We start from the raw sequence: 57,671 nt of genomic DNA, 5'->3' as shown, positions 1-57,671 counted from the left end.
GCTGCGGACCGGCTCGGGTCCGACGTGGTGCTCGGCAAGATGGTCGGGGTCAACGGGCGGGACGTGCCGGGCGCCGTCTTCGAGCGGGACAGCGACGACGTCACCTTTCTCAACTCCGCGCTGGCATGGTCGATTTCGAACACCAAGCTGTTCCGGCGCGGCCACATCGAGGAGCTCGGACTGCGGTTCGACGAGGACCTGCCGGTGCTCAGCGACGAACCGTTCACGATGGAGGCCTGCTTCCGGGCCCGCCGGGTGTCCGTACGCGCCGACTACGACTACTACTTCGCGGTCCGGCGGGACGACGAGAGCAATGTGACCCTGTCCTTCCGCCGCGAGGACTGGCTCCGCGCCACCGCCCGCGCCATGGCCGTCACCGCCCGCCACACCGAACCCGGCGCGAGCCGCGACTGGATCCACCGGCGCCACTGCACCTCGGAGATGGCCCGGATCCTCGCGCCGGGCCTCCTCGACCTGCCGCTCGACACGCAGCGACGGCTCTGCGACGGACTCGGTGAACTGGTCCGCGAGCACTGCAACGAGTCCGTGATGGCCAGGCTGTCGCGCGTCGACCGGCTGTGCATGCGGCTCGCCGGGCGCGGTCACACCGACGCCGTGCTCGACGTGCTGCGGGCCGGCGCCGAGCCGCCCCTGCGCCTGGACCGCAAGCGCGCCTACGCGGCGTACCCCTCCTTCCGCGACCCCGAACTCGCCGTCCCCGACGCCTGGTTCGACGTCACGAAGGAGGTGGCGGAGCCCTGGGCCGAGCAGACCTTCGGCCCGGCGCAGGCGTGCTGGTCCGACGACGGGGAGCAGTTGGTCATCCGGGTGCGCGGGTCGCTGCCCGAGCTCGCCAGGGCCGGGGCCGAGACCGTCCGGGTGCGGGCCGAGTCGCGCAGGGGCGGGGAGCGGCAGCCGCGTACGTGCCACGTGTCGCTCACCGCGGTGGAGGACGGGACGGACCTGCAACTCACCTTCAAGGTCGGTGAGTTGTTCCCGGCGAAGGCGCCCTCCTGGGGCTCGTGCACGTTCGGCCTGAAGGTCACCGGGCTCGGCGTCACCCACGAGGTCCCGCTGACCGCCGAACTGCCCGCGCTGCGCCGCTGGCACCGGCTGCGCCCCCACCGCGTCACCGTGGCGGCCCCGGCCGCGGAGGGCAAGTACGCAGGGATGTTGACGCTTCGCGTGACGCGCGTCCCCGTACGGCAGTTGGTGAGGCGCTGCCTCGGCCCGCTGCGCCGTCGCACCTGAGTCGAGCCGCACCCGAGTCGAGAGGATCCCCCACTCCATGCATCCCTCCGCCTACGCCCACATGAAGCTCTGCGTCGAGCAGTACCTGCCCGCCGACGGCCGGCACCGCCTCGTCGACCTGGGTTCCCGCATCTCCGACAAGCAGACCAGGACCCACCGTTCGCTGCTGACCGGGCGCGACCTCGACTACATCGGCGTCGACGTGCTCGACGGGCGCAACGTCGACCGCGTGATGAAGAAGCCCTACCGGATCCCGGTCAGGTCCAAGAGCGCCGACTTCGTCATCTCAGGGCAGGCCTTCGAGCACATCCCGTTCTTCTGGGCGACGATGCTGGACATCGCGCGCGTGCTCAAGCCCGGCGGGACCGCGATCGTCACCGCGCCCTCGCGCGGGCACGTCCACGACGCGCAGGACTGCTGGCGCTACTACCCGGACGGGATGCGGGCCCTCGCCGCCTACACCGGGCTCGAACTGGTGGAGGTGCACACGGACTTCCCGCCGGTCAAGGGGATCCGGCACGACTACCCGGCCATCGACGCCAAGAACTCCTACTGGGGTGACACCGTCGGCGTCTTCCGGCGCCCGAAGAAGTACCCGGCGCTGCGGATGCGGCTCGTGCGCGGCGTGACCCGGTCGTGGGCGAACAAGGTCGGCGGTGTCGACGGCATCCCGATCCCGGCGCCGCTCGACGGGCGGGAGCTGTGCGCCCGGCCGCAGGGGGTGCCCGCGCAGGTGGGCTGAGACGGCCCCGGCCCGTCACCCGGGTGGGCCAGTACAGGTGACCGAGCGGGGGCGCGGGGGTTGGGCCCTCGATGAAGATCTTGAAACGCCCTCCCCTCGCCCCGTCCCCTCCCCTCGCCCCGTCCCCGCCGGCCGGCCCGTCCCCGTCTTCCGGCCCGGCCGTTCCCGGCGCGCGCCGGTCCGGCGCACCACCGCGCACCGGCCTCCGGCCCTGGGCCGTGCCCGCCGCGGTCGCCGCGGGCACCGCACTCGTCGGATGGCGGGCCGCCTCGCTCGGGCAGTGGCTCGTCGACGACGCCGCCGTCACCTTCGCGTACGTACGCAGCATCGGCGAGGGCCTCGGCCCCGTGCAGCAGGCCGGGGCCGGGCCCGTCGAGGGGTACTCGAACCCGGCGTGGCTCCTCCTGCTGCTCGTCGGACGGGTCCTCGGGCTCTTCGACCGGGGCGCCTGGTTCGGGGTGAGCGACCTCGTCCTGTTCCCGAAGGGGCTCGCCCTCGGCTGTGTCGCCGGGACGCTGGCCTGCGTCGCGGGCATCGCCAGGGCCGTCGTGCCCGCGCGCGCCTGGGCCGTCGCGCTCCTCACGGGCGCGCTCCTCGCCGCCTGCCGGTCCTACGTCGTGTGGAGCTTCTCGGGGCTCGAGAACGCGCTGTACGGGCTCCTCGCCGCCGCCCTCTGCCTCGTCCTCGTGCGGGGCGGCAGCGCCTGGGCGGCAGGGCTGCTCGCCGTGGCCGCCGCGCTCACCCGGCCGGACGGCGTGGTCCTCGCCGCCGCGTATCCGCTCACCGTGCTGATGCTGCGGGGACGTGGACGCGGGCGTCGTCGCCTTCGCCGGGACCTGATCGTCAACTGTGCGGTCTTCGCGGGCTGTTACGGCACCTTCCTGCTGCTGCGGCGTGCCGAGTTCGGCCTCTGGGTGCCCAACACCGCCGTCGCCAAGGCCCAAGAAGCCCCCGATCTCGCCGAGTTGAGCAAGGTCGGGGATCTGCTCGGGTACGCCGGGTGGGCCCTCGTCCTCGTCTGCGCCGCGTGCGCGGGGGTCGTCGCGGCCCGGCCGGGTCCGGGCCGCCGGGTACTCGGCGTGCTGTGCGTGCCGCTCGCGCTGACCCTGCTCGCCTATGGGGCGCTGGCGCCGGACTGGATGCCGCTCTACCGGTTCGCCACCCCGGTGTGGGTGCTCGGGTCCACCGTCGCCGCGCTCGCCGTCGTCCAGCTGTGGCGCGGGGCGCGGGCCCGGCTGTGGCTGACCGGGGCGCTGGCCTGCGCGCTCGCCCTCTCGCTCGCCGGGCAGGAGGTGCGCGGCGCCGGGTTCCGCCGCGAGCCGACCCTCTCCATGTGCTGGGTCGCCGACCGCTACGGCCGCACCTTCAACGCGTACGCCGACCGGCTCGCCCTGCGCCCCGGCGCCACCGCCGCGCTGTCCGACCTCGGCGGGACGCTGCTCACCTCGCGGCTGCGGATCGTCGACCTCGCGGGTCTGACCGACCGGCGGATCGCCGCCGCGTACGCCGCCGCCGACAAGGCCGCCGTACGCCGCTACGTGCTGACCCGGGTCCGCCCCGAACTGCTGCACGTCCATGCGGCCTGGGTCGGGCGCACGGGTCTCACCCGGGACCGGGTCACCGCCGCCGGGTACGTCCCGCTGTACCGCGAGGAGAACGGCGGCGACTACGTCCTCGCCTCCGCCGTCCCCGGCGGCCCGCGCCGGATCGCCGAGGTCCGTGCCTGGGCCGGGCCCCGGGTCGACGCGATGCGGCACGAGAAGCACGCGCTGGGCGGGCGGCTGGGGGACTGCGGGGCCAGGTTGTCGCCCGGGGAACGAGCATCCGCCGTAGCTCCGACGCGTCATGTGTCGGCTGCCAGCCCCCACGCAGCCGCACTCGGCGACGCACCCCCACCCGGCACACGCAGAGCCGAACCCATCCCCCTGGCCCCCCTGCAGGGCGCCGCCCCGGTGACGCTCGCCGGAGGTGCGACCCGATGACCACCGCCCTCGTCCCGCGGCAACACCCGCCCCGGCAGCGGCCCGCCGCGTCCCGCAACGACCGCCTCGACTCCCTCACCGGCCTGCGCTTCCTCGCCGCGTTCGCCGTGTTCACGCACCACTTCACCGGCGCGAGCCCGGCCGGTGGCGTCGCCCACGCACCCGCCCTCTTCCCCTACTCGACGATGGGCGTGAACGGCGTCGGGTTCTTCTTCGTCCTGTCCGGGTTCCTGCTGGCCTGGGGGCATCGCGCCGGAACCCCGGCCAGGGCCTTCTACTGGCGCCGGGCCGGCCGCATCCTGCCGCTGCACCTGGCCGCGACGGTGCCCTGCATCTGGGTGTTCCACGTGTGGGGCGGCGTCGCATGGGACCTGCCCAGCTTCCTGGCGTCGCTGGTGCTGATCCAGACGTGGTTCCCGGGCGTCGTCCCGATGTTCCCGGGCAACGGGGTGGCATGGACCCTCAGCGTCGAGGCCTTCTTCTACCTCCTCTTCCCGCTCGTCATCCGCGGCGCCTACCGACTCCGCACCCGCACCCTCCTCGCGCTCGCCGCCACCGGTCTCGTCGCCATGGCGGGCGTCAACTGGTGGGCGGCCACGCACCTTTCGCCGTTCCACGCCGAGTGGCTGATGCGGCATCCGCTGGCCCGGCTGCCCGAGTTCGCCCTCGGGCTCGCCCTCGCCCTCGCGGTGGGCCGCGGGCTGCGGATCCCGGTGCGGCCGGGCCCGCTCGCCGCCGTGTTCGCCGCGTACACCGTCGTGTACGTGCACCGGGACGCCTGGTTCGATCCCGCCACCGTGACCCAACTCGAAAGCTCGGTGCGGCCGTTGGTCGCCCTGTTCTCCGTCCTCGTGATCGTCGCGTACGTGCAGCGCGAGCGCGACGGGCGGCGCGGCTGGCTCTGCGCACCGGTCATGGTGCGGCTCGGCGCCTGGTCGTACGCCTTCTACCTGCTGCACCAGACCGTCAACCGGCTGATCCTCGACCACTGGGGCAGGGCCGAGCCGACGAACCTCTCCGTGTTCACGCTGCTCGGCGTCGCGAGCGTCGTCGTCGCCCTGTCCTGGGCCGCGTACACCTGTGTCGAAGAGCCCGCCCGGCGATGGTGGACGCGCCACCAACCTACGTAACGTAACAGCCAATTGACGGAGTGTGACAGGAAGGGTGAATTGCGCGTAGTGTCCCGCCCCATGGCATGGAAGAACGCCGTCAACGGCGCACTCCGGACGCTCACCGGATACCAGCTGACCCGCCCGCAGGTGCCCGCTCCGCGCGCCGCGGCACCCAAGCCCGCGGCCCCGAAGCCCGCGCCCAAGGCGAAGCCCAAGGGGCTCAATCTGCCGGTCGACTACGACGACGAGGCCAAGGAGACGATCCGCGCGGTCAAGCCGTGGACCATGACGTCCCCGGAGCGGCTCAACGCGTTCATCCTCGCCACCCGGCACGTCGTCAAGCACGGCATCCCCGGCGACATCGTCGAGTGCGGCGTGTGGCGCGGCGGTTCGATGCAGGCCTGCGCCAAGACGCTGCTGAGCTGCGGGGTCGCCGACCGCGACCTGTACCTGTTCGACACGTACGACGGGATGACGGAGCCCACCGAGGAGGACCTGCGGCGCGACGGCATGCCCGCCGCCGACATCCTCGCCCGCAACACCAAGGACAAGGCGATCTGGGCGTACGCGACCCTCGACGACGTCAAGTCCGGTTTCCAGCAGGTGCCTTACCCGGCCGAGCGGATCCACTACGTGCAGGGCAAGGTCGAGGAGACCGTGCCCGCCGAGGCCCCCGACAAGATCGCGATCCTGCGGCTCGACACCGACTGGTACGCCTCCACCAAGCACGAACTCGACCACCTCTACGACCGGTTGGTCCCCGGCGGCGTCCTCCTCATCGACGACTACGGCTACTGGCAGGGCTCGCGCCAGGCCGTCGACGAGTTCCTCGAGCAGACCGGCGAGCGGCTGCTCCTGCTCCGCATGGACGAGGGGCGCATCGCGGTCAAGCCGTGAACTGCCCGCCACCTGCGCTTACTTGATCATCGGCCCCCGCGTCGCACGACGCGGGGGCCGATCCGTGATCACCCGTATGGACCAGGCGGGGTGACCGTGACCGGCGGCACCGGTTGTTAACGAGTAGGTCCCTCAGAGGTCCGTCGAAGGTCCATCGCCGGTTCATCTCCGTTCGCCGGAAGGAATGTGCGCAGCGCATGACACCCCGCCTCACCGTCGTCGTCCCCATCTACAACGTCGAGGAGTATCTCGGCGCCTGCCTGGAGTCGCTGTCGGCGCAGACCATGCCGGACCTCGAGGTCGTGCTGGTCGACGACGGCTCGACCGACGGCAGCGGCGGAATCGCGCGCGCACACGCCGCCCGGGACTCCCGGTTCCGGCTCGTCGAGCAGTCCAACGCCGGGCTCGGCGCCGCCCGCAACACCGGCGTCCGGCACGCGAGCGGCACTCATCTCGCCTTCGTGGACAGCGACGACGTGATCCCCGACGGCGCGTACGAGCTGATGCTGAACGCCCTCGACGCGTCCGGCTCCGACTTCGTCACCGGCAACGTCTTCCGGCTGCGCGCCGACGGCTCCACCGAACAGTCGCCCATGTTCCGCAAGGCGATGGCCACCGACCGCACCGCCAGCCACGTCACCCGCGACTGGGACCTGCTCGCCGACCGCATCGCCTGCAACAAGGTGTTCCGGCGCGCCTTCTGGGACGAGCACTCCTTCGCGTTCCCCGAGGGCGTGCTGTTCGAGGACATCCCCGTCGTACTGCCCGCCCACTTCAAGGCGCGCTCCGTCGACGTCCTGTCCGAGACGGTCTACCTGTGGCGCGACCGCGACGGCTCCATCTCCAACAAGCGGGCCGTCCCGCGCGCCATCCACGACCGCACCGCCTCCTGCACGTTCGTCAGCCGTCTGCTGGGCGAGCGCGACGAGTGGAGCGAGGGCAAGCGGCGCTACGACTCCACCGTCCTCGCCGGGGACCTGTGGATGTTCATGCAGGCCCTGCCCGACGGGGACTCCGCCTACCACGAGGCGTTCCTCGACCACGCCAACGCCTTCGCGGACAGCGTCGATCCGGCCGTCCTCGACGAACTGCCGCTCGGCCTGCGCGTGCGCTGGCACCTCGTCCGCGAGCGCCGCATGACCGACCTGCTGGCCTTCATGGCGTACGAGCAGGCGAACCCGGGGACCTTCAAGGCGCGGCGCGGACTGCGCGGCCGCAAGGCCGACTTCCCCGTCCTCGCCGGGCGCCTGCCCCGCAAGGTCGCCGGCCTGGACAAGGCGGACCTGCCGCTCGACGCCCGCGTCACGCACGCCGCCTGGGAGGACGACGGGAAGCTCCGGCTCAAGGGCTACGCGTATGTCCGCAACATGCCCGCCGGCCGCATCGGCGCCCGAGCCCGCATCGCCTGGCTGCGGGCCGGCAAGCGCCGGGCGGTCCCGCTGCGGCTGCGCACCGTGCGCTCGCGCGAGGCGACGCTCTCCTCCAGGCAGGGCCTGCACAGCTACGACCGGGCCGGGTTCGAGACGGTCGTCGACCCGGCGAAGCTCGTCACCGGGCGGGCCAGCACCACCTGGAACCTGGAGCTCGGCGCGTACGCGGGCAGCCCGCTGCCGCGCACCGGGCCCGTACGGATGAGCGGCCCGTGCCCGCTACCCGTACGCCACCTCGACGACTTCCTGCGGATCGCGCCGACCCTGCAGGGCGGCCGCCTCCGGCTGCGCACCGAACGCCTTCAGGCGCGGCTCGTCGAGCACTCCGGCGACGGCGAACGGGTGCGCATCGTCGGCGAGTTGGCCGCCGGGGCGCCGGGCGGGCTCGTCGCCGTACGCGTCGAGAACTGGCGCACCAAGGAGTCCCACGACCTGCCGGTCGCCGTCGAGGGGCGGGCGTTCAGCGCCCAGGTGCCGCTCGCGCTGTTCGGCGGCGCCGAGGGGGCCGCCGAACCCTGGGGCGTCGGCCTCGTCCGCGAGGGCGGCACCTGGTCCTCGCTCGCGGTGCGCCCCGACATCGCCCCCGGCCGCTACGGCCTCGGCGGCGGCCGCGAGCTGATGATTCTCGCCAACCCGTCCGGCAACGCGGAGCTCCGCGACCAGACCGTGCGGCCCGTCGTCGACACCGTCCAGTGGGTCGCCGACAAGGGGGGCGGCCGGCTGCTGCTCGCGGGCAGCTACCCGGGCGCCGGGCGGCGCGAGCTGGTCCTCGTGCACAGCGGCCACGACGAGGAGACCGCTGTCCCCGTCACCCTCGCCGACGGCCGCTTCGAGGCCGCGCTGCAGCCGCACGCGCTGCCAGGACCGGCCGGCACGCTGCCGCTCGCCGAGGGCCACTGGTACCTGTACCTGCGCGAGCGCGGCGACAGCGACCCCGACCGCCGCGTGCCCGTCCTCGTCGCACCCGCCCGGCACGCCGAACTGCCGCTCACCCGGACCCTGGACGGCCGCGAGTTCATCGTGCAGCGCCGCCACCACGACCAGCTGCTGCTCACCTCCGGCTCGTCGCTGCCCGAGTCCGACCGCGGGCGCGGCGCCCAGCAGGCACTGCGCACCGCCTACGCGGCCCAGCGCACCCTGCCCCGCCGCGACGCCGTCCTCTACGTCAGCTTCGACGGCCGCCAGCACTCCGACTCGCCCCGCGCCGTCTTCGACGAACTCCTCGCCCGCGGCACCGAGTTGGAGCACCTGTGGGTAGTGCGCGACCAGCAGGTCGAGCTGCCGCCCGGCGCCACGCCCGTCGCCCTGTGGAGCGCTGCCTGGCACGAGGCGCTGGCCCGCTGCCGGTACATCGTCACCAACACGCACCTGCCCGAGTGGTTCGAGCGCGCCGAGGGCCAGTACGTCGTCCAGACCTGGCACGGCACCCCGCTCAAGCGGATCGGCCGCGACCTCATGGGCAGCGCCTCCGCCGACACCAAGTACATCGCCTCGCTGCCCGCCCGCGCCGACCAGTGGTCGCTGCTCGTCTCGCCCAACAGCTTCTCGACCCCCATCCTGCGCAGCGCCTTCGGCTACACCGGCGACGTCCTCGCCTCCGGCTACCCGCGCAACGACGTGCTGCACGCTCCCGACCGCGACAAGCTCGCCGCGTCCGTCCGCGAGACCCTCGGCATCCCCGACGGCAAACGCGTCATCCTCTACGCCCCCACCTGGCGCGAGAACCAGCCCCGCAGGTCGGGCCGCTACGGACTCGACCTGCAGCTCGACCTCGCCGCGGCGGAGGCCGCCCTCGGCGACGACCACGTCCTCCTCGTCCGCCGCCACTACCTGGTCGGCGGCGCGGTCCCCGTCTCCGACTTCGTACGGGACGTCTCCCGCCACCCGGACGCGGCCGAACTCCTGCTGATCGCAGATGTGTTGGTCACCGACTACTCCTCGATGATGTTCGACTTCGCGCAGACCGGCCGCCCGATGCTCTTCCACACGTACGACCTCGACCACTACCGGGACACCCTGCGCGGCTTCTACTTCGACTTCGCCGCCAAGGCCCCTGGCCCGCTCCTGCGCACCAGCGACGAGGTGATCGCCGCGCTGCTGGACCCGGACGCGGCGGTCGCCGGGCACCGGGAGGCGTACGCGCGCTTCCGGGAGGCGTTCTGCGACCTCGACGACGGCACCGCCGCGGCCCGGACCGCCGACGCGATGCTCAGCCACGGAACGGAGGGCTGCCGCCGATGAGCGCCCCTACTGACCCCGCAGCCCCCGCCGCCCCCGTCTCCTCCGCCGCCGAGCTCTTCGACGTCAGCGTCGTCGTCGACTGTCCCGAGGGCACCGACCGTGCCGCCCTGCGCGCCACCGTGCGCTCCGTCCTCGACCAGACCCTGGCCGGTACCGAGGCCGTACTGGTCGGGCCCGGCGCGGACGGTGCCCTGGCCGCCGAGCACCCCCACCGCATCCGCGTCGGCGCCCCCCGCGGCACCTACGTCCTGCCCCTCGCGCCCGGCGAACTCCTCGAGCGCAACGCCTGCCGCAACCTGTACGCCGCCGCACGCCGCACCGACGCCGACCTCGTCGCGGGCCGCTGGACCCGGCTGACCGGCAACGGCACCAAGGAGCGCGGGCCCGCGTGGCAGAGCGGCCTGTACGCGCGGTCGCGGGTGGTCGACGACGCGGCCGCCGCGCCGGAACTGCTGACGCGGGACGCGCTGGACGCCGGGTACTGCGTGCGCCGCGCCCTGCACGGAGAAGGGGCCGCGCAGGGGATCGAACTCGCCCTCGCGGCCCGCCGCATCGCCCTCGTCCCGAACCTGATCACCTCCCGCCGCGCGGCCCCCGCCCCGCTGCGCGACCTGCCCGCCGCGGCCGACGCGCAGCGCCGCGCCCTCGCCGCGATCGCCGACCCCGCGCTGCGCGCCGAGCGGGCCCGCGCCTTCCTCACCGACCACGTCGTGCCCTGCGCCCGCGCCTACCTCGGCCTCGACCGCGCGGCCCGGGCGCAACACGCTGCCGCACACGCCCAGTTGATCGAGGACCTCGTCGACGAGCGGGCCCTCGCCGGCCTGGAACCCCTCGAACGCGTCGCCGTGCGCCTCCTCGCCGACGGTGACGCGGACGGCGTGCTCCGCGCCGCCTACGCCCTGGACCGCCCCGCCACCGTCGTCGCCCCCCTCGTCCGCGACGGCGCCCGCGTCCACTGGAGCGCCGGGCACACCGAGGACGCGTACGACGTCACCGAACTCGGGCACCAGCACCGGCAGTTCAGCACCCTCAGGTTCCTCAACCGGGTCACCCGCTGCACCCGCGAGAAGGGGCGCCTCGTCGTCGAGGGCGAAGTCGTCGCGCCGCCCGCCCTGTTCGACGCGGGGCAGACGCTCACCGCCCTGCTCGACTTCAAGGTGCGCGACGCGGGCGAGAAGACCGTGACCGTGCCCGTCGACTCCGTGGCGCTCACCGGCGACGTCATCGCCTGGCGCGCCACCGTCCCGCTCACCAAGGTGCTGCGCCCGCGCGGCATCGGCGACCGCGTCTGGGACCCGCGCCTGCGGCTCGCCGTCGACGGTCAACTCCTGCCCCCGCTCGACCTGTTCGCCGAGAAGGACACCGTGCAGGCCAAGGGCACCGCCCTCCCGGCCCGCCCCCGCCTGACCCGGCTCACCGCCGACACCTGGCAGCCGTACGTCACCGCGAAGCACCACCTCGCCGTGTGCCTGCTGCCGCGCCGCCGCCCCGCCCGCAAGGCCAACGCCCTCGCCCGCTACGCCACCACCTTCCGCCCCGCGCGCAGGATCAAGCAGCTGTGGAAGAAGGTCCGCAAGACGCACGACGCACTGCACTCGCAGCGCTTCAAGACGCGGGTCTACCGGCGCCTGCTGTGCCGCCTCCCGGTCAGCCGCGGCACCGTCGTCTTCGAGAGCCACATGGGCAAGTGCTACGGCGACAGCCCCCGCGCGATCCACGAGGAACTCATCGCCCGGCGCCGCGGCGCACGCGTCGTGTGGTCGTACGCGAAGGACCCGGCCGGCTTCCCGAAGGACGCCACCCTCGTACGACGCTGGTCGTGGCGCTACCTGTGGGCCCTGGCCCGCGCCGAATGGTGGGTCGACAACCAGGGCTTCCCGCACGCCCTCGACAAGCCGAAGCACACCACGTACCTGCAGACCTGGCACGGCTCCGCGTACAAGCGCATGGGCTTCGACGAGATCCGGCACAAGACGCAGAACGCCCCGCAGCGCGAGCAACTCGCGCGCGCCGTCGGCCGGTTCGACCACTTCCTCGTCCGCTCCGAGCAGGACGTCGCCACGCTCGCCGCCGCCTACCGGATCGGCGAGGACCGCCTGATGCGCGTCGGCTACCCCCGTAACGACCGGCTCGTCGCGGCCCGCAAGCGCGACGAGAGCGAGGGCCGCTTCCCCCGCCCGGCGCTCGCCGCCGAGCTCGGCATCCCCGACCACAAGACGGTCGTCCTGTACGCGCCCACGTTCCGCGGCACGCCGAAGAACAAGAAGGTCCGACTTCCGCTGGACATCCGGGAGTTCGCCGAGCGCTTCGGTGACACGCACACCCTCCTCGTGCGCGCCCACTACATGGAGGCCGCGACCCTCCCGGTCACCCCGCCCGGCACCGTCGTCGACGTCAGTGCCCACCACGACGTCAGTGAACTCCTCTGCCTCGCCGACGTGTTGATCACCGACTATTCGTCGATCATGTTCGACTACGCCCTCCTCGACCGCCCGCTCGTGCACTTCGCGCCCGACCTCGACGCGTACGCCGCCGACCGCGGCAGCTACTTCGACCTGCGCGCCCGCGCCGGCGGGCCCGTCGTCGAGACGCAGGAGGAGCTGCACCGGGTGCTCGCCGGGATCAAGGAGGCCGACGAGGACTGGCAGGAGGCGCGGCGGGCGTTCGCCGCCGAGTTCGGGGCCTACGACGACGGGGGCGCCGCCCGTGCCGTCGTCGACGCCCTCTTCACGCGAAAGGCAGGCAAGTGACCGCCACCCTCACGACGCGGACCCGGGACCTCTTCCTCGTCGCCAACACCACCGACGAGCTCGGCGGCGTCACCGCCTGGACCCACCAGATGGCCCGCCTGTTCACGAGCGCCGGGCACCGCGTGCACGTCATCGGCGTCCACGAGTCCGACCTGAAGATGGCGGTGCCCGAGGCCCCGGACTACCCGGTGACCAGCCTCTACAAGCAGCATCCGCCGACCCCGCGGCCGCTGCGCGGCGCCCGCCGGTTCAGCGTGGCCGCGCGCCGCCGTGAGGCCCGTAGGATCGCCGACAAGAAGCGCGCCGTCGCCCGGCTCGAAGCGATCCTCGCGCCCGCGCGGCCCGGGTCCGTGGTCGTCGTCACGCAGGTGTGGCCGATGGAGTGGCTGCGCGAGATCGACACCTCGCACCTCACCGTCGTCGGCATGAGCCACGAGTCGTTCGCCTACTCCCGCGCCTGCCACCGCTACCACTGGGTGAAGCGGCACTACCCGCACGTCGACCGGTGGCTCGCGCTCACCCAGGAGGACGCCGACGTCTGGACGGCCGAGGGAATGGACAACGTCGGGTTCATGCCCAACGCGCTGGCCCATCTCCCGGCCGTCCCCTCGCCGCGCACCGAGAAGGTCGTCGCGTCCATCGGCCGGCTCGCCGACCAGAAGGGCGTCGACATACTGCTCGACACGTGGGCGAAGGTCGCGCCGTTCCGCGCGGACTGGCAGCTGCACGTGTACGGGGCGGGCGCGGACGAACCCCAACTCCGCAAGCAGTGCACGGAGTTGGGGCTCGACGGATCGGTGAAGTGGCTCGGCCGGACGGACGACGTGCCCGGCGTACTCGCCTCCTCCTCCGTGTTCGTGCAGTCCTCCCGCGGCGAGGGCTTCCCGCTGGCGCTCATGGAGGCCATGGCCAGCGCCGTGCCGTGCGCCGCGTTCGACTGCGCGCCGGGCGTGCGCGAGATCGTCCGCGACGGCGAGGACGGCCTCCTCGCCCCGCTCGGCGATCTCGACGCGCTCGCCGACCGCCTGCTGCGCCTGACCGGCAACCCGCGGATGCGGGACGCCATGGGAGAGCGGGCCCGGCAGAACGTCCAGCGGTTCTCCGAGGAGCGGGTCCTCAAGATGTGGGAGGACCTGTTCGGCCTCCTGGAGCGCTAGCTACCGACCCAGCAGCGACCGCAGCAGCCCCTTCGACGCGGGGGCCGCTGCGGTCACCGGCTGCGGCGCCTGCTCGTACCGGGACTTCGGCTGGGCCGGGATCCGCGCCTTGCGGCCGTCGATGCGGATCATCGAGTGCCCGGCGACCTCCTCCGCCCCGTGCCAGAAGTCGTCGCGCCCGGCGAGCATCGCCCCGAGCTCGCCGCGCACCGGCTCGAAGGCGCCCCAGGTCCCGTAGAACTTGGTCGCCGTGATGCAGATCGGCTTCAGGCCCGTCGTGGCGACGGCACCCCAGGTGGCGGCGGCCACCCCCGGGCAGTGTTCTGCCCGGAAGTCGTCGAGGACCACGATGCCGTCCTCGCCGAGGAGTTCGCGGGCCGCCGCGATGTCGCCGTGCACGTGCTCGTACAGGTGCGAGGCGTCGACGTGCACGAACCGGCAGCTGTCCGCGTCCACCAGCGACGTGATCACGTGCGAAGGGCCCTGCACGACGCGCGGCAACTCCTCGTGGAACGCGCGGTAGTTGGCCTCGAACGCGGCACGCGTCAGGGTGCTGTACGACTTGTTCATCTCCTTGTCGTTGGCCGTGTCGCCCGCGGGCGAGTCGAAGAGGTCGCAGACCGTGAACGTCTGCCCCTCCTCCAGGTACTGGCCCATGAAGATGGCGCTCTTGCCGAGATAGACGCCGAGTTCGAGCAGGTCGCCCTGCTGGCCGCGCTCGCGCTGCCGGGTCAGGAACCAGTCGAAGAGCACCTGGTCGATGTTGTGGAACCAGCCCTTCACCTCGTGGAGGGCGGCCGGGCGCGGCAGGGCGTCGAGCTCTTGCTGCATGTCAACTCCCGTACAGATGTGGGGGATGCGTGGGATGTGGGGGATTACATGGTGGGAAGGGAAGAAGGGGTCGTCGCGTCCGTGCCCTGCCGCGGTACGCCGGTGGCGGCGCCCGCCGCGGGCGCCGGCTCGCCGAGCACCACGTGCCGCACCACGCGCTCGCCCGCGCGCCCGTCGTCGTACGTGCAGAACCGCTCGCGGAACGCGGCCCGCAGCTGCGCCGAGCGCGAGCCGCGCCAGTGGCCGGTGGCGAAGATGTCGATCAGCTCGTCCTCGGACCGCGCGACCGCGCCCGGCGGGAAGGACCGCAGGTCGAAGTAGGTGCCGCGGGCCGCCTCGTACGCCTCCCAGTCGTCGGCGTGCACGACGATCGGCCGGTCCAGGCAGGCGTAGTCGAACATCAGCGACGAGTAGTCCGTGACCAGCGCGTCCGAGGCGAGGCAGAGCGACTCGACGCTCGGATGGTCCGACACGTCGATGAGGCGGCCGCCCGTGGCGGCGGACAGCGGCTCGGCGTACGCGTGGTGGGCGCGGGTGAGGATCACGAAGCGCGGGCCGAGCGTGCGCAGCATCCGCTCCAGGTCGAGCGTGAGGCGCTGGGTGATCCGGTAGTCGCGGTGCGTGGGCGCGTACAGGATCGCGACGGCGCCCTCGGGGATGCCGATCATCCGGCGGATGCGCGCGACCTCGTCCGAACTCGCCTTCCACAGACGGTCGTTGCGCGGGTAGCCGTACTCCAGCGTCGTGTACGAGGCCGGGAAGACGCGCTCCCAGGTGAGGGTGGAGTGGCGGTTGGACGACAGGACGTAGTCCCACTTGTCGACGTTGCGCAGCAGCTGCGCGAAGTCCGTGTCGCGGGCGGCCGCCGGGTGGTCCTGCAGGTCGAGACCCATCTTCTTCAGCGGGGTGCCGTGCTGGGTCTGGATGAAGACCTGGTCGGGGCGCTTGACCAGGCGGCGGTCGAAGTTGACGTTGTTGACCAGGTACTTGGAGCGGGCGAGGGCCGTCCAGTACGCGGCGGTGCCGGGGGTCAGCCGGCGGGTGCCGGTGGGCACGGTGTGGTGGTGCTCGGGCGTCGCGATCCACGAGGTCCGCACGCGCGGGGCGTGCTCGCGGAACGCCTCCTCCAGGGCGCCCGGGTTGCAGCCGTGGCCGCGCCCCCAGTAGCTGGTGAAGACCGCCTCGTTCTGCCGTACGGGGAGCCGGAGTTGGATGCGGTAGTGCAGTTGCAGGGCCGCTGCCTTGAGGGTGCGGCGGGCCGTGGCCGCGTACCGGCTCGCCCGCGTCTTGAGGCGCAGGGCCAGCCACAGGGCGCGGTACGTGCGGTGCGAGCCGAGGCGGACCAGGGCGTGGCGCAGGCGCGTGCGGCGCGGGACGCGCGCCCCTGCGACGCGGTAACGGGCGTAGTGGGCGCGGGACTTGCGCAGGAACTCCGCGCGGCTGCGGCGCGGCAGGCGCCCCCGCTTGGTGAAGATCGTCGACAGGTGGTCGACCATGCGGCGGAACATCACCGGGCGCCACAGCTCGTCCAGGTCCGGGTGCTGGTCGAGGAAGTCGAAGACCCGCTCGTACTGGTCGAAGATGTCGAAGTGCTTGCGGGAGGTCGTGCCGAGGATGTTGCCCTGGCGGCGCTGGCGGTAGTGCACGCAGGTGCGGTCGAGCGTCGCGAGCGACTCGGCGGCCATCAGGACCGGATAGGTCCAGGGGGTGTCCTCGTAGTAGCCGGGCGGGAAGGAGAAGCCCTCGCGCTCGATGAACTCGCGGCTGTACGCCTTGTTCCAGACCACCATCAGGACCCTCAACAGGTCCGGGCGGTCGGCGAGTTGGAAGGGGGCGGAGCCCTCCTCGGTGAGCAGGCGCGCGTACTCGTTGCGGACCTCGCGGCCGTCCCAGTACGTGCGCGCGTAGTCGTACAGGAGGACGTCGGGCGAGCCGGTCTCCTTGATGCGGTCCGCGATCGCCTGCAGGGCGCCGGGGGTGAGGCTGTCGTCGCTGTCGAGGAACAGGACGTAGTCGCCGGTGGCGTGCCTGAGGCCCGCGTTGCGGGCGCGGCCGAGTCCGACGTTCTCGTCGAGGTGGACCGCGCGGACGCGGGCGTCACGCGCCGCGAACTCGTCGATGATCTCCCCGCAGGCGTCCGGCGAGCAGTCGTCCACCGCGATCACTTCGAGGTCCGTGAAGGACTGTTCGAGGACCGAGGCGAGCGACTCGTGCAGATACGCCTGCACCTTGTACGCGGGGACGATGACACTGAACCGGGGCAAGGTCGCACATCCAGAGGTCGGCGCGGGCATACTGCCCGGCAACGGCCGACGCAAGCGTCGGGTTACGCCGGATGTGGCATACGGGGGACGTCGGGACGGACGTGATGAGGGGCGGGCCGAGAATCCCCGGCCCGCCCCCAATCCGCCTGTGGCGGCCGCTACTTCACGGCGCCCGCCATCACACCGGTCACGAACTGCCGCTGGAACGCGAAGAACACGGCCAGCGGGACCACCATCGAGATGAACGCACCAGGGCCGAGCACGTCCACGTTGTTGCCGAACTGCCGTACCTGGGTCTGCAGGGCGACCGTGATCGGCTGGTTGTCCGTGTCGGTGAAGATCAGCGCGACCAGCATGTCGTTCCACACCCACAGGAACTGGAAGATGCCGAGCGAGGCGATCGCCGGACCGCCGAGCGGCATCACGACCCGCAGGAACAGACGCAGTTCACCCGCGCCGTCAAGGCGGGCCGCCTCCAGCAGTTCACGGGGGATCTCCGCGAAGAAGTTCCGCAGGAGGAACACCGCGAAGGGGAGCCCGAATCCGACGTGGAAGAGGATCACGCCGATCAGCGAGCCGAAGATGCCGATGTCGCCGAAGAGCTTGGCGATCGGCACGAGCGCCAGCTGCACCGGTACCACGAGCAGCCCCACCACGAGCAGGAACCACCAGTCGCGGCCGGGGAACTCCATCCACGCGAACGCGTACCCGGCCAGCGAGCCGATCACGATGACCAGGACCGTCGCCGGCACCGTGATCAGGGCCGTGTTGATCAGGGAGTTGGTGATGTCGGAGTTCTCGAGGAGCTTGCTGTAGCTGTCGAAGGTGAGCTGCGAGGGCTTGCTGAACACCTTCCACCAGCCGCTCGCCGACATGTCCTCGGGGGTGCGCAGCGAGGAGAACAGCAGACCGATGGTGGGCACCAGCCACAGCGCGCCGACCAGGATCAGCACGAACTGCAGGAGGCCGCCGCTGAGTTTCTCCCCGATGCGGGCCGCGACGGACCGCTTCGGCTTCACTGTCTCGTCGACGGTGGTCATCGCCGCACCTCCCGTCGCAGCCTGCGCATGTTGAACCACATCACCGGGATCACGAGCAGCAGGAGCAGGACCGCGATCGCGCTGGCCAGACCCTCGTTGCCCTCGCTGAACGCCGAGCGGTACAGCTGCAGCGCCAGGACGTTGGCGTCGTCCTGCGAGGAGCCCGGCGCGATGATGAAGATCAGGTCGAAGATCTTCAGCACGTTGATCATGAGCGTGACGAGGACGACGCCGAGCACGGGCGCGAGCAGCGGCACCGTGACCCGGCGGAACACCTGCCACTCGGTCGCCCCGTCGACCCGCGCCGCCTCCAGCAACTCCCGTGGAATTCCGGCGAGTCCGGCGCCGATCAGCACCATGGCGAAGCCCGCCCACATCCACACGTACGCGACCATGATCGAGGTCGTGACGATGTTGAGGTAGAGGTCGAAGCCGCCGAGGTGGACCGTGAAGAACTTCTTGTCGCCGAGCCAGTCGACGCCGTTGTACGCCTCCTTGAAGTTCGAGGCGGGCAGGCGCAGTCGGGCCCCGTCCGCCGCGGCCGGGAGCGTGAAGGACCCGTCGGCGGCCGCCTTCGTGGAGGCCACCACCTTGCCGCCCTTCACCGCCTCGATCCGCATGCCCGGATAGCCGAGCTCGGTGGAGTCGATGGTGTTGATGCCGCCCGCGCCCTTGCCGAGCGTGAAGTCCTGCCAGACCGTGCCCGTCACCTGACCCTGCGAACCGGCGGGCGGTTTGGCGGGTTTAGCGTCCTTCGGCATCTGGTCGGCGGCGACACCGACGAGCCCGAGCAGCACCTGCTGCCCGGCCTTGACCGGCTCCTTCGTCAGGTACGGGCCGCCGCTCTTGCCGGCGACCGTCCCGTTCGGCCGCGGATGCGCCTTGGGGAACGCGGACGACTCGGCGAACGTGTCGTGCACCGACGTCCACACCGCGTTGACCGCCCCCTTGCCGGGGTCCTGGTCGTACACCAGACGGAAGATGATGCCCGCGGCCAGCATCGAGATCGCCATCGGCATGAAGACGACCAGCTTGAACGCGGTGCCCCAGCGGATCCGCTCGGTGAGCACGGCGAAGATCAGGCCGAGCGCCGTGGCCACCGTCGGGGCGAGCACCACCCAGAAGATGTTGTTGTTGATCGCGGCTTTGGTGTCGTTGCGGGTGAACAGCGTCTCGTAATTGTCGAATCCGATGAACGAGCCGCCCGACGAGTCGAAGAAGCTGCGCACGACCGAGTACCCGATCGGGTAGACGACCAGCGCGCCGAGCAGCACGAACGCGGGCAACAGGAAGAAGAGCGCGACGGTCCTGCGGGTGCCGGTGACGCTCTTGAATCGGTGCGGAGTCCTGGGGGCGGGCCCGGCCGGGGCCGCCAAGTCACCCGATCCTGCTGGTGACTTGGAGACCTTCTCCGGGCCGCCGTCGTCGGCGGCCTGTGTCATCGCCGCGTCAGTCCTTGTACGCCTTGACCGCTTCGGCCTCCAGCGTCTGCTGGGTGCCCGCGATGTTCTTCGGGTTCACCAGGAAGTCCTGGAGCGCCTTCCACTCGCCCTTGCCGGGCGTGCCGCCGAACGCCTGCGGCGTCTGGTCCGACATGTCGAACCGGAAGTCGTCGCCCGAGTCGATGATCGCCTTGGCGATGGTGCGCTGCACGTCGTTCGGGTACGCCGCCAGGTCCACGTTCTTGTTGGGGGAGAGGTAACCGCCCAGCTTGGCCTGGATGGTGGCCGCCTCCGGGGACGACAGCCAGGTCACGAGGGCCTGGGACGCCTTGGAGTCCTTGAGGATGACCGCCGCGTCACCGCCGCTGACCACCGGGGGCTGCCCGGAGCCGACCGCCGGGAACGGGAACACCTTCGCGTCCGTGCCGATCTTCGCCTTGGTCTGCTGGATGTTGACCTGCGCGAAGTCGCCCTCGTAGACCATGCCGGCCTTGGGCTGGTCGCCGCCGGTGAAGGTCTGCTCGACCGACTTCGTGAACTCGGTCTGCACGGCCTCCTTGTTGCCGCCCGCGAGGAAGTCGCTCTTGCCCCACAGCTGCGCGAGCGTGGTCAGCGCGTCCTTGACCGACGGGTCCGTCCACTTGATCTCGTGTTTGGCCAGCTGGTCGTACTTCTCGGGGCCCGCCTGCGAGAGGTAGATGTTCTCGAACCAGTCGGTGAGCGGCCAGCCGTCGGCGCCGCCGACCGACACGGGCGTCACACCGGAGTCGTAGATGGCCTGCGCGGTGCTCAGGAACTCCGCCCAGGTCTTGGGCTCCTTCGCCGCCGCGTTCTCGAAGACCTTCGCGTTGTACCAGACCAGCGACTTGTTCGCGGCCTTGTAATACGCCGCGTACTGCGTGCCGTTGACCTTCCCCAGGTCCTGCCAGCCCTTGCTGTAGTTCTTCGCGAGCTGCTCCTGGGCCTCCTTGCCGAGCGGCTTGGCCCACTTCTTGTCCACGGCCTGCTTGATCGCGCCCGGCTGCGGCAGCATCGCCACGTCCGGCGGGGCGCCGCCCGCCACCTTCGAACCCAGGAAGTTGATGATCGGGTCCTGCGCCGGCACGAACGTGACCTTCGCGCCGGTCCGCTTCTCGAACTCCGAGAGGACCTGCTTGAAGTTCTTCTGCTCGTCGCCGGTCCACACGGCGGCGATCTCCAGCGACTCGCCGTCCAGCTTGGGCAGTTGGAGCCCGGAGGCCGCAGGCTTGCTGCTGTCACCGCCGCTCGGCTTGTCACTCTTGTTGTCGTCCCCGCAGGAGCTGAGTGCCAGGGCCAGTGACCCTACGGCCATGGCCACGACGGCCCGGCGGAGTATCGGTGTACGAACCTTGCGAAGGTTGTTGCGCATCACTGCCCCGTCTCGTCCTGAACGCTGAACGTGTACGTACTGAGCGCTGTCCCGTGCGCACTGGTCTACGCCCGACCAGGGAGAACCGGCAAGGGTGCCCGTACTGTCAAGACGGTGATCGTGACGGGGTCGTGATGCGTCAAGGTCGTTACGGGATAGGGGAGTTGGAGGTGTCCTGCTTTGGCCTCCGGTCGGGTTCAGGGGGCGTTCGAGCGGATCATCGCCGTGGCTGGAGTGGTTCGGTGCCGGGCGCGGGTGCGTGGGGGCTGGTCGCGCAGTTCCCTGCACCCCAGGGACGCGGGCCATCGGGGGAAGACTGCGCGGAGCGCATGCCTTCCAGGGGCGCGGGGAACTGCGCGACCAGCCACGACGAAAGCCGCACCCGGCAACGGACCAATACAGCCACGGCGACAGGCCGCGCTTCACAAAAGCGACGGCACCTCTTGCGCGGCCACGGAACGCGCGGCCCGCTCCAGCGCACTGGCGAGCAACGCCAAGTCCGTCGGCCCATTGCCGAGTTCGCGGACGGGGCGCCGGTCCGGCGGGTCCCCCATCCGGGCCCAGTCCAGGGCGACCACGGTGGGCCGCTGCGTCGCCGTGCGCGGGATCCGGCCGGTGACCCGCCCGGCCTGCATCCCGATGGTCCGCCCGTCGGGCCCGTGCAGAACGCCACGGCCCGGCGCCGGATCCTCCGGGCCGCTGCCGACGGGGTCGAGCGTGACCAGGGGCCGAGCGCTCCAGCCCGGTGCTCCGCCGGAGGCGAACGCCGCCACGAGGTGCACCCCGAGCCGCTCCCCGTCCCGCGCCACGGCCTCGAGCGCCCGCACGACGGACCCGGCGGCGGGCCGGCCCGGCGACCCGAGCGGCGGGGCAAGGAGCGCGTCCAGGTCGTCGACGACCACCACGAGCCGCGGCAGCGGAGGCGCGGCCTCGGCCTTCTCCCGCGCCGCCCCCGGCCGCAGCCGGATCGTCGAACTCGGCGGCGCCTCCAGGTCGCCCGCGCCTGCGGACGGCGCGACCCGCTGGGCCACCATCCGCCCCGAGACGGCGCGCTGCGTGTGCCACTCCGTGAAGTGCGTACGCCCTATGAGCTCGGCCCGCCGCTTCAGCTCCGTGGCCAGAGACTGGGCGAACTCCCGCATGCGTACGGGGTCGTTGGCCGTGAGGTGCGTGGTGACGTGCGGCAGATCCGTGCAGACCCGCAGCCCTTCCGCCCGCTCCCCGGCGGGACCGCCCGCCGGACCCTGCCCGTCGACGAGCACGATGCCGAGCCGGTCGGGCCGCTCGGCGGCGGCGAGCGACGCGGTGACCGAGCGCAGCAGTTCCGTACGCCCACTGCCCGCGGGTCCCTCGACCAGCAGGTGCGGTCCGTCGGCGGCCAGGTCGACCCCGACCGGGCCGCGCGGACCCGCCCCGAGCACGGCCCACACCCGCCCGCCGAGCGAGCCCTGATCGTCCGCCGCGGCCGCCCACCGGGCGAGCAGCGAGGCGGGGGTCGCACGCGCCAGGCCCAACTCGTCGAGCAGTCGGGCCACTTGAGGCAGCGGCGCGGACACCCGGGCCTGCGGCTCCCCGGATCCGACGGCCGCGTCCGTGCGCAGCGGCGCGAGCGCCCGGGCGAACCGCTGGGCCCAGGCGAGCGAGACGGCGTCCAGGGTCGCGACGGTGCCGTGCCCGACGAGCTGCCCGCGCGCGGCCCGGTGCAGGCGCAGCGCCGTGGCCACGTCCCCGCTGAGCAGGGCCACGGCCCCGCACGCCCGGAACGCGGGGCTCTGCGCACACGCCGCCTCGTACGTCTCGGTCACCGGCGACGAGGGCGAGGCGGCGGGCGTCTCGGCCAGGCACACCACGTGGATCCCGGCGGCGGCGCCCTCGGCGGCGAGCCGCACCGTGGCCTCCCGCAGCGAGGCGGACCCCGGGTCACCGTCGACGACGACGACCGTGGAGACAGGGGAGAGGGGGGAGACCTGAGAGGAGGGAGATGCGGGGGATGCGGGGGATGCGGGAGAGGAGGGAGAAGCGGCGGCAGAGGTGGCAGCGGTGGCGGATCCCGCTGCCGGGTTCGCGTACGGCCCGTGTCCCGCCGCGTGGTCGTCCAGGCGGCGCAGCAGCTCCCCGGTCCTGGCAGCGGCCTGCTCCCGGTCATAGGCGAGCAGCAGCCTGCAGTCCTGGCCGTGGGCCGGGCGGACGTGCGGCAGCCAGCCCAGCCAGGACCAGTCGGCGATCCGCTGCTCCACGGGCCTGGCCCGGTCGGTGGCGACGAGCACGATCTCCAGGCGGTCCGGCGCGTGCAGCGCGGCGAGCTGGGCGAGGGCGCAGCGGGCCAGGCCCGTGAGACGCGCCCGCGGTCCCGCGAGCCCCAGCGCACCGGCCTCCGCGAGTCCGACGGTCACCGGGACCGCGGGCAGCAGCCCCGCCCCGTCGGGTCCCGTGCGGTCGACGGTGCCGAGCCTGACGGACAGGGACTCCGGGTGCTCGGGCCCGCGCTCCCACAGCCGGGGCCCGGGGCCGAGCGCGGTGAGCAGCAGCGCGGCGGCGTCCGGCCAGGTCTCGGCGGCGCCGGGTCCCGCGGCGGGCGCAGGTCCCGGCCCGGCCGCGTCCTGTCCGGGCGAGCGCGGTGTCTGCGGGGCGCGGACCGCGTACGGCTCGTGGATCTCGTGCTGCTGGTCCTGCTCGTCGCGGCCGCGGCGCAGCAGCCGCCCGAGTCCGCCGCGCTTGCGCGGGCCGCGCGGCAGTGCGGTGCCGCGGGCCGGTGTGCCCGCCCCGGTGCCCGACCCCGTGTTCTCCACGTCCGGCGCCGAACCCTGCTCGGGCACGACGGGCTCGACGTCCTGCGACAGGCTCTCGCCCGCGGCGCCCCAGGACGCGTCCCCGTACGCATGCCGGGTCTCGTCCGTGCCGGGAGCCGGGGGAGCCGGGGGAGCCGGGGACGCGGAGGGGTGAGCGGGGTGGGAGGGGTGTGCGGTGGGGTGTGCGGTGGGGAGTGCGGTGGTGCCGGATGTCACCCGCACGTGTCCCTCGCCGTCCGGGACCGTGTCCACCGGCCGGGGGCGCGTCACGTCGCCCGCGCCCGCGACCCGCAGCGCCGATTCACCGAGGCGCAGGAGCGCGCCGGGGGCGAGGCGGACGGGGCGCTCGCCGAGGGGGCGGCCGTCCACCGTCGTCCCGTTCGTCGAGCCGAGGTCCGCGACCGTGACCCGGCCGTCCGCGGCCAGCGTCACCGCGCAGTGCAGCCGGGACACGTCCGGGTCGTCGAGCGGCACATCGGCGTCGGCGGAGCGGCCGATGCGGATCTGCCCGCCGTGCAGCAGGTGCACGCCGCCCGCGTCGGGTCCCGCCACCACGTGCAGCTGGGCGGCCGCGCCGTCCGGCTCGGGCCCGGGGTCCGTGGGAGCGCCGAGGGAGAGCACCGCCCCGTCGGTCAGCGGCGGTTCGCCGAGCAGGCAGCGCTGGGCGTCGAGCCGCTCCGCACCCGCGTACAGGACGGCGGAGGCGTCGGCGCCGGCGACGGTCGCGGCCAGCGCGGAGGCGACCGCGGCGAGCGCGGTGCCCGCGGGGGCGGTGACGAGCACGTCGCACGCCGAGGCGTCGGGGCGTGGGCCCAGGGGGTCTACGACGGTAAGCCGGATCTGCATCGCCGTCTGCGGTCCCTTCTGCGCGGGCGCCCGGGACGGGGCCGCCCGCGGTCCCCCACCGCAGATTCCCCCACCGCTACAGGCACGTCAGCCAGTGCTGCACGCATCCTCGCACCTGCCACTGACAACACGCCCACCCGTCTCCCGTAAGTGATCTTGATTGGTCGGCTCTGCCCGCAAAAGTGCCCGCAAAGTTCCTGCTCGGTGCTTTCCGCGTGCCCGGTTGAGATCGGTCACGTCGCCGGGCGGCAACCATGTGTTCGGCCTGCGCGTCTTTCCGTAGACCCGACAGGTCATGGCAAGGCCGGGGAAGATCGACAGCCTGTGCCCGGTACGGCGCCACTACAGTGGATCGGAACGCCCGGGACCGGGCAGACCACGCAAGACCGAAGCAGGGAGCGCATGACGTGCGGCCGGTAGGCAGCAAGTACCTGCTCGAGGAGCCGCTCGGACGCGGCGCCACGGGCACCGTCTGGCGAGCCCGCCAGCGCGAGACCGCGGGCGCCGAGGCGGCCGTCGCCGGGCAGCCCGGCGAGACCGTCGCGATCAAGGTCCTCAAAGAGGAGCTGGCGAACGACGCGGACGTGGTGATGCGCTTCCTCAGGGAGCGCTCCGTCCTGCTGCGCCTCACGCACCCGAACATCGTGCGCACCCGCGACCTGGTCGTCGAGGGTGAGCTGCTCGCCCTCGTGATGGACCTGATCGACGGCCCCGACCTGCACCGCTACCTGCGCGAGAACGGCCCGTTCTCGCCGGTCGCCGCCGCCCTGCTGACCGCGCAGATCGCCGACGCGCTCGCCGCCAGCCACGCGGACGGCGTCGTGCACCGCGACCTCAAGCCCGCCAACGTGCTGCTGAAGTGGGACCAAGAAGACGGCGCCGGCATGCACCCGATGCTGACCGACTTCGGCATCGCGCGCCTCGCCGACTCCCCGGGCCTGACCCGCACGCACGAGTTCGTCGGCACGCCCGCCTACGTGGCCCCGGAGTCCGCCGAGGGCCGCCCGCAGACCAGCGCCGTCGACATCTACGGCGCGGGCATCCTGCTGTACGAACTGGTCACCGGGCGCCCGCCGTTCTCCGGCGGCTCCGCCCTCGAAGTCCTGCACCAGCACCTGAGCGCCGAGCCGCGCCGCCCCTCCACGGTCCCCGACCCGCTGTGGACGGTCATCGAGCGCTGCCTGCGCAAGAACCCGGACGACCGGCCGAGCGCGGAGAACCTCGCGCGCGGGCTGCGCACCGTCGCCGAAGGCATCGGCGTGCACGCGAACAGCGCGCAGATCGCCGCCGCCGAGGGCGTGGGCGCCCTGCTGATGCCGGACCCGGACCCGGCGCAGGTCCCGGGGGTCCCCGGCGCCGCCGACCCGACCCAGGTGCTGCCGCACAACGCGGGTACGTACGACCCGAACGCCGCGACCAGCGTCATGCAGCACCAGCCAGGCAACCAGTACGGGGGCACGTCCGACGCCGACCCCACGTCCGTCCTGCCGAACCGCGGCGCCGCCGACCCGACGGCCGTCATGCCGCCGGTCCCGCAGAACCCGCCGGGGTCCCAGGGCAACCCGGACGACCCGCACCCCTGGCAGAACCAGCTGCGCGCGGCCCGCGACCGGAACGAGCAGACGCAGGTCCAGTACCTCGACCCGAACGAGGACCCGCTGCGCCGCCGCCCGCAGCGCCAGGTCGCGCGCCCCCAGCAGCAGCCGCGCCCGCAGCAGTACGCGCCCCGGCAGCAGCGCCAGCAGCCCCAGCGCCAGCAGCCCCAGCCGCAGCAGTACGCGCCCCAGCCGCAGCAGCGTCAGCAGCCGCAGCAGTACGCGCCGCCGCAGCCGCCGCCCCAGCAGACGCGCGAGCCCCGGCAGCGCAGCGCCAACCCGATGAAGATCCCCGGTCTCGGCTGCCTCAAGGGCTGCCTGTTCATGATCGTGATCCTGTTCGTCGTGAGCTGGCTGGTCTGGGAGTTCACCCCGCTCCAGGACTGGATCGGTACCGGCAGGGGCTACTGGGACCAGCTGTCCACGTGGTTCAACGACGTGACCGGCTGGATCGGCGACCTGGGCGGCGGTTCGGGCAACTGAACCGCCCAAGGTGGGCAACTCGTACGTGACGTTGGAGATTTGTCGACATCCGACGGGTGATTTCCCCCGCTGATGCGTTGGTTGGCGTCCGAGCCGCGTAGCTTGGGCGCCAACACGCGTCTGTAGGAGCAGTCTTGGCACGGAAGATCGGCAGCCGGTACACCGCCCACCAGATCCTGGGTCGCGGCAGTGCGGGCACGGTGTGGCTGGGCGAGGGACCCGACGGTCCCGTCGCCATCAAACTGCTGCGCGAGGACCTCGCCTCCGACCAGGAGCTGGTCGGCCGCTTCGTCCAGGAGCGCACCGCCCTGCTGAGCCTCGACCACGCGCGCGTAGTGGGCGTACGCGACCTGGTGGTCGACGGAAACGACCTCGCGCTGGTCATGGACCTGATCCGCGGCACCGATCTGCGGACCCGCCTGGAGCGCGAGCGGCGCCTGGCCCCCGAGGCCGCCGTCGCCATCGCCGCGGACGTCGCCGACGCCCTGTCCGCCGCGCACGCCGCGGGGATCGTGCACCGCGACGTGAAGCCCGAGAACGTGCTCCTGGACATGCAGGGCCCCCTCGGCCCCGGCGGCTCCCACCCGGCCCTGCTCACCGACTTCGGCATCGCCAAGCTGATCGACACCCCGCGCCGCACCAAGGCCACGAAGATCATCGGTACGCCCGACTACCTGGCCCCCGAGATCGTCGAGGGCCTGCCGCCCCGCGCCGCCGTCGACATCTACGCCCTCGCGACGGTCCTGTACGAGCTCCTCGCGGGCTTCACCCCCTTCGGCGGCGGGCACCCCGGCGCCATCCTGCGCCGCCACGTCACGGAGACGGTCGTCCCGCTCCCCGGCATCCCCGACGAGCTGTGGCAGCTGCTCATCCAGTGCCTGGCCAAGGCCCCGGCCTCCCGCCTGAGGGCCTCGGAGATGGCCGCCCGGCTGCGGGAACTGGGGCCGCTCCTCGCGGGCATGGCCCCCCTCGACGTCGACGAGCCGGACGAGCCCGACACCGAGCAGGCCCCCGAACAGGCGGGCCCCCTCGCGCCGGAGCCCGCCGATCCTGCCCCCCGCCGCGGCGCCGTCTCCCTGGTCCCCGGCGCCGCCCCCGCCGACTCCAACCGCGACACCCATACGTCGATGCGGGTCCCGGCGCCGGACGAGCTGGCGGGCGGTGCGCGCGGCACGGCCCGGGCCCCCCGGGCCGCCGGTGCGCCCCGCCCCGGCTCGGCCCGCAACCGGCACCCCGCACGCCGCCGCCGCATCACCCTCGGCGTGGCCGGCCTCGTCCTCGCGGCGGCGATCGGCGGCGGCATCTGGGCGGCGACCTCCTCCGGAGGGGACGGGTCACCCCCGTCCGACCACCAGAACTCGGCACCGGCCGAGCCGTAGGGGTACTCGGCGGAGAGCACTTGCCCCAGCCGTTAGGCTGGTCATGTGGCAGTCGTCGATGTTTCCGAAGAGCTGAAGTCCCTCTCCTCGACCATGGAGTCGATCGAGGCCGTCCTGGACCTCGACAAGCTGAGGGCAGATATCGCCGTGCTCGAGGAGCAGGCGGCCGCGCCGTCCCTGTGGGACGACCCGGAGGCGGCGCAGAAGATCACCAGCAAGCTGAGCCATCTCCAGGCGGAGGTGCGCAAGGCCGAGACGCTGCGTGGCCGGATCGACGACCTCGGCGTCCTGTTCGAGATGGCCGAGGAGGAGGACGACCCGGACACCCGCGCCGAGGCGGAGTCCGAGCTGACCTCCGTGAAGAAGGCGCTGGACGAGATGGAGGTCCGCACCCTCCTGAGCGGCGAGTACGACGCCCGCGAGGCCCTGGTCAACATCCGCGCGGAGGCCGGCGGCGTCGACGCCGCGGACTTCGCCGAGCAGCTGCAGCGCATGTACCTGCGCTGGGCCGAGCGCCACGGCTACAAGACCGAGGTCTACGAGACGTCGTACGCGGAAGAGGCCGGCATCAAGTCGACCACCTTCGCCGTCCAGGTCCCGTACGCGTACGGCACGCTCTCCGTCGAGCAGGGCACGCACCGCCTGGTGCGCATCTCCCCGTTCGACAACCAGGGCCGCCGCCAGACGTCCTTCGCGGGCGTCGAGGTGCTCCCCGTCGTCGAGCAGACCGACCACGTCGAGATCGACGAGTCGGAGCTGCGCGTCGACGTCTACCGCTCCTCGGGCCCCGGCGGCCAGGGCGTGAACACGACGGACTCCGCGGTCCGTCTGACCCACCTCCCCACGGGCATCGTGGTCTCCTGCCAGAACGAGCGCTCGCAGATCCAGAACAAGGCCACGGCGATGAACGTGCTGCAGGCCAAGCTCCTCGAGCGCCAGCGCCAGGAGGAGCGCGCCAAGATGGACGCCCTCAAGGGCGACGGCGGCAGCTCCTGGGGCAACCAGATGCGGTCGTACGTGCTGCACCCGTACCAGATGGTCAAGGACCTCCGTACGGAGTTCGAGGTCGGCAACCCGCAGGCCGTGCTCGACGGTGAGATCGACGGCTTCATCGAGGCCGGAATTCGCTGGCGCAAGCAGCAGGAGAAGTAACCCCCCCTCCGGGATTCCCTGGCTTCCCTGGCTTCCCTGGTTTTGTCGACAAGGCAACTGCCGCTCACCGAGCGGCAGTTGCCTTTTTGCTGGCCGAAGCCTTCATCCCAGTTGTGAAGGTCTGTCGGTCTTTTACGTCACAGTCACATGTCCGTACGCCGGTCAACTCCCCTTATTTCGGGCATCGCGTACGCAACGACCTTGACGCTGATCTGAAAACTGGGAAGGCTGGCGCGCGGCATGCGTATCAGTGGGACGCGTGTGAACGGGGGCGGATCGTACGCGATCCCTGCTTGCTGCACCCCGGTTGAACGCGGTCCCTGGCGCTGCTCCATCGACGATTGGCTACTGGGGGTAGCAGACAGATGACCAAGAAGACGCGGATCCGCGTGGCGCGGATAGCCGCCGGCGCGGTGATCGCCGCCGGCGCGTCGCTGACCGCCGCGGGTGCCGCCTCCGCCCTGGACGTCGACGTTCCGGGCCTGGCGCACGTGAGCGCCGACGAGAACGGCCTGGGCGTCGCGGTGACCGACGGCGGCACGACCGACGGTGGTACCGACGGCGGCGCGACCGACGGCGGCTCCACGATCGCGGGCCTCCCCGGCGGTTCGACGGACGGTGGGGCCACGGACGGTGGCGCGACCGACGGCGGCGCGACGGACGGCGGCGCGACCGACGGCGGCGCGACGGACGGCGGCGCGACCGACGGCGGTGCGACGGACGGCGGTGCGACCGACGGCGGTGCCACGGACGGTGGCGCGACCGACGGCGGTGCGACCGACGGCGGTGCCACGGACGGTGGCGCGACCGACGGCGGCAACAACGCTGGTGGCAACAACGGCGGTGGCAACAACTCCGGCGGTAACAACGGCGGTGGCAACAGCTCCGGCGGCAACAACGGCGGCGGTGGCAACAGCGGCGGCAACAATGGCGGCGGTGGCAACAGCGGCGGCGGCTCCACCTCCGGCGGCGGCTCCACCTCCGGCGGTGACAACACCAGCCCCGACGGCAACAACAACCCCGTCGAGCAGGGCCAGGGCAAGGACAGCCTGCAGGACACCGGCACCACGCCGGCCGAGCAGACCGGGTCCAACGGCAAGGGTGGCGAGCTCGCCGAGACCGGTGCCGACGGCACCACGGTCCTGCTGATCGGCGCCGCGACCATGATCGCGGGCGGCGTCGGCTTCCGGCTGCTGCCGCGCCTCACGGCGAACCGCGGCGGCGGCGCTGCCGCGTAACGCACACGCGCACAGCACGTAGAAGGGCCCGGAGCCGGTCATCGGCTCCGGGCCCTTCTTCCGTCTTCTCCGTGCCTTCTCCGTGCCGCAGAGGCCGTCCCGGGGCTACACCGTCTGATGGGCGAGCAGGGCCACGGCCGCCACCAGCACCACGACCAGCGCGATCAGCGCCATCGGGGTCAGCCCGGACAGCGGGTTGTTCTCCTGCTGGAGTCGCTCGCGGTTCGCCCGGCACACCGGGCAGCGGCCCTCGCTCACGGGCGCCGCGCAGTTCGCGCACACCAACCGGTCATAGGTCATGCGCTCGTCCTCCTCCCGCGTGGCGGAGCCGACCGAATCGTCTGCCGGATTCCCACTGGTTCTCTCCGCTCAACGCTCCGGGAAACGCAACCGTTCCCCCTACCACTGTGCCAGCTTCCCGGATTTTCGGCGCGCCCCGTCCGCAGGACCGTCACTGACCAGGCACGGGACGGACAAAACCGGCACCCGCGGTGGCCTCGCACGGGACAAAACGCTCAACCGGGGACGGCGCCTGCGCCGCGCGGGCCGCTTCGCGTATGGTCACGCACACCTAACCCCGGCGACCTGTGGTGCACCCGTGATCCGATTCGACAACGTATCCAAGGTCTATCCCAAGCAGACCCGACCCGCCCTCAGGGACGTATCCCTGGAGGTCGAGCGCGGTGAGTTCGTCTTCCTGGTCGGTTCGTCCGGCTCCGGAAAGTCGACCTTCCTGCGGCTCATCCTGCGCGAGGAGCGGTGCAGCCACGGCCAGGTGCACGTCCTGGGCAAGGACCTCGGTCGCGTCTCCAACTGGAAGGTCCCGCAGATCCGCCGCCAGCTCGGCACGGTCTTCCAGGACTTCCGGCTGCTGCCCAACAAGACCGTCGGCGAGAACGTGGCGTTCGCGCAGGAGGTCATCGGCAAGTCCCGCGGCGAGATCCGCAAGGCCGTCCCCCAGGTCCTCGACCTCGTCGGTCTCGGCGGCAAGGAAGAGCGCATGCCCGGCGAGCTGTCCGGCGGTGAGCAGCAGCGCGTGGCCATCGCCCGCGCCTTCGTGAACCGGCCCAAGCTGCTGATCGCGGACGAGCCCACGGGCAACCTCGACCCGCAGACCTCGGTCGGCATCATGAAGCTGCTCGACCGGATCAACCGCACGGGCACCACCGTGGTGATGGCCACCCACGACCAGAACATCGTGGACCAGATGCGCAAGCGCGTCATCGAGCTGGAGAAGGGCCGTCTCGTGCGCGACCAGGCGCGCGGCGTCTACGGCTACCAGCACTGAGACCCGCTCAGAACCACCGAGAAGTACCGAGAGAAGCTGCGAAAGGCTCAGTCAGCGCTATGCGTGCCCAATTCGTCCTGTCGGAGATCGGTGTCGGTCTCCGCCGCAATCTCACGATGACCTTCGCCGTCATCATCTCGGTTGCCCTCTCGCTCGCCCTGTTCGGCGGCTCGCTGCTCATGAGCGACCAGGTCAACCAGATGAAGGGTTTCTGGTACGACAAGGTCAACGTGTCGATCTTCCTGTGCAACAAGGGAGACGCCGAGTCCGACCCGAACTGCGCCAAGGGCCCGGTCACGGCGGACCAGAAGAAGCAGATCCTTGCCGACCTCAAGAAGATGCCCGTCGTAGACAAGGTCGCGTACGAGTCCCAGGACGAGGCCTACAAGCACTACAAGGAGCAGTTCGGCGACTCCCCGCTGGCCGCCTCGCTCACCCCGGACCAGCTGCAGGAGTCGTACCGGATCAAGCTGAAGGACCCGGAGAAGTACGAGGTCATCGCGACCGCCTTCAACGGCAGGCCCGGCGTGCAGATGGTCCAGGACCAAAAGGGCGTCCTCGACAACCTCTTCCGGCTGCTCGGCTACCTCAACATGGCGGCCCGCGGCGTGATGGCCGTGATGCTCGTCGTGGCGATGCTGCTGATCGTGAACACCGTCCGCGTCTCCGCCTTCAGCCGCCGCCGCGAGACCGGCATCATGCGCCTGGTCGGCGCGTCCGGCTTCTACATCCAGGCGCCGTTCATCATGGAGGCCGCGGTCGCCGGACTCATCGGCGGCGGCATCGCGTGCGTCTTCCTCGCGGCCGGCCAGTACTTCGTCATCGACAACGGAGTGGCCCTGTCCGAGAAGCTCCAGCTCATCAACTTCATCGGCTGGGACGCGGTGCTCACCAAGCTGCCGCTCATCCTCGCGGTGAGTGTGCTGATGCCTGCGCTTGCCTCGTTCGTCGCGTTGCGCAAGTACCTGAAGGTGTGACGAGAGTCCCCGGCGTCGCGGGGCGTCGTACGGTTCAACGAGCCGTACGGCGCCCCGCGTTGTCCTAGACTCACCGACATGTCAGGCCCGGATCCTCGTCCCAGGACGTCCCGGCCCCGCCGCATCGGCCGCGGGGCTGCCCTGACCTTGGTCTTCGGATGCGTGCTCGCGGCGGGCGCCGCGACCGGCGCGTTACCCGCCGAAGGCCGGAAGTCCTCCACGCAGGACGGCAGTTCGGTGGCCGCCGCCGCGCACGAGCAGCCGCTGGACGATCCGACCGAGGCCGCCGCCGAGGCCATGGAGGACGGCAAGTCCCCCCAGGAGTCCGCGCAGGCCGCCGAAGAGGCCGTCAGCCGCAGCGGCGACCGCTGGGGCGCGGTCTACTCGCAGGGCGAGTACGAGGAGTTCGAGCAGGCCCTGGACGGCGAGTACACCGGCGTCGGCCTGTGGGCCCGGCGCACCGCCGACGGCGCGGTCCAGGTCACCAAGGTCCAGCCGGGTTCGCCCGCCCGGCTCGCCGGGATCCGCGAGGGCGACCGCATCGCGGCCGTCAACGGCAGCCCGGTCACCGGGCGTCCCGTCACCGAGGTGCTCGCGCTGCTGCGCGGCGAGCGCGCCGGCACCTCCGTCCGCGTGGGACTGCAGCGCGGCACGCGCGCGTGGAGCGAGACGCTGCGCCGCGCCAATCTGTCGACCAACTCCGTCACCACCGCCCGCCTCGCCTCCGGGGCCGTGCTCGTGAAGGTCAGCGCCTTCACCAAGGGCTCGGGCGCCGAGGTGCGCGGCGCGGTGCGCACGGCCCCCGCGCGCGCGGGCATCGTCCTGGACCTGCGGGGCAACTCCGGCGGTCTGGTCACCGAGGCGGTCGGCGCGGCCTCGGCGTTCCTCGACGGCGGGCTCGTGGCCACGTACGACGTGCGCGGCAGCCAGCGCGCCCTGCACGCGGAGCGCGGCGGCGACACCACCAGACCGGTGGTCGTGCTCGTCGACAGCGGGACGATGAGCGCGGCCGAGCTGCTCACCGGAGCCCTCCAGGACCGCGGCCGCGCGGTCGTCGTGGGCACCAGGACCTTCGGCAAGGGCTCGGTCCAGATGCCGAGCCGACTCCCGGACGGCTCCGTCGCGGAGCTGACCGTCGGGCACTACCGCACCCCCGCGGGCCACAGCGTCGACGGCCGGGGCATCACCCCCGACCTGGAAGCGGGCGACGGGGCCCGGCAGCGGGCCGAGACAGTATTGAGTGGCCTCGGGGACCCCTCGTAGTGCGAAAATGGCCAGCACTATGGCCAAGGGAATGTACGTACCGAAGGAGTCCCAGCCCAAGCAGGGCAAGGGCAAGGCGTCCGACCAGAAGGACGGCAAGCGCAAGATCGTCGCGCAGAACAAGAAGGCGCGGCACGACTACTTGATCATGGACACCTACGAGGCCGGCATCGTGCTGTCCGGCACCGAGGTCAAGTCGCTGCGCCAGGGGCGGACCTCCCTGGCCGACGCCTTCGTCCAGATCGACGGGGGCGAGGCGTGGCTGCACAACGCCCACATCCCCGAGTACAGCCAGGGCACCTGGACGAACCACGCGGTGCGCCGCAAGCGCAAGCTGCTCCTGCACCGCGACGAGATCGACAAGCTGGAGTCGAAGTCCCAGGAGTCGGGTCACACGATCGTGACCCTGGCGATCTACTTCAAGGACGGCCGCGCCAAGGCCGAGATCGCGCTCGCCAAGGGCAAGAAGGAGTACGACAAGCGGCAGACGCTGCGCGAGCAGCAGGACCGGAGGGACTCGGACCGGGCGATCGCGGCGGCCAAGCGGCGGCAGCGGGCGCGAGAGCGCTGACCCCTCCGGGAATTGGCTGGCATGGGCGTGCGTTGGTCACGTACGATGGAGCTGTTCCTCACCGCAGGGGCAGCGGATCGAAAGATCCATTTTGAAAAAACAACATGGGGATGATCGGTTTCGACAGCGGATGTCGAAGCAGGTGAAGCGTGTCGAGGAAGCGGCAATGATCTCGTAAACCATATGTCGCAACCAATAATCGCCAATTCCAAGAGCGATTCCCAGTCCTTCGCCCTCGCTGCCTAATAACAGCGACTGAAGGACCCTAAAAGGGTGTCAGCCCGGGAGTGTTCCCGACCCGGATCCTGGCATAATCTAGGGAACTAAACCATCGAGCCCGGTCACGGGGTTCGATGGGAAATCAAACAGTGACTGGGCCCGTCGGCGACTTGTTCGCGTGATCACCGGGGCCGAGAAAATCGAAGCGAACTGCACACGGAGAAGCCCTGCTGCTGCACCGTTGGACGCGGGTTCGATTCCCGCCATCTCCACTCATCCCATGTAGCACCCGGCCCGCGATCCGATTCGGATCGCGGGCCGCGTGCTTTGTGCCGTCACCGCTTGACCCGGCTGCGGACCGCCCATGCGGCGAAGCCGAGCAGGACGGGTTCTCCGATGCGGGAGGTCATCTCGGCGTAGGTGCCGACCGTGGTGAGGTCCTGTTCGCTGCTGCGGAAGACGACGGAGTTGATCACTACGCGGACCGCCTTGTCGAGCCGCTGTGCCGTCAGGCGATGCGCGTAGCCGCCGCTCGGCGCGGCCGGATCGGGGGTGTCCGTGATCAGGCGGACGGTGCGGCCGTCGACCGTGCCTTCGGTCACCGGGTGCGGTGAGTCCTTCGGCAGTCCCCACAGCAGCATCACGGTCACCGTGACCGCCATGGACCCGAGCAGCCACAGCAGGGCGCGGGACGCACGCAGTCCATAACCGGACACCGCCCAGTAGAGGGTCAGCAGAAGGCGCTCGCCCCAGGGGATGTCGTCGGCATGGCGGCGCATTTCCATTTCGCCGTAGTAGAAGTCGCTCGCGCCGGGTTCGTGTTTTCCGTCCTCGAATGCCTTGCGTATCTGGCGGTACACGGGGGCGAGAGCGACCGGTTCCCTCACGACCTCTCCAGGCCCCGCCGCCATCCAGCCCTGTCGAGGTGCCCGGTTCGCCGCCCGCCAGTGGTGTTCCTCGGCCAGGGTGCGGCGCTGCGTCCAGCGCACCGGGCACAGACCGCGCCGGTGCCACCCGGTGGGCGTCGACGCGAGGACACAGCGCCCCTCCAGCCGGAGCTGGTCCAGGTGGATCGTCCCGGAGAACCGGCATGCCGTCAGGTCGACGTCGGTCAGCACCAGTTGGGCGGCATCCACACCGCGTACGGAGCTGATGCGGACCGCGGCGCCGCCCGGTGCCGCCGGGCCGAACAGTTCCTCCTCCGTCGTGTGGAGGGGCTCGGGGTGGGCGGCCAGCACCACCGGGTGTTCCAGGAAGGCGCCGTCGAGGTCGACGACCGCATGCCGTACGCGCACCAGCGCCGGGGCACTCCAGCGCGTCCCGGTGCACCGGAGCCGGGCCGTGGTGATGTCGATGCGTACGACGTCCGAGAAGATCGCGTCGGACAGGTCCACCCCTTCCTTGCAGGCGAGGCTCAGGTTCCGGACCTCGAACCTGGCCCCGTTCATGACGACTTCGCGGGTGAAGCGTGTGTCGCCGAAGCCGATGTGTCCGGCGAAGGTGGCGCCGGAGAACGAGGCGAGTCCGCGCACCGTCGCCCTGTCGAAGGAAGCGCTGTGGGCGAACGACGCGTTGCCGAACCGCGCGTGGCGGGTGAACGTGACGCCCGCGAACACGGTGTCGAGCCCGTCGAACGTGGCGGCGGCGAACGTGGCGTTGTCCCGGAAGAGCGCCCCGCTGAACATCGCCCTGTCGGTGAACACGGCACCGCCGAAATCGGTTTCACCGCCGAAGACCACTCCGAGGAACGAGACCTGGCCCGTCAACCGCGCCTCCCCGAACGAGAGGTTCGCGCGGAAGACCGCCCCGCTGAACCAGGCGATCCCGCCGAAGCGGACACGGGAGAAGTCCGCCGTGCCGAGGAACGCGGCCTCGTCGAAGCGGGCGTCGCTGTGGAAGGTCATCCCGTCGAACCCGGCGGCGTCGGGGAAGACCGCGCCCTGGAACCAGGCGGTCCCCGCCGAGGGTAGCCCCGTGGCGGGGTCGCGCAGCGCGGCCAGCAGTTCGGCCAGGCGGTCGCCGCTCAGGGGCGTACCGCGGTGGTCGACATCGCGGCCCGGGCCGAGCCCGCCGAGGTAGGCGGCCCGGTCGGTGTCGCTCAGGTGGGCGAGGCACGCGCCGCCGTCCACCGTGCGGCCGCGGCAGCCCACGGGGTCGGGCCCGCCCGGCGCGGCGCCCCGGCCGCAGTACGGGTAGTCGGGAGGAGCGGAGGGAGGCGGGGGAGCCTGAGCAGTCACGTAGGCGATGACGTCGCAGAGGCGTGGGCCGGTTGCCCGGGCGGCCGGGGCTCGCGGGCCCAACCACCATGGTGCGCGGTCGTGTTGTGGTGTCCGACGCCATGTCCCGGCCCATCGGCCGGTCCTACCTTCGCTCCCCATGACACACACCAGAGCCGCAACCGCAACCGTCCTGCTGGCCGTCCTCTCCTTCTTCGCCTTCCTTCTTCCGTCCGTCTCCCAGGCGTCGGCCGCCCCGAGCGTCCAGGAAGTCACCGGATTCGGGTCCAACCCGGGTGCCCTGAAGATGTTCCGCTACGTTCCCGACGGGCTGCCGGGCGGGCGGCCCGTCGTCGTCGCGCTGCACGGGTGCACGCAGAACGCCGCCGGGTACGGCACCGGCAGCGGCTGGACCCAGCTCGCCGACCGGTGGGGGTTCTCCGTCGTGCTGCCGCAGCAGACCTCGGGGAACAACGCCGCCTCCTGCTTCAACTGGTTCCAGGCCGGCGACATGGAGCGCGGTCAGGGCGAGGCCGCGTCCGTGGCGCAGATGGTCGACAAGCAACTCGCCGACCTGGGCGGGGACGCCTCGCGCGTGTACGTGACCGGGCTCAGCGCCGGTGGTGCGATGACGTCCGTGATGATGGCGGACTATCCGGAGAAGTTCGCCGCGGGCGGCGTCGTCGCCGGGCTGCCGTACGGGTGCGCGCAGGCCGCCGGGTCGCCGTACGTGTGCCAGTACGTGGGCGCCACCCAGACCCCGAAGCAGTGGGGCGACCGGGTGCGGGCCGCGCGGCCCGGGTACACCGGGCCCTGGCCCCGGCTGACCGTCTTCCAGGGCACCGCCGACTACACGGTCAAGCCGGTCAACATGACCGACCTGATGAAGCAGTGGACCGATGTGCTCGGCACCGATCAGGTCGCCGACGTGAGCGACACCGTGGGCGGCTTCCCGCACCAGGTCTTCCGGGACGGTGCGGGCGCCGCGGCCGTGGAGACGTACAGCATCACGGGCATGGGGCACGGGCAGCCCGTCGATCCGGGGACCGGGGCCGCGCAGTGCGGGACCGCGGGCGCGTACATCCTCGACGTGAATCTGTGCGCCGCTTACGCCCTCGGGCACTCGTGGGGTCTTGGCTGAGCCCCGCGTCTCCGGGATGCTCCTGAGGCATGAGCAGACCTGACGGAGCTGTGAGACCTGACGTACGCCTCAACTTCCGTACCAGGGCGCGGCGGTGGGCTCTGCCCGCCGTCGTCGCCGTCACCGCCGCCACGCTCTCCTGGGGCGGCCCGGCCGGGGCCGCCGCCGCCCCCAGCGGGCTCCCGGAGGCCATCGACTCCATCCTCGGCGACCCGCGGATGGAGGGCGGCGCGGCGAGCGTCGTCGTCGCCGACGCGCAGACCGGCGAGACGCTGTACCAGCACAACCCGACCGGGCGGCTGATGCCCGCCTCCAACACCAAGCTCGCCACGTCGGCCGCCGCCATGAGCGTGCTCGGCCCCGGCTACCGGTTCACCACCGACGTACTGGCCGCGGGCCGGGTGCGCGGCGGCGTCCTCGACGGCGACCTGTACCTGCGCGGGACCGGTGACCCGACCGCGCTCGCCGCCGACTACGACAAGCTCGCCGCGGACGTCGCCGCGGCCGGGGTGAAGCGGGTCGGCGGGCGGCTCGTCGCCGACGACACCCGGTTCGACGCGCAGCGCCAGGGCGACACCTGGGGCGCCGACGACGAGTCCTCGTACTACGCCGCCCAGATCTCGGCGTTGAGCGTCGCGCCCGATACGGACTACGACACCGGGACCGTGATCGTCGAGGTCGGCCCCGGCAAGGCGGCCGGGGACAAGCCCGTCGTCAGCGTCACGCCGAAGACGGACTACGTGCACGTCGACCTGTCGGGCGCGAGCACCGTCGCCGCCGGGGGAGAGGACACCATCGGCGTCGAGCGGCAGCACGGCACCAACACGATCCGGGTGCGCGGGACCGTGCCGGTGGGCGGGGACACCACCAAGGAGTGGGTCACCGTGTGGGAGCCGACCGGGTACGCGGCCGCCGTCTTCCGGGACGCGCTCGCCCGGCACGGGGTGCGGGTCGCCGGGCCCAGCAGGCTGGGGCGCGCGACCCCGGCGGGCGCCGAGCGGCTCGCCTCGCACGACTCCATGGCGTTGAAGGACCTGCTCGTGCCCTTCATGAAGCTGTCCAACAACATGCACGCCGAGATCCTCACCAAGGCCATGGGGTACAAGACCACCGGAAATCCCGGGAGTTGGGGCGACGGGCTCGCCGCCGTCGCCGGATACCTGAAGGGCGCCGGGGTCGACGCCACGAAGATCCGGCAGGTCGACGGCTCGGGCCTGTCCCGCAAGGACAACTTTGCCGCACGGCAGCTCGCCGATCTGCTGCTGTCCGTACGGGACGAGCCCTGGTACGCCGACTGGTACGCGTCGCTGCCGGTGGCCTGCGCCCCGGACCGGTTCGTCGGCGGGACGCTGCGCTCACGGATGTGCGGGACGCCGGCCGCCCTCAACGCCCGTGGGAAGACGGGGTCGTTGACGGGGGCCAGCGCGCTTTCCGGTTACGTGAAGGACGCCGACGGGCGCGAACTCGTCTACAGCGTCGTCCAGAACAACTACCTGGTCTCCTCCGTGAAGCCGCTGGAGGACGCGATCGTCGTGACCCTCGCCAGGTCCACCGCGAAGGAGGCGTCGGCCGTCACGCCGAAGTCGCCCCGCTCGCTGCCCGCCGCCGAGCGCGACGGCGACCTCGAGTGCTCGTGGCGCAAACCCGCCGGCTGCTGACACTCAGCGCGGCTGCCGGGTGCGTCGCGCGCAGCCGTGCAGCGACAGGACCAGCGCCGTCACCGCCGCCGTGACCGGCACCGCGTACGCCGCGGTGGGGCCCCAGTGCTCCACCGCGGCGCCGCCCGTCGCCGAGCCGCACGCGATGCCGCCGAGCAGACCGGTCACGGCCAGGGTCATGCCCTCGTTCAACCGGCCCTCCGGCGTGCGCTGTTGGACCAGCGTCATGCCCGTCACCATCGTCGGCGCCGTCGCCATCCCGGCGACCAGGAGCGCGCCCCCGAGGACGTACAGGGAACCCGTGCCCCAGGCCGCGAGCAGCGGCAGCGCCATGAGCGCCGCCATCGCCGCGACGCAGAGCGGGTGCCTGCGGTCGGCCGGGCCCGACGGCTTCAGCGCCCCGTAGGCCAGGCCGGCCGCGCCCGAACCCAGCGCCTGCAGCGCGAGGACGACGCCCGCCCACGCCTTGTGGCCCAGCGTGTCCGCGAAGGCCACCGTGACGACCTCGAGCGAGCCGAAGATCGCGCCCGTCGCGAGGAAGACGACCAGCAGCGACGGCATCCCACGCGCGCGTAGCGGAGTTTTCGTCGCTTCTGTACGAGGCCGGGCAGGCGGCTGCGTGGACCGCTGGGCGGCGAACAGCAGGACGCCCGTCACCATCAGGACCACCCCGACGACGGCGCCCGCCTCCGGGAACAGCGCGCTGCACAAGAAGGCGGCCACGACCGGGCCGAGCATGAAGCACAGCTCGTCGGCGGCCTGCTCGAAGGAGTTCGCCGTGTGCAGCGCCTGCGGTTCGTCCTTGAGCAGGTGCGCCCAGCGGGCCCGCGACATGCCCCCGGTGTTGGGGGTCGCGGCCGTCGGCAGATACGCGACGAACAGCGCCCAGTCGGGAGCGTCGAGGCGTACGCACAGGAGCAGCGCCAGTACGCCGACGGCCGCCACCAGGGTCGCGGGCACGGCGACCTGGGCCTGCCCGCGCCGGTCCACCTGGCGCGCGAGCCACGGCCCGACGACCGCGCTCGCCACCAGGCCGCTCGCGCCGAGCGCCCCGGCGAGCGCGTACGAGCCGCGCGTGCCGGAGATCAGCATCACCGCGCTGATGCTGAACATGCCCGACGGGAAGCGGGCGATGAGGTTGCCGAGCGTGAAGGCGCGGGCTCCGGGGATCGTGAACAGGCGCGTGTAGGCGGCGACAGAGGTGGAGACAGAAGCGGCGACAGAGGTGGCGACAGAGGTGGCGGTGGGCATGGGAAGAGCGTCGCCGCAGGTCAGGGCCGCGGTCCAACACTTACTCGGTGCCCATTGACGCACCTGTGTTGTAAGTTCGCCCGGTGACCCCCGTGAACGTCGAGCCGCGGCTGCTGCGCGCCTTCCTCGCCGTCGCCGACGAACTGCACTTCACGCGCGCGGCCGCCCGCCTCTACGTCGCCCAGCAGGCGCTCAGCCGCGACATCCGCCGCCTCGAACGGGAGCTGGGCGCCGAGCTGTTCGGCCGCACGACCCGGCAGGTCACGCTCACCGCGGAGGGCGTCCGGCTGCTGCCCTACGCGCGGCGTGCGATCGAGGCGCAGGACGAACTGCTGGCCGCCTTCACGGGCCCGGCACCCGGGGCCGGTCCGCTGCTCGTGGACGTCAACAGTCCCGGGCTGATCCATGACCGCGTCCTGGCCAGGGCCCGCGAACTCGCCCCCGAGTGCGAGCTGATGGCCCGCTACGAGAGCGGCCTGACCGGGGCCGCGGCCGAACTCGTCGCCGGACGCCTCGACGCCTCCTTCGGCCGCTTCGCGGGGCTCGACCCGGCCGTGCGCGAGCGCCTCGACCAGCAGCCCCTGCGCTACGAGCCGATGGCCGTGATCCTGCCCGAGGACCATCCGCTGGCCGCCCTGGACGCCGTACCGCTGGAGCGGCTGGCGGGGGAGACGGTGTACGCGGGCGACGGCAATCCGCGTACGCCGGAATGGACCGATCTCGCGCGGCAGTTGTTCGCCGGGCGCGGCATCGCGATCTCGCCACCCGCGCCGCTCGCCGTGGGCGAGGAGGAATTCCGGCGGATCATGGCGAAATACCGGAACCCGGTCCTCACCGGCGTGGACTTTCCGGTCATGCCCGGAGGGGTGCTCAGGCCCTTGGTCGACCCCGTTCCGCTGTCGCCCGTGTCACTGGTGTGGCGAAAGGGACGAAAGCATCCGGGGATTGAGGCGCTGCGGGCCGCGGCAGATGAACTCGCTGCGAAGAATGGATGGCTCCGCCGTCCCGAGAATGGGTGGATACCGGCCATCGATGCACTCATCATGATGAGTCGCAACTGACACGTGGACACGAGTGTCACCGGCGTGCGCTACATTCATGGTCCGGGCGCAGTGTGATAAGGGGGGCGCTCGGATCGGGTGGGGGCCCGTTCCGAGGCGACAAGTGCCCGGTGAGTCGCGTGCGCACCCATGAACATGTCCTTGGGGGGATGTGCGTACGGTGGAGAACTGGCGAGAAGACGCCCTGCCCGGGCAGACCCATGATCCGAACGAGGTGACGGTCCAACTCGACGGCGCGGGGCGCCTGTTGGGTGACCTCCTCGGAGGGGCTGGGCAGCCGGGGGCGCCGACGGGGGCGCCGGGTGACGGCAAGGAAGTACCCGTGTTCGTCGACGACTCGGGACGGCGCAGTCGCACGTTCCGCCGCGTCGGCGTGCTCGTGGGCCTCGCCTGCGCGGTGTACGCGGTCGTCATCGTGGTCACGCTGCTGTCGGGGAACTCGAGCGCGCCCTGGCTGCCCATGCCCTCCGACGGCAAGGGGCCCGCGGGCCAGGTCGACACCAAGCCGCTCGTGCCCGCCGACTCCGCGACGCCGTCGACGCCGGTCGGGTCGCCGGGCACCACACCCGACCCGAGCGCCTCGGGCACCGCACCGGGCGCCACCCAGAGCCCGGGCGAGAGCGGCGCACCCTCGACCGGCACCACCCCGGACGACGGCAAGCCAGGCACCGGCACGGGCGGCAGCACCTCGTCCGGCAAGCCCGGCACCGGCACGGGCGGCAGGACGACGCCGCCCGTCGACCCGTCCCGTCCGGGCACCGTCACGACACCGCCGGTGGACGAGACCACCCCGCCGGTCGAGACGACCCCGCCGGTGGAGCCCACCGACACCGCCACCACCCCGGTGACCGAGGGCAACACCGACACGGTCGCGGACGGCACCCCGTCGAGCGCGCCCGTCGACCAGAGCCCCGGCGGCGAGCCGTCGGACTCGTCCGCCGCGTCCCCCGAAAGCAGCGTTCTGTAGATGTCCCACCGCTCATCGCCCCGGCGGGCCCGCAAGGCCGGTAGGGCCCGCACGGCCCGCAAGCGCCGGCTTCCGCTGCGCTATCTCCTGCCGTCGCTGCTGCTCGTCGCCATGATCGCGATGCTCATGCTGCGCGGCTACGTGCACAGCGAGATCCTCGCCGACCACCGCATCCAGCCCGAGGCGGGCACCGACCGCGTCCCCGACAAGATCCTCGAGGGCGGCCCCGTCATCGACACCCGCGGCGGCCAGGAGAACAGCCTCTCCATAGGCCGGCACAAGCTGGTGCTCACCTTCGACGACGGGCCCGACCCGGAGTGGACCCCCAAGGTCCTCGACGTCCTGAAGAAGCACCACGCGCACGCCGTCTTCTTCGTCACCGGCACCATGGCGTCCCGCCACCCGGACCTGGTGCACCGCATGGTCGAGGAGGGCCACGAGGTCGGCCTGCACACCTTCAACCACCCCGACCTCTCCTACCAGTCGACGAAGCGCATCGACTGGGAACTCTCGCAGAACCAGCTGGCGCTCGAGGGCGCCGCAGGCGTGCGCACCTCCCTGTTCCGGCCGCCGTACTCCTCGTTCGCCGACGCCATGGACGACAAGTCGTGGCCGGTCACCAAGTACATCGGCTCGCGCGGCTACATCACGGTCGTCAACAACACCGACAGCGAGGACTGGAAGCGCCCCGGCGTCGACGAGATCATCCGCCGCGCCACCCCGCACGGCGGCAAGGGCGCCATCGTCCTGATGCACGACTCCGGTGGCGACCGCTCGCAGACCGTCGCCGCCCTCGACCGCTTCCTGCCCCACTTCCAGGACGAGGGCTACACGTTCCAGAACCTCACCGAGGCCCTCGGCACCCCCAGCGCGCACACGCCCGTGACCGGCGTCGAGCTGTGGAAGGGCCGGGCGTGGATCTACGCGGTCCAGGCCTCGGAGAACATCACGGGCGTCCTGGTCGCCGGGCTCGCCGTCATCGGCGTCCTCGTCATGGGCCGCTTCGGCCTGATGCTCATCCTGTCCGCCCTGCACGCCCGGCGCGTCCGCCGCCGCGACTTCGCCTGGGGCCCGCCGGTCACCGAGCCGGTCTCCGTCCTCGTACCGGCGTACAACGAGGCCAAGTGCATTGAGAACACCGTCCGTTCGCTGATGGCGAGCCAGCACCCCATCGAGGTCATCGTCATCGACGACGGCTCGACGGACGGCACCGCCCGCATCGTGGAGAGCCTGCGCCTGCCGAACGTCCGGGTGGTGCGCCAGCACAACGCGGGCAAGCCGGCCGCGCTCAACAGGGGCCTGGCGAACGCCCGGTTCGACCTGATCGTCATGATGGACGGCGACACCGTCTTCGAACCGGCCACCGTGCGCGAGCTCGTCCAGCCGTTCGGCGACCCGCGCGTGGGCGCGGTCGCGGGCAACGCGAAGGTGGGCAACAGGGACTCGCTGATCGGCGCCTGGCAGCACATCGAGTACGTGATGGGCTTCAACCTCGACCGCCGCATGTACGACATCCTGCGCTGCATGCCGACGATCCCCGGAGCCGTGGGCGCCTTCCGCCGCTCGGCACTCGAACCGATCGGCGGCATGAGCGACGACACGCTCGCCGAGGACACCGACGTCACCATGGCGCTGCACCGCGACGGCTGGCGCGTGGTCTACGCCGAGAAGGCCCGCGCGTGGACCGAGGCCCCGGAGTCCGTCCAGCAGCTGTGGTCGCAGCGCTACCGCTGGTCGTACGGCACCATGCAGGCGATCTGGAAGCACCGCCGCGCCCTGATCGAGCGCGGCCCGTCCGGCCGCTTCGGACGCGTCGGCCTGCCGCTGGTCTCCCTGTTCATGGTTTTGGCTCCGCTGCTCGCGCCCCTGATCGACGTCTTCCTGCTCTACGGGGTCGTCTTCGGCCCCACCCAGAAGACCGTCATCGCCTGGCTCGGCGTGCTCGCCATCCAGGCGGTCTGCGCGGCGTACGCGTTCCGCCTCGACAAGGAGAAGATGACCCACCTCATCTCGCTCCCGCTCCAGCAGCTCCTCTACCGGCAGTTGATGTACGTCGTCCTGCTGCAGTCCTGGATCACGGCGCTCACCGGCGGCCGCCTGAGGTGGCAGAAGCTGCGGCGCACCGGCGCCCTCGGCTCGGCCCCCGGCGGCGTACCGCACCAGCGCACGGCAGCGGCGCACGGCAAGGACAGGAGGCCGGTCGCATGACGTACCCGAACGAGCCCGCGGGGCAAGGCGGTTGGTACGCGGGACCCGGGTACCCCCCGGCCGCGCCCGCGCCCACCCGCCTCGCCGGAGTGCCTCACCAAGTGCCTCACCAAGTGCCTCAACAGACGGACGTCACCCGCCCGTTGCCCGAAGCGAAGCCCGCGCCGAAGAAGCCCGGGCGCGACCGGTACCTCGACCTGCTGCGCACCACCGCGCTCGTGCGCGTCGTCGTCTACCACCTCTTCGGGTGGGCATGGCTGACCGTCCTCTTCCCGTCCATGGGCGTGATGTTCGCGCTCGCCGGATCGCTCATGGCGCGCTCGCTGAGCCGCCCCGCGATCGGCGTGATCCGCGGGCGCATCCGGCGCCTGCTGCCGCCGATGTGGGCGTTCAGCGCGGCCGTGCTCACGCTGCTGTTCCTCGGCGGCTGGAACCCGGGCAAGGACCCCGACAACGGCGGCACCTGGGGCTGGGTCGGCCTCTTCAACTACCTGGTGCCCGTCGGTGCGCCCAACTTCCCCTGGCACCTCGGGGACAAGGCGGGCCTGCTCGAGGACACCTGGCCCGCGCAGGCCGCGGGTCCGCTCTGGTACCTGCGGGCCTACATGTGGTTCGTGATCGCCTCGCCGCTGCTGCTTTGGGCGTTCCGCAAGGTGCCGTGGGCGACGCTGCTCGCGCCGCTCTGCCTCACCGCGGTCGTCGGCACCGGCGTCGTCACGATCCCCGGCGAGACGGGCAACGCGGTCTCGGACTTCGCCGTCTACGGCAGCTGCTGGGTCCTCGGATTCGCCCACTACGAGGGCGTGTTGGCGAAGATCCCGCGCTACCTGGCCGTCTCGCTCTCGGCCCTGATCATGGCCTTCGGCCTGTGGTGGGCCTCGGGGCACCTGGGCCCCGACGGCTGGGACCTGAACGACATCCCGCTGGCCCAGGCCGCCTGGTCGTTCGGCTTCGTGGTGATCCTGCTCCAGTACTCGCCGTCCTGGCAGGAGCTCCCGGGCCGCCTCGCCAAGTGGGACAGGCTCGTCACGCTCTCCAACAACAGGGCCGTCACGATCTACCTGTGGCACAACATGCTGATCATGGCCACGGTGCCGATCATCGACCTCGCGTACGACCTGCCGTTCATGGAGGACGCGCGCTGGAGCGGTGCGCTCGACTCGACGTACATGATCTGGATGTTCGTCCTGGTGTGGCCGCTGATCGCACTCATGGTCGTGAGCACCGGCTGGATCGAGGACCTGGCCGCGAAGCGCTCGCCGCGCCTGTGGCCGGACGGCAGCAAGAAGACACGCCCTAGGGCGGGGTTGTGCCCCGTGTGCCGTCCGGGTTGACTGGGGCGAACTGTGTGCGTGGGCCGCACAGTTCGCACGGGGACGGGGAACCAGCGATGACGCAGCCACCGGGACAGCCGCCGCAGGACGGACAGGGACAGGGACAGGGGTACGGATACGGCGGGCCGCAGCAGCCACCGGTGCCCGGGCCCTATGGCTCTCCTCAGTCCCCGGGACCGTACGGCGCCCCGCCGCCCCCGGGCCCGTACGGCAGCGACAACCCGTACGCGAGCGCGCCCACCACCCCGATGCCCGCCTACGGGCAGCCGCCGCAGCAGCCGCAGCCGTACGGTCAATTCCCGCCGCCCCAGGGCCCGTTCCCGCCCGCGCCGCCCGAGCAGGGCGGGGGCAGGAAGCGGGCCGTGCTGATCGCCGTCGCGGTCGTGGTCGTCGCCGCGCTCGCGGGCGGCGGTGTACTCCTGGCCACCAGCGGGGACGACGGCGGCGACGACAAGCCGGTCGCCGGGCAGAGCAGCGTCGTCGCGACGGGCAGCGCGGGCCCGGGGCCGAGCTCCGAAGCCCCCAGCCCCGAAGTCTCCGGTCCCGAAGTCTCCGGCCCGGCCAGCGAGGATCCGTACGCAGACGAGCCGACCGACGAGCCCACCGACGGGCCGAGCGAGCGCCCCGCGGGCGACACCGGCTACCAGGGCCAGTGGCAGAACGAGAAGGCGCAGACCCTCACCATCGCCGGCAAGATCGCCTCGGGCAGCGCCAAGGGCAAGTACAACGTCAGCTACATCGACGCGGGCGGCAAGGGAATCTGCAGCGGCATCGGACAGCCGCAGGGCGCGAGCGGATTCCGTATCGCCGTGTCCTGCATGGGCCAGGACACCGGCAAGCAGGTCTTCGCCGCGAACCTCACCCAGGCCTCCGACGTCGTGACGCTCACCTGGGACAAGGGCGGTTCGGTGAAGCTGCCGTGGGTCGGCGCGGGCGCCTCCTGACCCCCGCCAGGACCCGGCCCGGTCCCCGCGCGGCGCGTCAACCCCACCCCTGAGCCTCACCACCCGCCCACCCGGCAGGTGAGAGCAACGTTCCTCACCGGTCACCCGACGCCACAATCCGGAAATCAGGCCTCCCTACCTTCGGTCGCATCAGCAGTGAACCGTGACCTGGAGGCGTCAGATGGCCGGCCGGAGCTGGATCGAACAGTGGGACCCCGAGGACGAGACGTTCTGGGAGGAGACGGGCGCCAAGGTCGCACGGCGGAACCTCGCCTTCTCCATCCTGTCCGAGCACATCGGTTTCTCCATCTGGACCCTGTGGTCGGTCATGGTCCTGTTCATGGGCCCCGCGTACGGCATCGACCCGGCAGGCAAGTTCTTCCTCGTCTCGACGGCGACGCTCGTCGGCGCCTTCGCCCGCGTCCCCTACACCTTCGCCGTCGCGGTCTTCGGCGGCCGTAACTGGACGATCGTCTCCGCGAGCCTGCTGCTCCTGCCGTCGATCGCGGCCTTCGTGGTGATGGAACCGGGCACGTCCTACAGCACCTTCATGGTGTGCGCGGCGCTCACCGGCGTCGGCGGCGGCAACTTCGCCTCCTCCATGACGAACATCAACTCCTTCTTCCCGCTGAAGAAGAAGGGCTGGGCGCTCGGCCTGAACGCGGGCGGCGGCAACATCGGCGTCCCCGTCGTCCAGCTCGTCGCACTCGCCGTCATCGGCGCGAACGGCGGGCCGCGCGTCCTGCTCGGCATCTACATCCCGCTGATCGTCGTCGCGGCGGTCCTCTCCGCCCTGTTCATGGACAACCTGGCGACGGTCAAGAACGACACCGGGGCGGCGAAGGAGGCCGCGAAGGACCCGCACACCTGGATCATGTCGTTCCTGTACATCGGCACGTTCGGCTCGTTCATCGGCTACTCGTTCGCGTTCGGGCTCGTCCTGCAGACCCAGTTCGGCCGTACGCCGCTGCAGGCGGCCGGCGTCACCTTCATCGGGCCGCTGCTCGGCTCGCTCATCCGGCCCGTCGGCGGCCGGCTCGCGGACCGGTTCGGCGGGGCGCGCATCACGCTGTGGAACTTCGTGGGCATGGCGGTGGCGACGGGCGTGGTGACGCTCGCGTCGGTGCAGAAGTCGCTGGCCCTGTTCACGGTCGCGTTCATCGTGGTCTTCGTGCTCAGCGGCCTCGGCAACGGGTCCACGTACAAGATGATCCCCGGCATCTTCCAGGCCAAGGCGCTCGGCATGGGCCTCACGGGCGAGGACGCGGCCGCGTACGGGCGGCGTCTGTCGGGTGCCTCGATGGGGCTGATCGGCGCGGTCGGCGCACTCGGCGGCCTCGGCATCAACCTCGCCTTCCGCCAGTCCTTCCAGACCGCGGGCACCGGCACCGGCGCCTTCGTCTCCTTCCTCGCCTTCTACGCGGCCTGCTTCGTGGTGACGTGGGCCGTATACCTTCGACGTTCGGCCGCGCGTTCCACGGTCGCAGCCACGGCCGGTGCGAAGCCGCAGCTCAGCTACGCGGAGGTGTGACGGCAGCGCGCGTAACACGGACGCAATCGCCTCGATCCGGGCCTGTCACGGTGTGTTGACAGGCTCGGACGATGGCATGACGGCACGACGCACGTTGGCTGACTGCACGGGACGACGGTCGAGCGGGACGAGAACCAGATGTACGACGAACAGCAGACGCGGGCGCAGACGCAGCCCCACGGTCCGCTCGCGGGATTCACCGTGGGCGTGACGGCCGCACGCCGGGCCGAGGAACTGGGGGCCCTGCTCCAGCGCCGCGGCGCGACGGTGCTGCACGCGCCCGCGCTGCGCATCGTGCCCCTCGCCGACGACAGCGAACTCCTCGCCGCCACCAAGGAGTTGATCGCCCACGCCCCGGACGTGGTGGTCGCCACGACCGCCATCGGCTTCCGCGGCTGGGTCGAGGCGGCCGACGGCTGGGGCCTCGGGGACGACCTGCTGGCCCGGCTGCGCGGCGTCGAACTCCTGGCCCGCGGGCCGAAGGTCAAGGGCGCGATCCGGGCCGCGGGCCTCACGGAACAGTGGTCGCCGTCCTCGGAGTCGATGGCCGAGGTGCTCGAGCGGCTGCTCGGCGAGGGCGTCGAGGGGCGCCGCGTTGCCGTCCAGCTGCACGGGGAGCCGCTGCCCGGCTTCGTGGAGGCGCTGCGCCAGGCCGGGGCCGAGGTGGTGGGGGTGCCCGTGTACCGGTGGCTGCCACCGCAGGACATAGCGCCGATGGACCGGCTGCTTGACGCCGCGCTGTCGCGGGGCCTGGACGCGCTGACGTTCACCTCGGCGCCCGCGGCCGCGTCGCTGCTGTCCCGCGCCGAGGAGCGGGGCCAGCTGCCCGAGCTGCTCGCGGCGCTGCACCACGACGTCGTCCCCGCGTGCGTGGGCCCGGTGACCGCGCTGCCGCTGCAGGCGCGCGGCCTGGACACGGTGCAGCCGGAGCGCTTCCGGCTCGGCCCGCTGGTCCAGCTGCTCTGCCTCGAACTGCCTTCCCGCGCCCGGACGTTGCCGATCGCCGGACACCGGGTGGAGATTCGCGGCCACGCGGTCGTGGTCGACGGGGAGCTGCGGCCCGTGCCGCCGGCCGGGATGGCACTGCTGCGCTCGCTGGCGCGGCGGCCCGGCTGGGTGGTGGCCCGCGCGGAGCTGCTGCGGGCGCTGCCCGGGGCGGGCCGCGACGAGCACGCGGTGGAGACGGCCATGGCCAGGCTCCGTACCGCGCTCGGGACGCCGAAGCTGATCCAGACGGTGGTCAAGCGCGGGTACCGGCTCGCGCTCGACCCGGCGGCGGACACCAAGTACGGGGATGTACAGGGCAGTTGACCAGCGGGCACCAAGTGGCGGGAGGGGCAGGGCAGTTGATCATCCGCCGGACCAGGCGGTCGACCTCGACCGCGGGCCGGGGTCACGCCTCCCGCCGTCCCCGCCCCCACACCACCGTGGCCCGCACCAGGCACCCCATGGCGACCGTGCACAGCACCGCCCGCACCGCGTTCCACGCCACCCACGGGTCCTCGAAGTCGCCGCGCACCTTGGCCGGGTCGGCGATCTTCGCGGGGTCGCCCGCCTTGGCGAGGGCGTCGTTCAGGGGCACGTTCACCCCGGAGGTGAGCACGAACGCCACCGCGTACACGGCGAGCGCCGCCAACACCCAGACCAGCAGCCGCCGTTGGTGCCGCGCCCGCCAGGCCGCGGCGCCGGTCAGCAGCAGCGCCCCGAAGAAGCTGAGGAAGAACACGGGGTTCTGGATCACGTCGTTGATGTTCTGCATCACCTCGATGTACGTACGGTCGCCGCTGCGCCCGAGGGCGGGCATCACGGCGCAGGAGAACACGTAGAAGGCCCCGGCGATCAGGCCCATGGCGACCGTGGCCGCCCCCAGCAGGTATCCGTCGAACTTCTTCGCTGTCGTCATGGCATTCAGTCAACCGGCGGGCCGTGCACGGCGACATCGTCGAGCCGCGCAGCTCCATGCGCGAGCGTCCACACCCGCGCGTACCGTACGCACATGCTGATCACCGACCGCATCGAACTGCGCCGTGCCCGGCCCGATGACGCCCGGGCCCTGCTGGACGCCACGCTCCGCAACATCGAGCACCTGAGGGCGACCGAGCCGTACCGCCCCGCGGAGTACTACACGGTCGAGACGCAGCGGGCCCGGACAACCGAGGCGAACAGCGTGACGTGGCTGCTGTGGGACGGCGAGCGCGTGATCGGCCGGCTCATGCTCACCGGCATCGTCCTGGGCCCGCTGTGCAGCGCCAGTCTCGGCTACTGGGTCGATGCCGCGTACCGGGGCCGCGGCCTGGTCCCCGCCGCCGTCGAGGAGATCGTCCGCGTCTGCCGCGACGAACTCGGCCTGCACCGCGTCGAGGCGGGCACCCTCACGGACAACAAGGCGTCCCAGCGCGTCCTCGCCAAATGCGGCTTCGTCGAGTACGGCAAGGCCCCCCGCTACCTCCACATCGACGGGGCCTGGCGCGACCACGTCCTCTTCCAGCGCATCCTGCACGACGACCCGCCCCCGCACGTGCCCAGCTAGCACCGGCACCAGGGGTTCCGGCCGCGCGCCGAGGCGGGCACTGTAGAGGACATGGCAGCAGTACCCACAGGGCCCGCCCACCCCCCACAGTCACCCCTCTACGAGCTGCGGTTCGACTCCGGACGCCTCTGCCTGGACCTGGTCGCCACCGCACACCCCGACGAACGCCTCACCTCTCCCGACCGGCTGCGCGCCTGGCTCGTCGGCTCAGGACTCGTCCCCGAACCGGCCGCACCGCCCGCCTGCACCTCCGCCTGGCTCGCCGCGTTCCGCGAACTGCGCGGCCACATCGGCCAGTTGGTCCGCGGGGAACTCGCCGGGCGGCCCGCCCCCGCCGCCCTCGAACGCGTCAACCTGCTCGCCCGCGCCGCCCCACCGGCACCCCGCGCCGTCCGCACCGACCAGGGCACCCTGGTGTGCGCCCTGCACGAGCCCCCCGGCTGCCCGGCCCTGCTCGCAGCCGTCGCCCGCGACGCCGTCACCCTCCTCACGGACCCCGCCGTACGCGGCTGTCTGCGCCAGTGCGAGGGCGACAACTGCCCGATCATCTACCTCGATACGTCGAGGGGGCGCCGCCGCCGCTGGTGCTCCAGCGAGGTCTGCGGCAACCGCGAGCGGGTGGCCCGGCACCGGCGCCGGGCGGCCGTGGCGCGGGCGTGAGGCGCGTCACGGCGAGCTCCCTTTGAACACCCGCGCGTTCGCGTACGTATCCCCACCGTGAGCCCAGCCGAAAAGAGACGGTCGGATCGTCGAACTGGGGACACCGGAGGTAGGCGTGCGCAAGGATTCCGCCGTGGCCGATGAACGCCCGCCCCGGGCCCGACATCGCGCGTCCCGGCCTCCGGAGCCGGACGAGGAGCTGATGCGTGCCCTGTACGCCGAGCACGCCAGGCCTCTTCTCGCCTATGTGCTCCGCCTGGTGGCGGGGGACCGGCAGCGCGCGGAGGATGTCGTGCAGGAAACGCTCATCCGTGCCTGGAAGAACGCCGGTCAGCTCAACCGGGCGACCGGCTCGGTACGCCCCTGGCTGGTGACGGTCGCCCGACGGATCGTCATCGACGGCCACCGCAGCCGGCAGGCCCGGCCACAGGAGGTCGACGCGTCACCGCTGGAGGTCATCCCCGCGGAGGACGAGATCGACAAGGCGCTGTGGCTGATGACACTGTCCGATGCCCTGGAGGACCTGACCCCGGCCCACCGGGAAGTCCTGGTCGAGACCTACTTCAAAGGGCGTACGGTCAACGAGGCGGCCGAGACCCTCGGCATCCCCAGCGGCACCGTGCGCTCCCGCGTGTTCTACGCACTGCGCTCCATGAAGCTGGCGCTCGAGGAGCGGGGGGTGACGGCATGACGACGGGGCACGGACCGTACGGTCCCTACGGCGACGAGCCGGTCTGCACCGTGCACGAGACGGTCGGCGCCTACGCGCTCGGCATCCTCGACGATGCCGAAGCGAGCGCGTTCGAGGCGCACTTGGCGACGTGCGACGCGTGCGCGGCGCAGCTGGAGGAGTTCGCGGGCGTGGAGCCGATGCTGGCCGCCCTCGCCGATCTCCCCGAGCGGGCGGGCACCCCGCCGGTCGGCGACGCCCTCGCGGCCCGCCCGGGCCCCCGCCTCGCGGAGTCCCTGGTCGACGAGGTCGCCCGCAGGCGGACGACGAAGCGCCGCCGCGGCCTGTACCTGGTGGCGGCCGCCGCCGCGCTGATCATCGGCGGCCCGCTGACGGTCATGGCGGTCACCGACGACGGCTCCACCGGCAACGTCGCGGAGGAGCCGCACGCCACGAGCCCCGCCGAGGACGCCTTCTTCCACCACATGGACGAGAAGGTGTCGGCGACCGACGCGACGACGAAGGTCAGCGCGACCGTCGGCATGGAGAAGAAGGCCTGGGGCACGCACACGGTCCTGGAACTGAAGAACGTCAAGGGACCGCTGAAGTGCTCACTCGTCGCGGTCGGCAAGAACGGCGAGCGCGAGACGGTCACCACGTGGGCCGTCCCGAAGTGGGGCTACGGCATCAAGAGCAGCCCCCACAAGAGCGCCGAATACCCGCTGTACGTGCACGGGGGCGCCGCCTTCGACCGCAGCCAGATCGACCACTTCGAGGTCGAGACGCTCGACGGAAAGCGGCTTGTGGAGGTGAACGCGTAACCGTGATGCCCGCCGCGTAGCTTCAGCGGGCCCCTTTCGCGTACCTTTGACGGCTGCCCAGCACGTCAGAAGGGGGCCCGGTGGCCGCTCAGGCTCAGCACGAATCAGCGGTGAACTCGGACAGTACGAGTGCGGACTCCGAGCGCGCCCGGGAGATCGGCGTCGAACAGGATCACCTCGACGCCGTCTACCGCCGTCTCGAGGAGAAGATCCACGAGGCCGAGTTCCTGATGGACGACGCCGCCAAGCGCGGGCAGGTCGGCACGCCCGGCGCCCTCGCCGAGCGCGACGCCCAGGTGTTCCGCGCGGGCATCCACCTCAACCGCCTCAACAACGAGTTCGAGGACTTCCTCTTCGGCCGCATCGACCTGCTCCTCGGCAAGGACGGCAAGAAGGGCCCGGACGGCGCGTACACGGCGGTCGAGCCCGCCGAGGGCGCGGTCCGCGAGAACAACACGGCGGACATCGCCGAGACCCTGCACATCGGCCGCATCGGCGTCCTGGACGCGGACTACTCGCCGCTCGTCATCGACTGGCGCGCCCCGGCCGCGGCCCCCTTCTACCGCTCGACCCCGGTCGACCCCGGCCGCGTCGTGCGCCGCCGCGTCATCCGCTCCAAGGGCCGCAAGGTGCTCGGCGTCGAGGACGACCTGATGCGCCCCGAGCTGACGGCGTTCCTGGACGGCGAGCGGCTCCCCGCCATCGGCGACGGCGCCCTCATGGCCGCGCTCGGCCAGGCCCGCAGCCACTCGATGCGCGACATCGTGGCCTCGATCCAGGCCGAGCAGGACCTGGTCATCCGGGCCCCCGCCGCGTCGGTGACGTACGTCGAGGGCGGGCCCGGCACCGGCAAGACGGCGGTCGCCCTGCACCGCGCCGCGTACCTGCTCTACCAGGACCGGCGGCGCTACGCGGGCGGCATCCTGATCGTCTCGCCGACCCCGCTCCTGGTCGCGTACACCGAGGGCGTGCTGCCCTCGCTCGGCGAGGAGGGCCAGGTCGCGATCCGCGCGGTCGGCTCGCTCGCGGACGACGCCTCCGGCGCGGAGGCCACGGAGTACGACAGCCCGGCCGTCGCCCGGATCAAGGGCTCCTCGCGGATGCTCAAGGTCCTGCGGAAGGCGGCTCGCGGCGCACTGGAGTCGGGCCGCCCCGCCGCCCCGCAGCCCGTCACGGCCCAACTCGCCTTCGGCGACGAGGAGGAGGACGAGGCGCCTGAGGTGCCCGAGGTCAGCACCGACCGCCTGCGCGTCGTCGCGTTCGGCCGCCGCCTGGAACTGGGCGCCGACCAGCTGAACCGCATCCGGCACAACGCCCTCGGCGGCACGGCCCCGGTCAACCACCTGCGCCCGCGCGCCCGCAAGCTCCTCCTCGACGCGCTCTGGGACCAGTCGGGGTCCGCGAGCCGGCACACGGACCCCGAGCTCGCCGCCGAGCTGCGCTCCTCCTTCGACGACGACATCACGGGCGAGGACGACTTCATCCGGTTCCTCGACGCGTGGTGGCCCGAACTCACGCCGCGCGCCGTGCTGTCCGCGATGTCCGACGAGCGGCGCCTGAACCGCTGGGCCCGCCGCATCCTGAACCCGGGCGAGATCCGCAGGCTCGCGCGTTCCCTGAAGCGCGACGCCCTCTCCGTCCACGACGTCGCCCTCCTCGACGAGCTGAACGCCGTGCTCGGCGCCCCGGCCCGTCCGAAGAGGAAGCGCGAGTACGACCCGCTCGACCAGCTCACGGGCCTCGAGGAGCTGATGCCGCAGCGCGAGGAGACCCAGTACGAGCGCGCCGAGCGCCTCGCGCAGGAGCGCACCGAGTACGCGCACGTGATCGTCGACGAGGCGCAGGACCTCACGCCCATGCAGTGGCGGATGGTCGGCCGCCGCGGCCGGCACGCGACGTGGACGATCGTCGGGGACCCGGCCCAGTCGTCGTGGTCGGCCCCGGACGAGGCGGCCGAGGCCCGCGACGAGGCCCTCGGCACGCGCCCGCGCCGCCGCTTCGAGCTGACGGTCAACTACCGCAACCCGTCCGAGATCGCGGAGCTCGCGGCGAAGGTCCTGGCGCTCGCGATGCCGGGCTCGAAGTCCCCGTCCGCGGTGCGCTCCACGGGCGTCGAGCCGCGCTTCGCCGTCGTGCGCGACCGCCTGGGCGCCACGGTCCGCGAGGAGGCCGCGCGGCTGCTCGACCGGGTCGACGGCACGGTCGGCGTGGTCGTGGCGATGAACCGCCGTGCGGAGGCGGCCCGTTGGCTGGCCGGGCTCGGCGAGCGCGTCGTCGCACTCGGCTCGCTGGAGGCCAAGGGCCTGGAGTACGACGCCACGGTGGTGGTCTCCCCGGCGGAGATCGCCGACGAGTCACCGGCCGGTCTTCGGGTCCTGTACGTGGCGCTGACCCGGGCCACCCAACAGCTCACCGTGGTCTCGGCGGAGCGGGACGAACCGGACGCGAACGGGGTGCCGGATCTCCTGCGCGACTGACCCTTGTCTCCGTAGTTGACGGTGTTACCGTTGATGACGGCACCGGCTCGATCCAAGCCCCCGGGCCCAACCTTCGTCCCTCAGAGGGACCACTTGCCGCGAGGCGAGCATGGCGGGTCGGTGTCATGAACGTAGAGAGAGGCTCACGTCACCCAGTGACGTGAGCCTCTTCTCGTTCCCGGAAAGCCCCTTCCCGTCTCCCCCGACTTCTCGTATGGTGGAAGTAGGTTTCCAAAAGCGGGGTGAACGTAAGGTTCACAATCCGATGCGACTACCACGTACTCGGCGGTAGGTGCGACCATCGGACGGCAACAGCTACACGGTGAAAGCAGAGGAAGTCGGCCATGGCAACGGCGCCCAGCGTCTCCTACTCGATGACGGTCCGGTTGGAGGTGCCCGCGAGCGGAACCGCCGTCTCGCAGCTCACCACCGCCGTGGAGTCCTCCGGAGGCTCGGTGACCGGCCTCGACGTCACCGCTTCCGGCCACGAAAAGCTCCGGATCGACGTCACGATCGCAGCCACCTCGACGTCCCACGCGGACCAGATCGTCCAGGAGCTGCGCGGCATCGAGGGCGTGACCCTCGGCAAGGTCTCCGACCGTACGTTCCTCATGCACCTCGGCGGCAAGATCGAGATGCAGTCCAAGCACCCCATCCGCAACCGTGACGACCTCTCCATGGTCTACACGCCGGGTGTGGCCCGCGTCTGCATGGCGATCGCGGAGAACCCCGAGGACGCCCGACGCCTGACCATCAAGCGCAACACGGTTGCGGTCGTAACGGACGGATCGGCCGTTCTCGGCCTCGGCAACATCGGCCCGATGGCCGCCATGCCGGTCATGGAGGGCAAGGCGGCCCTCTTCAAGCGCTTCGCCGACATCGACGCCTGGCCGATCTGCCTGGACACCCAGGACACCGACGCCATCGTCGAGATCGTCAAGGCGATCGCCCCCGGCTTCGCGGGCATCAACCTCGAGGACATCTCCGCGCCGCGCTGCTTCGAGATCGAGGCCCGCCTGCGCGAGGCCCTCGACATCCCCGTCTTCCACGACGACCAGCACGGCACCGCGATCGTCGTCCTCGCCGCCCTGACCAACGCACTTCGCGTCGCGGGCAAGGCAATTGGGGACATTCGCGTCGTCATGTCGGGGGCAGGCGCCGCCGGCACCGCCATCCTCAAGCTGCTGCTCGCGGCGGGCGTGAAGAACGCGGTCGTGGCCGACATCCACGGCGTCGTGCACGCCGACCGCGAGGACCTGGTGAACGCCGACGCCGAGTCGCCGCTGCGCTGGATCGCCGACAACACCAACCCCGAGGGCCTGACCGGCACGCTCAAGGAAGCGGTCGTCGACGCGGACGTCTTCATCGGCGTCTCGGCCCCGAACGTGATCAACGGGGACGACGTCGCGGCCATGGCCGACGGCGCCATCGTGTTCGCGCTCGCGAACCCGGACCCCGAGGTCGACCCGGCGATCGCCCGTCAGACGGCGGCAGTTGTGGCCACGGGCCGCTCGGACTTCCCGAACCAGATCAACAACGTCCTCGTCTTCCCGGGCGTCTTCCGCGGCCTGCTCGACGCCCAGTCGCGTACGGTCAACACGGAGATGATGCTGGCGGCCGCCACGGCCCTGGCCGACGTGGTGAGCGAGGACGAGCTCAACCCGAACTACATCATTCCGAGCGTCTTCAACGACAAGGTCGCGGGTGCCGTCGCCGGCGCCGTGCGCAATGCGGCGAAGGCCTTGTCGGCGGACCAGGTCGGGGAAGACGGGCGCTGACCGCTCGCCGCAGATGTGCGTATCCTGCACCGCGTCCCCGACAGGGTCCGCCGACAAGGCCTTCGGGCGGCCGGAGCGGTTGTGACGGGTACCAC

Annotated in this window: 41 protein-coding genes and 1 other RNA gene (1 of these 42 only partly in view); 32 read left to right on the top strand and 10 right to left on the bottom strand. The window is 71.9% G+C overall.

Translation table 11 applies throughout. The features are described 5' to 3' along the window. The 8 genes from ACIBUY_RS11485 to ACIBUY_RS11450 form a co-directional block, all read left to right on the top strand. Positions 1 to 1,251 carry the 3' portion of a glycosyltransferase family 2 protein gene (locus tag ACIBUY_RS11485; protein WP_399152446.1) on the top strand. The gene continues 345 nt to the left of window position 1, outside the view, so 1,251 of the gene's 1,596 nt are visible here — the last part of the coding sequence; its start codon lies beyond the left edge, outside the window; it ends in the stop codon at positions 1,249 to 1,251. 37 nt (positions 1,252 to 1,288) lie between these two features. Continuing rightward, positions 1,289 to 1,993 (top strand): methyltransferase domain-containing protein, encoded by a 705-nt coding sequence (locus ACIBUY_RS11480; protein WP_399152445.1) that lies wholly within the window; start codon positions 1,289 to 1,291, stop codon positions 1,991 to 1,993. 218 nt (positions 1,994 to 2,211) lie between these two features. Continuing rightward, complete coding sequence (locus tag ACIBUY_RS11475; RefSeq protein WP_399152444.1) at positions 2,212 to 3,975, top strand: hypothetical protein; 1,764 nt, start codon at positions 2,212 to 2,214, stop codon at positions 3,973 to 3,975. Beyond that, positions 3,972 to 5,105, top strand: a complete 1,134-nt coding sequence (locus ACIBUY_RS11470) for an acyltransferase family protein (RefSeq protein WP_399152443.1) — start codon at positions 3,972 to 3,974, stop codon at positions 5,103 to 5,105. The genes ACIBUY_RS11475 and ACIBUY_RS11470 overlap by 4 nt, the downstream gene beginning before the upstream one ends. A 60-nt stretch (positions 5,106 to 5,165) precedes the next feature. Further along, complete coding sequence (locus ACIBUY_RS11465; RefSeq protein WP_365573181.1) at positions 5,166 to 5,984, top strand: TylF/MycF/NovP-related O-methyltransferase; 819 nt, start codon at positions 5,166 to 5,168, stop codon at positions 5,982 to 5,984. Between the two features lie 197 nt (positions 5,985 to 6,181). Next, on the top strand, positions 6,182 to 9,655 hold the full coding sequence (locus tag ACIBUY_RS11460; protein ID WP_399152442.1) for a CDP-glycerol glycerophosphotransferase family protein: 3,474 nt from the start codon (positions 6,182 to 6,184) through the stop codon (positions 9,653 to 9,655). Next, positions 9,652 to 12,405, top strand: a complete 2,754-nt coding sequence (locus ACIBUY_RS11455) for a CDP-glycerol glycerophosphotransferase family protein (protein ID WP_399152441.1) — start codon at positions 9,652 to 9,654, stop codon at positions 12,403 to 12,405. The genes ACIBUY_RS11460 and ACIBUY_RS11455 overlap by 4 nt, the downstream gene beginning before the upstream one ends. Beyond that, positions 12,402 to 13,562, top strand: a complete 1,161-nt coding sequence (locus ACIBUY_RS11450; protein ID WP_399152440.1) for a glycosyltransferase — start codon at positions 12,402 to 12,404, stop codon at positions 13,560 to 13,562. The genes ACIBUY_RS11455 and ACIBUY_RS11450 overlap by 4 nt, the downstream gene beginning before the upstream one ends. Here the strand turns inward: ACIBUY_RS11450 and ACIBUY_RS11445 are convergent, their stop codons facing one another. The 6 genes from ACIBUY_RS11445 to ACIBUY_RS11420 form a co-directional block, all read right to left on the bottom strand. Beyond that, positions 13,563 to 14,393 carry a class I SAM-dependent methyltransferase gene (locus tag ACIBUY_RS11445; RefSeq protein WP_365573169.1) on the bottom strand — a complete coding sequence of 277 codons (831 nt, stop codon included), beginning with the start codon at positions 14,391 to 14,393 and terminating at the stop codon, positions 13,563 to 13,565. Between the two features lie 44 nt (positions 14,394 to 14,437). Beyond that, the gene (locus tag ACIBUY_RS11440) at positions 14,438 to 16,657 is read right to left on the bottom strand and encodes a CDP-glycerol glycerophosphotransferase family protein (protein ID WP_399152439.1); all 2,220 of its coding nucleotides are present in this window, start codon (positions 16,655 to 16,657) and stop codon (positions 14,438 to 14,440) included. 158 nt (positions 16,658 to 16,815) lie between these two features. Continuing rightward, positions 16,816 to 17,697, bottom strand: coding sequence for a carbohydrate ABC transporter permease (locus ACIBUY_RS11435; protein ID WP_399152438.1), 882 nt, complete (start codon positions 17,695 to 17,697; stop codon positions 16,816 to 16,818). Then, positions 17,694 to 19,139 carry a carbohydrate ABC transporter permease gene (locus ACIBUY_RS11430; protein WP_399152437.1) on the bottom strand — a complete coding sequence of 482 codons (1,446 nt, stop codon included), beginning with the start codon at positions 19,137 to 19,139 and terminating at the stop codon, positions 17,694 to 17,696. Before ACIBUY_RS11430 ends, ACIBUY_RS11435 begins: the two co-directional genes overlap by 4 nt. Before the next feature lie 7 nt (positions 19,140 to 19,146). Next, positions 19,147 to 20,472, bottom strand: coding sequence for an extracellular solute-binding protein (locus ACIBUY_RS11425; RefSeq protein ID WP_365573158.1), 1,326 nt, complete (start codon positions 20,470 to 20,472; stop codon positions 19,147 to 19,149). Positions 20,473 to 20,951: 479 nt separating this feature from the next. Further along, the gene (locus ACIBUY_RS11420; protein ID WP_399152436.1) at positions 20,952 to 24,164 is read right to left on the bottom strand and encodes an FHA domain-containing protein; all 3,213 of its coding nucleotides are present in this window, start codon (positions 24,162 to 24,164) and stop codon (positions 20,952 to 20,954) included. 407 nt (positions 24,165 to 24,571) lie between these two features. On the opposite strand from ACIBUY_RS11420, the gene ACIBUY_RS11415 reads away from it, so the two are divergent. The 4 genes from ACIBUY_RS11415 (at position 24,572) to ACIBUY_RS11400 (ending at position 30,011) form a co-directional block, all read left to right on the top strand. After that, the gene (locus ACIBUY_RS11415; RefSeq protein WP_399152435.1) at positions 24,572 to 26,242 is read left to right on the top strand and encodes a serine/threonine-protein kinase; all 1,671 of its coding nucleotides are present in this window, start codon (positions 24,572 to 24,574) and stop codon (positions 26,240 to 26,242) included. A gap of 134 nt (positions 26,243 to 26,376) precedes the next feature. After that, positions 26,377 to 27,621 carry a serine/threonine-protein kinase gene (locus tag ACIBUY_RS11410; protein WP_365573150.1) on the top strand — a complete coding sequence of 415 codons (1,245 nt, stop codon included), beginning with the start codon at positions 26,377 to 26,379 and terminating at the stop codon, positions 27,619 to 27,621. Between the two features lie 45 nt (positions 27,622 to 27,666). Beyond that, positions 27,667 to 28,773: a peptide chain release factor 2 gene (gene prfB / locus ACIBUY_RS11405; RefSeq protein ID WP_365573147.1), complete on the top strand. Its 1,107-nt coding sequence runs from the start codon at positions 27,667 to 27,669 to the stop codon at positions 28,771 to 28,773. Between the two features lie 365 nt (positions 28,774 to 29,138). Further along, entirely contained in the window at positions 29,139 to 30,011 is an 873-nt protein-coding gene (locus ACIBUY_RS11400; protein ID WP_399152434.1) for a hypothetical protein, read from the top strand. 105 nt (positions 30,012 to 30,116) lie between these two features. Here ACIBUY_RS11400 and ACIBUY_RS11395 read toward each other — a convergent pair whose 3' ends face one another. Next, positions 30,117 to 30,311: a hypothetical protein gene (locus ACIBUY_RS11395; RefSeq protein WP_365573141.1), complete on the bottom strand. Its 195-nt coding sequence runs from the start codon at positions 30,309 to 30,311 to the stop codon at positions 30,117 to 30,119. A gap of 298 nt (positions 30,312 to 30,609) precedes the next feature. Here ACIBUY_RS11395 and ftsE point away from each other — a divergent pair, with 298 nt between their 5' ends. From ftsE to ssrA, 5 genes are all read left to right on the top strand, one after another. Beyond that, positions 30,610 to 31,299 (top strand): cell division ATP-binding protein FtsE, encoded by a 690-nt coding sequence (gene ftsE, locus ACIBUY_RS11390; RefSeq protein ID WP_365573138.1) that lies wholly within the window; start codon positions 30,610 to 30,612, stop codon positions 31,297 to 31,299. 59 nt (positions 31,300 to 31,358) lie between these two features. Continuing rightward, positions 31,359 to 32,276, top strand: coding sequence for a permease-like cell division protein FtsX (gene ftsX, locus ACIBUY_RS11385; protein WP_365573135.1), 918 nt, complete (start codon positions 31,359 to 31,361; stop codon positions 32,274 to 32,276). 78 nt (positions 32,277 to 32,354) lie between these two features. Then, on the top strand, positions 32,355 to 33,539 hold the full coding sequence (locus ACIBUY_RS11380) for a S41 family peptidase (protein WP_399152433.1): 1,185 nt from the start codon (positions 32,355 to 32,357) through the stop codon (positions 33,537 to 33,539). Between the two features lie 19 nt (positions 33,540 to 33,558). Then, on the top strand, positions 33,559 to 34,110 hold the full coding sequence (gene smpB / locus ACIBUY_RS11375) for an SsrA-binding protein SmpB (protein ID WP_365573211.1): 552 nt from the start codon (positions 33,559 to 33,561) through the stop codon (positions 34,108 to 34,110). Positions 34,111 to 34,216: 106 nt separating this feature from the next. Next, positions 34,217 to 34,604: a transfer-messenger RNA gene (gene ssrA, locus ACIBUY_RS11370) on the top strand. 60 nt (positions 34,605 to 34,664) lie between these two features. Here ssrA and ACIBUY_RS11365 read toward each other — a convergent pair. Further along, positions 34,665 to 36,566: a pentapeptide repeat-containing protein gene (locus ACIBUY_RS11365; protein WP_399152432.1), complete on the bottom strand. Its 1,902-nt coding sequence runs from the start codon at positions 36,564 to 36,566 to the stop codon at positions 34,665 to 34,667. A gap of 139 nt (positions 36,567 to 36,705) precedes the next feature. On the opposite strand from ACIBUY_RS11365, the gene ACIBUY_RS11360 reads away from it, so the two are divergent. Further along, on the top strand, positions 36,706 to 37,686 hold the full coding sequence (locus ACIBUY_RS11360) for an alpha/beta hydrolase family esterase (RefSeq protein WP_399152431.1): 981 nt from the start codon (positions 36,706 to 36,708) through the stop codon (positions 37,684 to 37,686). Positions 37,687 to 37,715: 29 nt separating this feature from the next. Beyond that, positions 37,716 to 39,344, top strand: coding sequence for a D-alanyl-D-alanine carboxypeptidase/D-alanyl-D-alanine-endopeptidase (gene dacB / locus ACIBUY_RS11355; RefSeq protein ID WP_399152430.1), 1,629 nt, complete (start codon positions 37,716 to 37,718; stop codon positions 39,342 to 39,344). Between the two features lie 3 nt (positions 39,345 to 39,347). Here dacB and ACIBUY_RS11350 read toward each other — a convergent pair whose 3' ends face one another. Then, complete coding sequence (locus tag ACIBUY_RS11350; protein WP_399152429.1) at positions 39,348 to 40,595, bottom strand: MFS transporter; 1,248 nt, start codon at positions 40,593 to 40,595, stop codon at positions 39,348 to 39,350. An 83-nt stretch (positions 40,596 to 40,678) separates the two neighbouring features. On the opposite strand from ACIBUY_RS11350, the gene ACIBUY_RS11345 reads away from it, so the two are divergent. The 7 genes from ACIBUY_RS11345 to ACIBUY_RS11315 all read left to right on the top strand — a co-directional run bounded on the left by ACIBUY_RS11345 (position 40,679) and on the right by ACIBUY_RS11315 (position 49,951). After that, the gene (locus ACIBUY_RS11345) at positions 40,679 to 41,656 is read left to right on the top strand and encodes a LysR family transcriptional regulator (RefSeq protein ID WP_399152428.1); all 978 of its coding nucleotides are present in this window, start codon (positions 40,679 to 40,681) and stop codon (positions 41,654 to 41,656) included. 160 nt (positions 41,657 to 41,816) lie between these two features. Continuing rightward, the gene (locus ACIBUY_RS11340; protein ID WP_365573114.1) at positions 41,817 to 42,623 is read left to right on the top strand and encodes a hypothetical protein; all 807 of its coding nucleotides are present in this window, start codon (positions 41,817 to 41,819) and stop codon (positions 42,621 to 42,623) included. Further along, complete coding sequence (locus ACIBUY_RS11335) at positions 42,624 to 44,831, top strand: glycosyltransferase (RefSeq protein ID WP_399152427.1); 2,208 nt, start codon at positions 42,624 to 42,626, stop codon at positions 44,829 to 44,831. Next, a complete protein-coding gene (locus ACIBUY_RS11330; protein WP_399152426.1) occupies positions 44,828 to 46,165 on the top strand; it encodes an acyltransferase in 1,338 nt (445 codons plus the stop codon). The genes ACIBUY_RS11335 and ACIBUY_RS11330 overlap by 4 nt, the downstream gene beginning before the upstream one ends. Positions 46,166 to 46,221: 56 nt before the next feature. After that, positions 46,222 to 47,109, top strand: a complete 888-nt coding sequence (locus ACIBUY_RS11325; protein ID WP_399152425.1) for a hypothetical protein — start codon at positions 46,222 to 46,224, stop codon at positions 47,107 to 47,109. Positions 47,110 to 47,290: 181 nt separating this feature from the next. Next, complete coding sequence (locus ACIBUY_RS11320) at positions 47,291 to 48,640, top strand: nitrate/nitrite transporter (protein WP_365573102.1); 1,350 nt, start codon at positions 47,291 to 47,293, stop codon at positions 48,638 to 48,640. Positions 48,641 to 48,778: 138 nt separating this feature from the next. Then, positions 48,779 to 49,951 (top strand): uroporphyrinogen-III synthase, encoded by a 1,173-nt coding sequence (locus ACIBUY_RS11315; protein ID WP_365573099.1) that lies wholly within the window; start codon positions 48,779 to 48,781, stop codon positions 49,949 to 49,951. A gap of 82 nt (positions 49,952 to 50,033) precedes the next feature. On the opposite strand, the gene ACIBUY_RS11310 is transcribed toward ACIBUY_RS11315, so the two are convergent. Next, on the bottom strand, positions 50,034 to 50,543 hold the full coding sequence (locus ACIBUY_RS11310) for an anthrone oxygenase family protein (RefSeq protein ID WP_365573096.1): 510 nt from the start codon (positions 50,541 to 50,543) through the stop codon (positions 50,034 to 50,036). Between the two features lie 93 nt (positions 50,544 to 50,636). Here ACIBUY_RS11310 and ACIBUY_RS11305 point away from each other — a divergent pair, with 93 nt between their 5' ends. The 6 genes from ACIBUY_RS11305 to ACIBUY_RS11280 all read left to right on the top strand — a co-directional run bounded on the left by ACIBUY_RS11305 (position 50,637) and on the right by ACIBUY_RS11280 (position 57,576). Further along, positions 50,637 to 51,170, top strand: coding sequence for a GNAT family protein (locus ACIBUY_RS11305; protein ID WP_365573093.1), 534 nt, complete (start codon positions 50,637 to 50,639; stop codon positions 51,168 to 51,170). 51 nt (positions 51,171 to 51,221) lie between these two features. Then, positions 51,222 to 51,830 (top strand): CGNR zinc finger domain-containing protein, encoded by a 609-nt coding sequence (locus tag ACIBUY_RS11300; RefSeq protein ID WP_365573091.1) that lies wholly within the window; start codon positions 51,222 to 51,224, stop codon positions 51,828 to 51,830. Between the two features lie 115 nt (positions 51,831 to 51,945). Then, positions 51,946 to 52,521, top strand: coding sequence for a sigma-70 family RNA polymerase sigma factor (locus ACIBUY_RS11295; protein WP_365573088.1), 576 nt, complete (start codon positions 51,946 to 51,948; stop codon positions 52,519 to 52,521). Then, the gene (locus ACIBUY_RS11290) at positions 52,518 to 53,321 is read left to right on the top strand and encodes a zf-HC2 domain-containing protein (RefSeq protein WP_365573085.1); all 804 of its coding nucleotides are present in this window, start codon (positions 52,518 to 52,520) and stop codon (positions 53,319 to 53,321) included. Before ACIBUY_RS11295 ends, ACIBUY_RS11290 begins: the two co-directional genes overlap by 4 nt. Before the next feature lie 80 nt (positions 53,322 to 53,401). Next, the gene (locus ACIBUY_RS11285) at positions 53,402 to 55,798 is read left to right on the top strand and encodes a HelD family protein (protein ID WP_399152424.1); all 2,397 of its coding nucleotides are present in this window, start codon (positions 53,402 to 53,404) and stop codon (positions 55,796 to 55,798) included. A gap of 344 nt (positions 55,799 to 56,142) precedes the next feature. Then, on the top strand, positions 56,143 to 57,576 hold the full coding sequence (locus ACIBUY_RS11280) for an NAD-dependent malic enzyme (protein ID WP_365573079.1): 1,434 nt from the start codon (positions 56,143 to 56,145) through the stop codon (positions 57,574 to 57,576). The last annotated feature ends 95 nt before the right edge of the window (positions 57,577 to 57,671 follow it).

Origin of the sequence: Streptomyces sp. NPDC050085 (assembly GCF_044460595.1) — a bacterium.
Classification (GTDB): domain Bacteria; phylum Actinomycetota; class Actinomycetes; order Streptomycetales; family Streptomycetaceae; genus Streptomyces.
Note: the sequence above shows the minus strand (reverse complement) of the source record. Positions and strands in the feature narration are given on the sequence as shown.

Bases quoted from the DNA above. Each gene is read 5' to 3' on its own strand.
- ACIBUY_RS11480 (WP_399152445.1), top strand. From the start codon at position 1,289: ATGCATCCCTCCGCCTACGCCCACATGAAGCTCTGCGTCGAGCAGTAC.
- ACIBUY_RS11470 (WP_399152443.1), top strand. From the start codon at position 3,972: ATGACCACCGCCCTCGTCCCGCGGCAACACCCGCCCCGGCAGCGGCCC.
- ACIBUY_RS11465 (WP_365573181.1), top strand. From the start codon at position 5,166: ATGGCATGGAAGAACGCCGTCAACGGCGCACTCCGGACGCTCACCGGA.
- ACIBUY_RS11460 (WP_399152442.1), top strand. From the start codon at position 6,182: ATGACACCCCGCCTCACCGTCGTCGTCCCCATCTACAACGTCGAGGAG.
- ACIBUY_RS11455 (WP_399152441.1), top strand. From the start codon at position 9,652: ATGAGCGCCCCTACTGACCCCGCAGCCCCCGCCGCCCCCGTCTCCTCC.
- ACIBUY_RS11445 (WP_365573169.1), bottom strand. From the start codon at position 14,393: ATGCAGCAAGAGCTCGACGCCCTGCCGCGCCCGGCCGCCCTCCACGAG.
- ACIBUY_RS11435 (WP_399152438.1), bottom strand. From the start codon at position 17,697: ATGACCACCGTCGACGAGACAGTGAAGCCGAAGCGGTCCGTCGCGGCC.
- ACIBUY_RS11430 (WP_399152437.1), bottom strand. From the start codon at position 19,139: ATGACACAGGCCGCCGACGACGGCGGCCCGGAGAAGGTCTCCAAGTCA.
- ACIBUY_RS11425 (WP_365573158.1), bottom strand. From the start codon at position 20,472: ATGGCCGTAGGGTCACTGGCCCTGGCACTCAGCTCCTGCGGGGACGAC.
- ACIBUY_RS11420 (WP_399152436.1), bottom strand. From the start codon at position 24,164: ATGCAGATCCGGCTTACCGTCGTAGACCCCCTGGGCCCACGCCCCGAC.
- ACIBUY_RS11400 (WP_399152434.1), top strand. From the start codon at position 29,139: ATGACCAAGAAGACGCGGATCCGCGTGGCGCGGATAGCCGCCGGCGCG.
- ACIBUY_RS11395 (WP_365573141.1), bottom strand. From the start codon at position 30,311: ATGACCTATGACCGGTTGGTGTGCGCGAACTGCGCGGCGCCCGTGAGC.
- ftsX (WP_365573135.1), top strand. From the start codon at position 31,359: ATGCGTGCCCAATTCGTCCTGTCGGAGATCGGTGTCGGTCTCCGCCGC.
- ACIBUY_RS11380 (WP_399152433.1), top strand. From the start codon at position 32,355: ATGTCAGGCCCGGATCCTCGTCCCAGGACGTCCCGGCCCCGCCGCATC.
- smpB (WP_365573211.1), top strand. From the start codon at position 33,559: ATGGCCAAGGGAATGTACGTACCGAAGGAGTCCCAGCCCAAGCAGGGC.
- ACIBUY_RS11360 (WP_399152431.1), top strand. From the start codon at position 36,706: ATGACACACACCAGAGCCGCAACCGCAACCGTCCTGCTGGCCGTCCTC.
- dacB (WP_399152430.1), top strand. From the start codon at position 37,716: ATGAGCAGACCTGACGGAGCTGTGAGACCTGACGTACGCCTCAACTTC.
- ACIBUY_RS11350 (WP_399152429.1), bottom strand. From the start codon at position 40,595: ATGCCCACCGCCACCTCTGTCGCCACCTCTGTCGCCGCTTCTGTCTCC.
- ACIBUY_RS11335 (WP_399152427.1), top strand. From the start codon at position 42,624: ATGTCCCACCGCTCATCGCCCCGGCGGGCCCGCAAGGCCGGTAGGGCC.
- ACIBUY_RS11330 (WP_399152426.1), top strand. From the start codon at position 44,828: ATGACGTACCCGAACGAGCCCGCGGGGCAAGGCGGTTGGTACGCGGGA.
- ACIBUY_RS11325 (WP_399152425.1), top strand. From the start codon at position 46,222: ATGACGCAGCCACCGGGACAGCCGCCGCAGGACGGACAGGGACAGGGA.
- ACIBUY_RS11320 (WP_365573102.1), top strand. From the start codon at position 47,291: ATGGCCGGCCGGAGCTGGATCGAACAGTGGGACCCCGAGGACGAGACG.
- ACIBUY_RS11315 (WP_365573099.1), top strand. From the start codon at position 48,779: ATGTACGACGAACAGCAGACGCGGGCGCAGACGCAGCCCCACGGTCCG.
- ACIBUY_RS11310 (WP_365573096.1), bottom strand. From the start codon at position 50,543: ATGACGACAGCGAAGAAGTTCGACGGATACCTGCTGGGGGCGGCCACG.
- ACIBUY_RS11305 (WP_365573093.1), top strand. From the start codon at position 50,637: ATGCTGATCACCGACCGCATCGAACTGCGCCGTGCCCGGCCCGATGAC.
- ACIBUY_RS11300 (WP_365573091.1), top strand. From the start codon at position 51,222: ATGGCAGCAGTACCCACAGGGCCCGCCCACCCCCCACAGTCACCCCTC.
- ACIBUY_RS11290 (WP_365573085.1), top strand. From the start codon at position 52,518: ATGACGACGGGGCACGGACCGTACGGTCCCTACGGCGACGAGCCGGTC.
- ACIBUY_RS11280 (WP_365573079.1), top strand. From the start codon at position 56,143: ATGGCAACGGCGCCCAGCGTCTCCTACTCGATGACGGTCCGGTTGGAG.